Raw genomic sequence first — 57,671 nt, 5'->3', positions numbered from 1 at the left:
AACGCCGTCTACGGTGAAGGCTGCGGCCTTCACCGTCTAATCGAAGAGAATCGATGTGAAAGTACTTACCGTCTTTGGCACAAGGCCGGAAGCCATCAAGATGGCGCCTCTGGTTCATGCGCTGGCAAATGACCCTGACTTTGAAGCAAAAGTTTGCGTCACCGCGCAGCATCGGGAGATGCTTGATCAGGTCTTAACTCTCTTTTCCATTGTCCCGGATTACGATCTTAATATTATGAAGCCGGGACAAGGGCTGACCGAAATTACCTGCCGTATTCTGGAAGGGCTAAAGCCTATTCTGGAGTCCTTTAAGCCAGACGTGGTGTTGGTTCATGGTGATACCACAACGACCATTGCGACAAGTCTGGCCTCGTTCTATCAGCGTATTCCCGTCGGGCACGTTGAAGCGGGCTTACGCACGGGCGATCTTTACTCCCCCTGGCCGGAAGAGGCCAACCGTACGTTGACCGGGCATCTGGCGATGTACCACTTCGCCCCTACCGAGAACTCACGTCAAAACTTACTGCGTGAAAATATCGCCGATAACAAAATATTCGTCACGGGCAATACGGTGATTGACGCGCTGATCTGGGTGCGCGATCGCGTGATAAGCAGTGATACGCTGCGCGCAGATCTGGAGGCGCGCTACCCGTTCCTCGCCCGTGATAAGAAATTGATTCTGGTAACGGGCCACCGCCGCGAAAGCTTTGGTCGCGGCTTTGAGCAAATCTGCCATGCCCTCGCAGAGATCGCAGCACAAAACAAAGATGTGCAGATTGTCTATCCGGTTCATTTAAATCCAAACGTCAGCGAGCCGGTTAACCGCATTTTGGGCCACGTCGACAATGTGGTTCTCATTGAGCCGCAGGATTATTTGCCTTTTGTCTGGTTGATGAATCATGCCTGGTTAATCCTGACCGACTCCGGCGGCATCCAGGAAGAGGCACCTTCATTAGGTAAGCCCGTACTGGTGATGCGTGAAACCACCGAGCGTCCCGAGGCCGTTAAAGCGGGGACGGTACGCCTGGTCGGTACGGATACACGCCGTATCGTTGAGGAAGTCACCCGCCTGCTTCACGACGAAAATGAATATGAGGCCATGAGCCGAGCCCATAATCCATATGGTGATGGACAGGCTTGCAGCCGTATTTTGCATGCACTTAAACACAATCGGGTATCGCTATGAGTTTTACGACTATCTCCGTCATTGGCCTTGGATATATTGGACTACCAACCGCAGCAGCCTTTGCCTCACGTCATAAGCAGGTCGTGGGTGTGGATATCAACCAGCATGCGGTTGAAACCATTAATCGTGGTGAGATTCATATCGTTGAGCCCGATCTCGACAAGATTGTCAAAGCGGCCGTTGAAGGGGGCTACCTCAAGGCCAGCACCGTGCCCGTTGCCGCCGATGCGTACCTGATTGCCGTACCGACGCCTTTCAAAGGCGAACACGAGCCCGATATGGTGTACGTGGAAGCGGCGGCAAAATCCATCGCCCCGGTGTTAAAGAAAGGGGCGCTGGTGATCCTCGAATCCACTTCGCCTGTCGGCGCAACCGAGCAGATGGCGCAATGGCTGGCAGACGCCCGCCCGGATCTGACCTTCCCGCAGCAGGCCGGTGAACAGGCCGATATTAATATTGCCTACTGTCCGGAACGCGTATTGCCTGGGCAGGTGATGGTTGAGCTCATTAAAAACGATCGCGTGATTGGCGGTATGACGCCAGTGTGCTCCGCACGTGCCAGCGCGCTGTACAACATTTTCCTTGAAGGCGAATGTGTGGTGACGAACTCCCGCACCGCGGAGATGTGCAAACTCACTGAAAACAGCTTCCGCGACGTCAACATTGCTTTCGCCAATGAACTTTCGCTGATCTGTGCCGATCAGGGGATTAACGTCTGGGAACTGATTCGTCTGGCTAATCGCCACCCTCGCGTCAATATCCTGCAGCCGGGTCCGGGCGTGGGCGGTCACTGTATCGCCGTTGATCCGTGGTTTATCGTGGCGCAAAACCCTGACCAGGCAAAACTGATTCGTACCGCGCGTGAAGTGAACGACGGAAAACCACACTGGGTTATGAATCAGGTCAAGGCCACGGTGGCGGATTGCCTTGCTGAAAGCGGCAAACGCGCCAGCGAACTGAAAATTGCCTGCTTCGGTCTGGCCTTTAAACCCAACATTGATGATTTGCGTGAAAGCCCGGCCATGGGCATTGCCGAGATGATTGCCGCCTGGCACGCCGGTGAAACCCTGGTTGTGGAGCCGAATATCCATGCGTTACCGACGAAACTGGCCGGACACTGTCAGCTTGTTTCCGTCGATGACGCGCTGGCAACCGCGGATGTGCTAGTCCTGCTGGTCGATCACAATGACTTTAAAGCCATCCCGGGCGATGCGGTGCGTCAGCAATATGTTATCGATACCAAAGGCGTCTGGCGTTGAATCCCGTGCGGGGCTCACTTGAGCCGTTAGGCTGGGAAAGCGCGTTCTTTGCTCTCCCCTCAGCTATCGTTCGTTTTCATGACGACGCGCCTGAGCTGACGGAGGCAGATTTTACGTCGTGGCAGCGCGTGCAGGCTAAAATTCCGGCCGGACGGGCCGACTGGCTGGATGCCCTTCAGCAAGCGGGATTCCGTTGGGTGGAAGGCGAGATTGACCTGGTCATCAAAACAGGACAGCACGCGCCGACCGATGCAGGTCGCGCCACTGAAGATGAGATCCCCGCGTTGCGCCAGCTGGCCGCACGCGCGTTTGCGCACAGCCGGTTCCGCGCGCCCTGGTATGCGCCAGACGACAGCGGACGCTTCTATGCCCAGTGGATAGAAAACGCGGTAAAAGGGACGTTCGATCATGAATGTTTAGTCTTTCGCGCCCCGGATGGTCTGATTCAGGGCTTTGTTTCGCTCCGTCAACTGAACGACAGCGAGGCCCGCATTGGCCTTCTGGCGGGACGCGGGATGGGCGAAAAATTGATGCAGGCAGCGCTTCATTGGGCGCAGCATCGTCAGCTTACTACGTTGCGGGTGGCGACCCAGATGGGCAACACCGCCGCGCTTAAACGCTACATGGCGAGCGGCGCTCAGGTCGACGCAACCGCTTACTGGTTATACAGGTGACAAGATGATTCCATTTAACGCGCCTCCCGTTGTGGGAACCGAACTCGATTATATGCAGTCAGCGATGAGCAGCGGAAAGCTCTGCGGTGACGGGGGCTATACCCGTCGTTGTCAGCAATGGATGGAGCAGCGTTTTCAGAGCGCCAAAGTCCTGCTCACGCCGTCCTGTACTGCCTCGCTGGAAATGGCCGCACTGCTGCTGGATATTCAACCGGGTGATGAAGTCATCATGCCGAGCTACACCTTCGTTTCGACGGCCAACGCCTTCGTGCTGCGCGGCGCTAAAATTATCTTTGTCGATGTCCGTCCGGATACGATGAATATTGACGAAACGTTGATTGAAGCTGCTATCACCGGGAAAACTCGCGCGATTGTGCCTGTCCATTACGCGGGGGTTGCCTGCGAGATGGACACCATTATGGCGCTGGCGACAAAGCATAACCTCTTCGTGGTTGAAGACGCGGCTCAGGGCGTGATGTCCACCTACAAAGGCCGTGCGCTGGGCACTATCGGCCATATCGGCTGCTTTAGCTTCCATGAAACCAAAAACTACACCGCGGGCGGTGAAGGCGGCGCGACGTTAATCAACGATCGCGCGCTGATTGAACGCGCTGAAGTGATTCGGGAAAAAGGGACCAACCGGAGTCAGTTCTTCCGCGGGCAGGTGGACAAATACACCTGGCGCGACATTGGCTCAAGCTATTTAATGGCGGATTTGCAGGCGGCCTATCTGTGGGCACAGCTGGAAGCCGCAGAACGGATCAACCAGCAACGTCTCTCCCTGTGGCAAACCTATTACGATGCGCTTGCCCCGCTGGCGAGCCGTGGGCGGATTGAGCTTCCGACGATCCCCGCGGACTGTGTGCATAACGCACATATGTTTTACATCAAGCTTCGCGACAACGACGATCGCGGCGCGCTGATTAACTATCTGAAAGAAGCTGAAATCCTGGCGGTCTTCCACTACATCCCGCTGCACTCAAGCCCTGCTGGCGAAGCCTTTGGCGAATTTGTCGGGGAAGACCGTTACACCACTCAAGAGAGTGAGCGTTTGCTTCGCTTACCGCTCTTCTACAACCTTGCGCCAGTGAACCAACGCACCGTTATTAATACCCTTCTGAGTTATTTCGGCTGATATGTCTTTAGCAAAAGCCTCGGTGTGGACCGCTGCGTCCACACTCGTCAAGATCGGCGTGGGATTACTGGTGGTTAAACTTCTGGCGGTCTCCTTTGGTCCTGCCGGAGTAGGGCAGGCAGGGAACTTTCGCCAGCTGGTGACCGTGCTTGGCGTGCTGGCCGGGGCGGGGATCTTTAACGGCGTGACGAAATACGTCGCCCAGTATCACGACGATCCGGCGCAGCTACGCGTCGTGGTCGGTACCTCTTCCGCTATGGTGCTGGGATTCTCCACGCTGCTGGCTGTCGTCTTTTTGCTGGCGGCAGCGCCGATAAGCCAGGGGCTGTTTGGTCATACGCAGTACCAGGGGCTGGTGCGTCTGGTCGCGCTGGTGCAGATGGGTATCGCCTGGGCTAACTTGCTACTGGCGTTGATGAAAGGTTTCCGGGATGCCGTCGGGAACGCGCTGGCCCTGATTTTTGGCAGCCTGACAGGCGTGATTGCCTATTACTTTTGTTATCGCCTTGGGGGCTATGAAGGCGCGCTGCTTGGTCTGGCCCTGGTGCCCGCCCTGGTGGTGATCCCCGCGGCGTTTATGCTGATGTATCGGGGCACGATCCCCCTGGCCTGGTTAAAACCGCAGTGGGACAAAATGCTGGCGGGTCAGTTAGGGAAATTCACCCTGATGGCGCTGATCACCTCGGTGACCTTGCCCGTGGCTTACGTGATGATGCGAAACCTGCTGGCGGCCCATTACAGCTGGGAAGAGGTGGGTATCTGGCAGGGGGTGAGCAGTATTTCAGACGCCTACCTACAGTTTATAACGGCTTCCTTCAGCGTCTATTTACTGCCAACATTATCGCGTCTGACGACCCGGTCAGAGATCACCCGGGAAATTGTTCGCGCCCTGCGCTTTGTGCTTCCGGCCGTTGCCGTTGCCAGTTTTACCGTGTGGCTACTGCGCGATGTCGCCATCTGGCTGCTATTCTCCGCAAAATTTACCGCCATGCGCGATCTGTTTGCCTGGCAGTTGGTTGGCGATGTTCTGAAGGTGGGCGCTTACGTCTTCGGTTATCTGGTCATTGCGAAAGCATCACTTCGCCTGTACGTGCTGGCCGAAATCAGCCAGTTTGCCTTGCTGACGGCGTTTTCGCACTGGCTCATTCCGACTCATGGCGCACTGGGTGCGGCACAGGCCTATATGGCCACCTATATTGTTTATTTCGCTGCCTGTTGCGGCGTATTTTTACTTTGGCGTAGACGCGCATGACTGCACTGATCCACGTGCTGGGATCGAATATCCCGCATCATAATCAAACCGTTTTACGGTTCTTCAATGACGAGCTGGCCGCGACTAGCCCTCATGCGACAGAATTTATGGTCGCTTCCGAGGACAACGGGCTCAGTGAAGCCTGTCCGGCGCTGTCGCTGACGTTTTTCCCGGACAAAGCGGCCCTGGCAAAAGCGGTTATCGCGAAAGCGAAAGCGCATCGTGAACAGCGCTTTTTCTTCCACGGTCAGTTTAATACCGGCCTGTGGCTGGCGTTACTGAGCGGGGGAATTAAGCCCAGCCAGTTCAGCTGGCACATCTGGGGGGCGGATCTTTACGAAGTCTCCCGGGGCTGGAAGTTCCGCCTCTTTTATCCGGTGCGCCGTCTGGCGCAGGGGCGCGTGGGATGTGTTTTCGCTACGCGCGGCGATCTCAACTATTTTGCACAGCGCCACCCTGACGTGCGCGGTGAACTGCTCTATTTCCCGACGCGTATGGACCCTGCGCTAAACAGCCTGGCGAACGAGACGCATCGTGACGGTAAGCTCACCATTCTGGTCGGGAATTCCGGCGATCGCAGCAACGAACACGTGGCGGCGTTAAAAGCGGTTCATCAGCAGTTTGGCGACACGGTGAATGTGATTGTACCGATGGGGTATCCTGCAAATAACGAGGCCTATATTGCAGAGGTCCGTGATAGCGGACTGGCCTTATTCAGCCCGGAGAATTTGCAGATCCTCAGTGACAAACTGGCCTTCGATGACTATCTGGCTTTGTTGCGTAAATGCGATCTTGGTTACTTCATCTTTGCGCGTCAGCAGGGCATCGGCACCCTGTGTCTGCTTATTCAGGCGGGCATTCCCTGCGTGCTCAACCGGGAAAATCCGTTCTGGCAGGATATGGCGGAGCAGCATATTCCGGTTCTGTTGACGAGCGACGATCTCAACGTTGACGTGGTGCGTGAAGCGCAGCGCCAGCTGGCCTCGGTAGACAAAAATGCCATCGCATTTTTCCGTCCTAATTATCTCACGCCGTGGCATCAGGCGCTGCGGATTGCAGCAGGAGAGCAGGCATGACCCAGTTGCAATTTAGCGGCCTGTTGGTGATTTGGCTGATCGGCACGCTGTTTATCGCGACCCTGACCTGGTTCGAGTTCAAACGGGTGCGCTTTAACTTCAACGTTTTCTTCTCGCTGCTGTTCCTGCTGACGTTTTTCTTTGGTTTTCCCCTGACCAGCGTGCTGGTCTTCCGCTTCGACGTCGGCGTGGCACCGCCGGAAATCCTGATGCAGGCGCTGTTATCGGCGACCTGTTTCTATGCCGTCTACTATGTGACCTATAAAACCCGCTTAAGACCGAACAACCCTACGCCGCGACGGCCGCTGTTCACCATGAACCGGGTGGAAACGCACCTCACCTGGGTGATGTTAACGATCATCGCCCTGGTCAGCGTTGGCATTTTCTTTATGCATAACGGCTTCCTGCTCTTCAAGCTGCACTCCTACAGCCAGATTTTCTCTGCAGAAGTCTCAGGCGTCGCGCTTAAGCGATTCTTCTACTTCTTCATTCCTGCGATGCTGGTGGTCTATTTCCTGCGTCAGGACAGTAAGGCGTGGCTCTTTTTCCTGGTCAGTACGGTGGCGTTTGGGCTGTTGACCTACATGATCGTGGGCGGCACGCGGGCAAACATTATTATCGCTTTCGCCATCTTCCTGTTTATCGGCATTATTCGCGGCTGGATTTCGCTGTGGATGCTGGCTGCGGCAGGCGTGTTTGGTATCGTGGGCATGTTCTGGCTGGCGCTAAAGCGTTATGGGCTTGATGTCGCAGGCGACGAAGCTTTTTACACCTTCCTGTACCTGACACGCGACACTTTCTCGCCATGGGAAAATCTGGCGCTGCTTCTGCAAAATTACGACAAGATTGAGTTTCAGGGTCTTGCGCCCATCGTTCGCGATTTCTACGTCTTTATCCCGACCTGGCTGTGGCCAGACAGACCGGGCGTGGTGCTCAACACCGCAAACTATTTTACCTGGGAAGTGTTGAACAACCATTCAGGGCTGGCGATCTCCCCGACCTTAATCGGCTCGCTGGTGGTGATGGGCGGCGTATGGTTTATTCTGCCGGGCGCGCTGGCCGTGGGGCTGATTATCAAATGGTTCGACTGGCTGTATGTGCTGGGCAACGAAGAGAGCAATCGCTATAAGGCTGCGATTTTGCACAGTTTCTGTTTTGGTGCCATTTTCAATATGATCGTGCTAGCACGTGAAGGGCTGGATTCGTTTGTCTCACGCGTGGTGTTTTTCATGGTGGTATTTGGTCTCTGTCTGGTGCTGGCGAAGTTGCTGTACTGGCTATTCGATATCGCGGGGCTTATCCACACGCGCGAGCCACGGCCCGTCAGAACGCTTTCGCAAGTCTGAGTAAGGATAATAATGACTGACAATACCTCTGCGCCGGTGTATGCCCTGCGCGGGCTGCAACTTATTGGCTGGCGCGATATGCAACACGCGCTCGATTATCTGTGTGCCAACGGCAATATACGCGCCGGAACGCTGGTCGCCATCAACGCTGAAAAAATGCTGGCGGTTGAAGATAATGCGGAAGTGAAAAGCCTGATAGAAGCCGCCGAGTTCAAATATGCCGACGGCATCAGCGTTGTACGCTCTATCCGCAAGAAATTCCCCGAGGCGCAAGTTTCACGCGTGGCAGGGGCAGACCTGTGGGAAGCGCTGATGGCGCGCGCGGGGCAGGATGGCACCCCGGTCTTCCTGGTCGGCGGTAAACCGGACGTGCTGGCGCAAACCGAACAAAAACTTCGTGCGCAGTGGAATGTGAACATTGTGGGAAGCCAGGACGGTTATTTCCGGCCAGAGAACCAACAGACGCTGTTTGAACGTATCCGTGACAGCGGCGCGAAAATGGTCACCGTCGCAATGGGCTCGCCTCGACAGGAGATCCTGATGCGCGATTGTCGTCAGGTCTATCCGGATGCGCTCTATATGGGCGTAGGCGGCACTTATGATGTCTTTACAGGCCACGTCAAGCGGGCCCCAAAAGTGTGGCAAAATCTGGGCCTGGAGTGGCTCTATCGCCTCTTGTCGCAGCCGACCCGCATCAAACGCCAGATTAAACTCCTGCGCTACCTCTCCTGGCACTACACCGGCAGAATGTAATCAAAAAGGGCGCGCGATCTTCTCTTCGCGCTCCCCCTCCCCGATAAAATTGCTGTCTTAATGCGCAATACATTCATTTTTTTTATGCTTTGTTTGCCATTTCGTCGAATTTAAGAAACCATTCTCTCCCATCTATCAGTACCCCATAACAATAACCGGCTTAAGCCGGGCATCAACAGCAAATACAACCGAGGATTTATGGCAGAGAAAAAACCTGAGCTACAGCGTGGGCTGGAAGCTCGACACATCGAATTGATCGCGCTTGGCGGCACGATTGGGGTTGGCCTGTTTATGGGCTCCGCCAGCACGCTGAAATGGGCGGGTCCTTCCGTCCTGCTGGCGTATATTATCGCCGGGCTGTTCGTCTTCTTTATCATGCGCTCAATGGGCGAAATGCTTTTTCTGGAGCCTGTCGCCGGTTCCTTTGCGGTTTACGCGCATCGTTACCTGAGCCCGTTCTTTGGCTATCTCACCGCCTGGTCCTACTGGTTTATGTGGATGGCGGTCGGAATATCGGAAATTACCGCCATTGGGGTGTACGTCCAGTTCTGGTTCCCGGAAATGGCGCAATGGATACCCGCCATTGTGGCCGTGGGGCTGGTCGCGCTGGCGAATCTGGCCGCCGTGCGGTTGTATGGCGAAATTGAATTCTGGTTTGCCATGATCAAAGTGACCACCATCATTGTGATGATTGTGGTCGGGCTGGGAGTCATCTTCTTTGGTTTTGGCAACGGCGGGCAGGCGATTGGTTTCGATAACCTGACGGCACACGGTGGATTCTTTGCCGGCGGCTGGAAAGGCTTCCTGACGGCGCTATGTATCGTGGTGGCCTCGTATCAGGGCGTGGAGCTTATCGGCATTACCGCCGGGGAAGCCAAAAATCCGCAGGTGACACTGCGAAGCGCGGTAGGCAAAGTGCTGTGGCGCATCCTGATTTTCTATGTGGGCGCTATCTTTGTCATCGTCACCATTTTCCCGTGGAACCAGATTGGCACCACCGGCAGCCCGTTTGTATTGACCTTTGCGAAGATTGGCATCACCGCCGCAGCGGGTATTATCAACTTTGTGGTACTGACGGCCGCGCTGTCAGGCTGTAATAGCGGTATGTACAGCTGCGGACGCATGCTGTACGCCCTGGCGCAGAATCGCCAGCTTCCGGCAGCGGTGGGGAAAGTCTCTCGCGCCGGCGTTCCGGCGGCGGGGGTGGCGATCTCAATTGCCATACTGCTGATTGGCTCGTGCTTAAACTACATCATTCCCAATCCGCAGCGGGTGTTTGTCTATGTCTACAGCGCCAGCGTCTTACCGGGCATGGTTCCGTGGTTTGTCATCCTGATTAGCCAGATACGCTTCCGTGAAGCGCACAAAGCGGCGATTGCCAGCCATCCGTTCCGCTCAATACTGTTCCCCTGGGCTAACTATTTAACCATGGCATTCCTGTTTTGCGTTCTGATTGGCATGTACTTCAACGAGGATACCCGCATGTCGCTGTTTGTCGGGATCATCTTCCTGGCGATAGTCAGCCTGGGCTATAAGATTTTTGGCCTGGGACGCCATGCTGAACGGGTGAAAATGAAGGATTAAGCGACAAAATGCGCAAAGCATAACCAAACGCGCATTTATTTTTAAAAAGCACTAGACAGCAGACCGAGACCTCCGTAATATCCAGCCCCGCAACGGCGCTAAGCGCCCGTAGCTCAGCTGGATAGAGCGCTGCCCTCCGGAGGCAGAGGTCTCAGGTTCGAATCCTGTCGGGCGCGCCAATTAGTCCGGCGCTGGAGCTTCGGCGATATGTGTTGTACAGTATCGCGTTAGAGAATTAAGTAGTGGTGGCTATAGCTCAGTTGGTAGAGCCCTGGATTGTGATTCCAGTTGTCGTGGGTTCGAATCCCATTAGCCACCCCATTATTAGATAAGTTGTGACATGCGACGGTGGCGGAATTGGTAGACGCGCTAGCTTCAGGTGTTAGTGTCTTAACGGACGTGGGGGTTCAAGTCCCCCCCCTCGCACCACGACTTACAGTATTGAACTAAAAATTCAAAAAAGCAGTACATCGGCGAGTAGCGCAGCTTGGTAGCGCAACTGGTTTGGGACCAGTGGGTCGGAGGTTCGAATCCTCTCTCGCCGACCAATTTTGAACCCCGCTTCGGCGGGGTTTTTTGTTTTCTGCCGTTTAGCCTTCCTGTTGTCATTCCCCGACAGACTCATTCTGCCTTGTCGCATTTCAGCGACATATAACGCAATGAATAATAACGTTTTTTCGCGGTTCTGCCATAAGCGTCGTTTTCTGGCGACACTTTCGTTACGCCTGTGGCATAAGATCCTGTCTAAGCAGAGTCTTACTGGTGAAATTTCCTTTTATCTTAAAATGTTGCGTTATGTAAAAGTTCTGCGTGTTAAGTTGGCATGTATCGTGCAATAATATCGGTGTAGATGCTCATTCCACCTTTTATGTTCGCCTTAGTGCCTCATATGCCCAGGAATGACGCAGAGCCAATTTACGGTGCTTATCGTCCACAGACAGATGTCGCTACGGCCTCATCAAACACCATGGACACAACGTTGAGTGAAGCACCAAATATGTTGTCAAACAGACCTGTTTAACGCCTGCTTTTTTAAGCAGGCGTTTTTTTATGTCTGAAACAGAGAGAGGAATGACCCGGCAGGGGAGTGCCGCCGGGTATCAAACAAGAGGATTACTGCGGAGGATTGTTCTGCAGGGTCAGGAGTAAACCGTCGCGACGCATCGCGGCAGCCTCTTCCGGCTTGTGCTGCCTGTCCAAAGAATCAGCCAGCCACGCGTAATCAAACGCATCGGCACGTTGCTTCAGCGCGGCGCGGAAGGCAAGGCTCGCCTCCTGCCATTCACCGTGCTTCATCAGCGACTGGCCCAGCGTGCTCCACAGTAATGGGCGATCGCCCACGTTTTTGATCTGCTGACGCAGCATCTTTTCCATCTGCTCTGGATTATTGGTTTTAAGTCGCGGAATGATCATCACCAGGCGGTCATCATACTGACGCTTAAGACCGTCCAGGATGATTTCCTGCGCAGTGTCATGATCGTCACACTCAATCAGGTGTTCTGCCATGGCGACCTGCAAAGGAACCTGCTGACGCGTCTTACGGCTCTGGTTTTTCCACCAGGCTTTTAATCCATCGCTGCCTGAATCAGCACGCGCTTGATCCATCAGGCCAATCCATGCCTGACGCTGCAACGCATCGCGGTGGTCGTCATCCCCGACATCCGCTTTTGCCATAGAAGGAATAATATCCAGAAGCGATCCCCAGGCGCCGGTGCGAATGTACGCTTGCTCGGCAAGACGCAGCACTTCCGGATGGCGTGGGGTGATCTCCAGCAGGCGGTCAACGCCATGACGGGCAGCGTGGTCTTCATTACGCGCCAGCTGCAAACGCACCCGGGTGATTTCAACCGGAATAGGATCTTTGGTAGCCAGTTCAGAAGCACGTTCCAGATGCTGATTTGCCCGTGCTTCATCGCCGCGCTGCTGGGCGGCCTCGGCGGCCAGAAGATAATTCACCACCGGCTGTTCAGCGTGATCGGCGTTTTTCGACATCAGCTTTTCAACCTGCTGATAATCGCCTTCTGCCAGCTTCAGCAGTGCCTGCTCGGTTTGCTTGCGCGCGCGACGGCGTTTACGACCGACAAACCAGCCCCGGGTGTGCGCCCCGGTACGGAAAAGACGTCGCAGGATCCATTCGATCGCAAACAGCACTACCATGGTCAGGATCAAAATGATCGCCAGACCGGTCACGCTGGTTTCGATATTGTAGTTGTCCGTCTGAATCAGGACGTAACCCTGATGACCCGCCAGCATAGGGCCAAGGACGATCCCGGCGATCAACAATAAGAAGAGTAATAAGACTTTTAACATGTTTACTCTCCTTGAGGTGCGCTTTCAGGGGCGGGTTCAGCTGCCGCAGGCGACGCTTCCGCCGCTACGCCAGGCTGCGCCAGCAGATTACGCACGCGGGTTTGCATCAGCTTCTCCAGTATCGGCTGGCTGGCGAGTTTATCCGGCACATCCATGGTGATGTTTTGTTGGCTCAGCTTATCGATATCATCCAGGAACGCAGCGGTGGAGGCATCACTGGTATCGTAATAGGCGCGAACCCAGGTGGAGACGTTATCCAGCGCCTGTTTGTAGGTCTCTTCCTGATGGCGTGGAACGGCCTGTGCGGCGACCAGAAGACGAGCGCGGATATTTTCGCGCAGGTAAACATCCTGATTAGGTGCCAGCAGCGGAACGGCGGTTTCGTCACGACGACGCACCGTAATAAAGCTGTCCATAAAGTTCTGCCAGCTTTTTTGCAGATTGATACGCCACTCGCTCAGTGAGCTGGACAACTCCGTGCCGTCAGAATCCATCGGCGCATCATCGTCGTTATTATCGGCCAGACGCAGGTTATCAATCTGGTTCGACAGCTGATTGACCTTAAGGATAATGCCGTCGTAATCCACCTGAGAGACGGCGGAGAGGCTGGTGATATCTTCGGTAATGGCGCGTCGCGCCGTAATCAGGCTTGGATCGTTCATGTCTGCCAGGCTGGCGTCCGCGCTTTTAAGCAGGGCAGCTGCGGTCGTGACGTCCTGATCGCTCCACAATTTGCGTCCGGCCAGCTTGACCAGGAAGTCGGCCTGAGAGAGGAGCCAGGTTTTGGCATCCGTTCCGGAAATGGTCGCCACTTTTTGCTGCACTTCGTCCAGTTGCTTTGTCAGCTCTTCCTGCTTTTTATCGGCTTGTGCAAGCTGTTCAGCCTGTTGCTTGATAACACCTTCCAGCTCGGTTTTCTGCGTCTCCTGCGCTTTTTGCAGGGCGGTGAGTTGAGTGACTAATGCATCGCTGGTGGTTGTCAGACTGGAACCCTGTTGCTTCACAAGACCATACAGACCCACGCCTGCTGCCAGCGCAATGGCGATAGCGATGGCGCTTAATGCCAGGCTGGTTTTATTGCCGTTTTTTTTCTCAGCGGTTTTCTCAGTCGTCTCTGGCTGTGGCGTAATATCCACAGTCTCCCTGGTCTCTTCAACCACGGCGGAGGTTTTTTCTTGTTCCGTCATTATGGCTTCCCATTTGAGAGTTATTGTAATGCGCGCAGCAGCGCATCGTTGTCGGCGTTATCAGCGATCCGAATATCTTTCCAGCCCAGTTCCCGGGCAAGGTTCGCCAGACGCTCGCTGACGACCCATAGCCGACAGCGGAGTAACCAGTTTTCCCGATACCATTGTGGGATCAGTGACCAGAGCTGTTGCAGCATTTCACCGCTGGTGACCACCAGCGTATTCACGCCACGGTTATGCCAGCGCATTGCCTCTTCTGCTCCGTCGTAATGCTTTTCACAACGTTGATAACATTCACAAAACGTTACGCTGGCGCCGCGCTGACGCAACGTATCGCCCAGCAATTCACGTCCACCGTTGCCGCGTAATACTAATGCACGTTTTCCGGCAACGGTTTGTAATTCAGGTAATTGTAGCAAGACTTCACTGATTTCCCGATCTAACGGGTAGTGAACATGAATGCCGCTAACGGTATGTAAGGCCAGGGCCGTGGTGCGCCCGATAGCAAAATAGCGCGGGTCAGTTGGCCAGGTATGCCCCTCCTGCAACAGCTGCGCGTGGGCAAATTCCACAGCGTGCTGGGACAGAGCAAAAACTAAATCACCCTCCTGCAGAGAATGGAGGTGGTCGGTCAGCGCGGGAAGCTCCCGACCAGGGGCAAACTCAATCAGCGGAAAGCGCCAGGCCACCAGCCCCAGTGCGCGCAGACGGCTCACTAATTGGTCTCCCGCGGGAGAAGGGCGAGTGACGAGGATACTCATGCTGGGGGTTCTCCGTTATAGACGTCGGCCAGGATTTCGCGCGCGCCCTTATCCAGAAGCTCTTCTGCCAGCGAAATACCCAGTGCTTCGGCATCCTGCGGCGCACCGCGACGCTCACCGCGCACCATCTGTGACCCGTCCGGCGCGCCAACCAGCGCGCGCAGCCACAGCTCACCGTCGATAAGCTCCGCGTAGCTGCCAATCGGTACCTGACAGCCGCCCTCAAGGCGCGTATTCATGGCACGCTCCGCTTTTACGCGAATACTGGTTTCGGCGTGATTCAAGGGGGCGAGAAGCTCACGGGTGCGCGCATCATCGAGGCGGCACTCAATCCCGACCGCGCCTTGTCCCACGGCCGGAAGCGAAAGCTCTGGCGGCATGGCCACGCGAATACGTGATTCGAGTTCAAGACGCTTTAACCCCGCCACCGCCAGAATAATGGCATCGTAATCGCCGTTGTCGAGCTTACCCAGACGGGTGCCAACGTTCCCACGCAGGGAACGAATGATCAGATCCGGACGGCGTTCTGCCAGCTGACATTGACGACGTAAACTTGACGTGCCAATTACGCTGCCCACCGGTAAGTCATCCAGTGAAGCGTAGCGATTAGAAACAAAGGCATCGCGCGGATCTTCACGCTCGCAGATGGTGACCAGGCCCAGCCCTTCAGGGAATTCGACAGGCACATCTTTCATAGAATGGACGGCGATATCGGCGCGGTTATCAAGCAATGCTGTTTCCAGCTCTTTGACAAACAACCCTTTTCCACCCACTTTTGCGAGGGGCGTATCCAGAATCACATCGCCGCGGGTCACCATCGGAACCAGTTCAACGGACAGTCCCGGATGGCAGGCTTCGAGGCGCTGCTTAACATAGTGTGCCTGCCAGAGCGCGAGAGGGCTTTGGCGTGTGGCAATTCTCAAAACATTGTCTAACATGCTTGTTACCGTCATTATCGTCCACTACCCATCCTAACATTGTTGACTCTGGGATGGCAGTTTTACGGACCATGAGGGAAAGCGGGACAAGGAGGCACTCAGGTCGTCCGCAGCCGTATTCAGGAATTTACACGTTCAGAACGGTGCTACACTTGTATGTAGCGCATCTTTCTTTACGGTCAATCGGCAAGGTGTTAAATTGATCACGTTTTAGACCATTTTTTCGTCTGTCGCGCTAAAAAGATGAGGACGAAAAAGGGTAACGGTTATTTTTTGAAATACTGCGGGCCCGTAATCCTTCGCTGTACTGAACGATTGCCACGTCCGGAAACATCAGGCGATATGTCTTGTACCTCTATATTGAGACTCTGAAACAGAGACTGGATGCCATAAATCAACTGCGCGTGGATCGCGCGCTTGCTGCCATGGGACCTGCTTTCCAACAGGTTTACAGTCTGCTGCCAACATTATTGCACTACCATCATCCGCTCATGCCGGGTTACCTTGACGGTAACGTTCCCAGGGGCATTTGCATCTACACGCCTGATGAAACCCAACAGCACTACCTTACTGAGCTTGAGCTCTTCCGCGGCCTTCCTCCACAAGAGTCGCCTAAGGGTGAGTTGCCGATTACCGGCGTCTACACCATGGGAAGCACCTCCTCCGTAGGACAAAGCTGCTCTTCTGACCTGGATATCTGGGTCTGCCATCAGTCCTGGCTCGATAACGAAGAGCGCCAGCTGCTGCAGCGTAAATGTAGCCTGCTGGAAAGCTGGGCGGCCTCACTCGGCGTGGAAGTCAGCTTCTTCCTGATCGATGAAAACCGTTTCCGCCATAATGAAAGCGGCAGTCTGGGTGGCGAAGACTGCGGCTCGACCCAGCACATCTTATTACTCGATGAATTTTACCGTACTGCCGTTCGCCTGGCCGGGAAGCGTATTCTGTGGAATATGGTGCCGTGCGATGAAGAAGAGCATTACGACGATTACGTCATGTCGCTTTACTCGCAGGGTGTATTAACCCCTAACGAGTGGCTCGACCTTGGCGGCTTAAGCTTGCTCTCTGCGGAAGAGTATTTTGGCGCGAGCCTGTGGCAGCTCTACAAAAGTATCGATTCACCGTATAAAGCGGTATTAAAAACGCTGCTGCTCGAAGCCTACTCGTGGGAATACCCCACGCCGCGCCTGCTGGCAAAAGACATTAAACAGCGTCTGCACGATGGCGAGATCGTCTCTTATGGCCTTGATGCTTACTGCATGATGCTGGAACGCGTGACCGAATACCTGAAAGCGATTGATGACCCGACGCGTCTCGATCTGGTCCGCCGCTGTTTCTACCTGAAAGTGTGTGAAAAACTCAGTCGCGAACGCGCCTGCGTTGGCTGGCGTCGCGAAGTGGTGAGCCAGCTGGTGAAAGAGTGGGGCTGGGACGAAGAGCGTCTGGCGATGCTCGACAACCGCGCGAACTGGAAAATCGATCAGGTGCGAGAAGCGCACAACGAATTGCTCGATGCCATGATGCAGAGCTACCGTAATCTGATCCGCTTTGCGCGCCGCAACAACTTAAGCGTGTCCGCCAGTCCGCAGGATATCGGGGTTCTGACCCGTAAACTGTACGCCGCGTTTGAAGCGTTACCGGGGAAAGTGACTCTGGTAAACCCTCAGATTTCACCTGACCTGTCAGAACCGAACCTGACCTTCATCTATGTGCCACCGGGCCGGGCAAACCGCACCGGGTGGTATTTGTACAACCGTTCTCCGAGCATGGACTCCATCATCAGCCATCAGCCACTGGAATATAACCGGTATCTGAACAAGCTGGTGGCCTGGGCCTGGTTTAACGGTTTACTGACGTCGCGCACGCGCCTGTTTGTCAAAGGCAACGACGTGGTGGATTTAGCCAAGCTGCAGGAGATGGTCGCTGACGTATCGCACCACTTCCCGCTGCGTCTGCCGGCGCCAACGCCAAAAGCCCTGTACAGCCCCTGCGAAATTCGTCATCTGGCGATTATCGTCAACCTGGAATACGACCCGACCACGGCGTTTCGTAATCAGGTGGTGCATTTTGATTTCCGTAAGCTGGACGTCTTTAGCTTTGGTGAGCAGCAAAATTGCCTGGTGGGTAGCGTCGATCTTCTCTATCGCAACTCGTGGAATGAAGTGCGTACGCTGCACTTTAACGGCGAGCAGGCGATGATTGAAGCGCTGAAAACCATTCTCGGTAAGATGCACCAGGACGCCGCACCGCCGGATAGCGTGGAAGTCTTCTGCTATAGCCAGCATCTGCGTGGCCTGATTCGCACGCGCGTGCAGCAGCTGGTGTCGGAGTGTATCGATCTTCGTCTTTCAAGTACCCGTCAGGAAACCGGGCGTTTCAAAGCGCTACGCGTCTCCGGACAGACCTGGGGCCTGTTCTTTGAACGCCTTAACGTGTCGGTGCAGAAGCTGGAAAACGCTATCGAATTCTACGGCGCGATTTCGCACAACAAGCTGCATGGCTTGTCTGTTCAGGTTGAAACCAACCCTGTCCGTCTGCCGCAGGTTGTTGATGGTTACGCCAGTGAGGGGATCATTCAGTTCTTCTTTGAAGAAGCGGACGACGAAACCGGATTCAATATATACATTCTGGACGAAACGAACCGTGCTGAGGTCTATCACCACTGTGAAGGCAGCAAAGAGGAGCTGGTACGCGACGTGAGCCGTTTCTACTCTTCGTCGCACGATCGTTTCACCTATGGCTCCAGCTTTATCAACTTCAACCTGCCGCAGTTTTATCAGATTGTGAAAGTTGACGGGCGTGCCCAGGTGATTCCGTTCCGTACGCAGGCCATTGCCCATGCGGTCCCGGCCAATCAGGATGCGTCACCGCTGCTTCAGCAGTATTTCTCCTGAACTCGTTAGCCCGGTGGCGCTGCGCTTACCGGGGCTAGCCCGATAAGCGAAGCGCCTTTAGACGTAAACCTTAACGGAAGCTCACCTTTTCTCCCGCCTGCGTGGTCGCGGCCTGCTCCAGCAGATCCCAGAACGTCACGCCGCTACGATCGCACACCCATTCGTCGCCTTTCAGATCAAAATGGTATCCGCCCTGTTTCGCTGCCAGCCAGACCTGGTGCAGCGGCTCCTGACGGTTAATAATAATTTTGCTGCCGTTTTCAAAGGTCAGCGTCAGGATACCGCCGTTGATTTCACAATCGATATCGCTGTCGCCGTCCCAGTCGTCCAGACGCTCTTCGATGGTCTGCCAGAGGGTATCAGCAAGGCGATGAAATTCACTGTCGTTCATGGTGTTGTTCCTGTTTTTCGTGATGGCGGCAGTATAACGCTAAATAATTCCCGTTGCAGGAAAGCGGCAAACTCTTGCTTTTGTGTCTTCTCCTGCGATGATAGAAACAGAATTGAAATTACGAGCGACCTACAATGAAAAACGTTTTTCGAACGCTTGCCGTTCTCGCCACCCTCTTTAGCCTGACCGGCTGTGGACTGAAGGGACCGCTTTATTTTCCGCCAGCGGATAAAACAGCGCCGCCTCCCACGAAACCGGTGAACAGTCAGATTGAATCCTCTACGCCTGACAGTAACGATCGCGGTGATAACGGTGGCCCAAGCCAGGTGAATTACTGATAATCACGTTCTGTACCCGCGCAATGGAGTAGATGATGCAGTTCTCTAAAATGCATGGCCTTGGTAACGATTTTATGGTCGTCGACGCGGTAACGCAGAATGTCTTTTTTTCCCCGGAGCTGATCCGCCGTCTGGCGGACAGGCATCTGGGCGTGGGATTTGATCAGTTGCTGGTGGTCGAACCTCCGTACGATCCCGACCTCGATTTTCACTATCGCATTTTCAATGCGGACGGCAGCGAAGTGTCGCAGTGTGGCAATGGCGCACGGTGTTTTGCCCGTTTTGTCCGCTTGAAAGGGCTTACCAACAAACGTGATATTCGCGTCAGCACGGCAAATGGACGCATGGTGCTTAGCGTCACCGATGACGATCTGGTTCGCGTGAACATGGGCGAACCTAATTTTGAGCCGTCGGCGATCCCCTTTCGCGCTATCAAAGCGGAAAAGACCTATATCATGCGCGCGGCCGAGCAAACAGTATTGTGCGGCGTGGTTTCCATGGGCAATCCGCACTGCGTAATTCAGGTTGATGATGTCGACACGGCAGCCGTTGAGACGTTAGGTCCAATCATGGAGAGCCACGAGCGCTTCCCTGAGCGGGCGAATATCGGTTTTATGCAGGTAGTGAAGCGTGAACACATCCGCCTGCGCGTTTATGAGCGCGGTGCGGGCGAAACGCGGGCCTGCGGCAGCGGCGCGTGCGCGGCCGTGGCTGTCGGTATCTCTCAGGGGTTACTGGCAGAAGAGGTTCGCGTCGAATTACCGGGCGGTCGCCTTGATATCGCCTGGAAAGGTCCGGGTCATCCACTGTATATGACTGGCCCGGCGGCACATGTCTACGACGGGTTTATCCATCTATGAAACAACCAGGGGAAGAACTGCAGGAAACATTGACGGAGCTGGACGACCGGGCTGTCGTTGATTATCTGCTGAACAATCCTGCGTTTTTTATTCGTAATGCGCGCGTGGTCGAACAGATGCGCGTGCCGCATCCGGTTCGCGAAACCGTGTCGCTGGTTGAATGGCACATGGCGCGCTCGCGCAAGCATATCAATCAGCTTGAAGAGAATATGACGTTGCTCATGGAGCAGGCCAGCAATAACGAAAGCCTGTTTTATCGTCTGCTGAACTTGCAGGCCCGCCTGGCGTCTGCCCACAGCCTGGAGGAGTTTCTCAGTCGTTTCCATCGCTGGGCGCGCGAGCTGGGGCTGGCCGGGGCAACCCTTCGCCTGTTCCCCGATCGCTGGCGCATTGGCGCACCGTCTGGCTTTACCCATCTTGCGCTGAACCGCCAGGCGTTTGAACCGCTGCGCATTCAGCGTCTTGGACACGAGCATCACTACCTGGGCCCGCTGAACGGACCGGAACTGCTGGTGGTGCTACCAGAGGCCAAAGCGATTGGCTCCGTGGCGATGTCGCTGATGGGGCGTGACGGCGATTTGGGCGTCCTGCTTTTTACCAGCCGCGATCCGCACCACTACGAGCAGGGCCAGGCCACGCATTTATTGCAGGAAATTGCCCTGATGTTGCCTGAGCTGCTGGAGCGCTGGATTGAGCGCGTATGACAGATTCTCTTCTGACGACCCACGTCGCGCGATTTCTGCGCTACCTGGGCGTTGAGCGTCAGCTTAGCCCAATTACTCTGCTGAACTATCAGCGTCAGCTTGATGCCATTATGCTGATTGCCGACGAGCTGGGTCTGAAAAGCTGGCAACAGTGTGATGCCGCCACCGTGCGTGGATTTGTCGTGCGAAGCCGACGTAAAGGCTTAGGTCCTGCCAGCCTGGCGCTGCGCCTCTCGGCGTTACGCAGTTTCTTTGACTGGCTGGTCAGCCAGGGCGCGTTAAAAGCCAACCCGGCGAAAGGGATAGCCACACCGAAAGCCCCGCGCCATCTGCCCAAAAATATCGACGTGGATGACGTTAACCGTCTGCTGGATATCGATCTCAACGATCCTCTCGCGGTACGCGACAGGGCGATGCTTGAGGTGATGTATGGCGCTGGCCTGCGTTTATCCGAGCTGGTCAATCTGGATCTGAAACATCTCGATATGGATACCGGCGAAGTGTGGGTGATGGGGAAGGGGAGCAAAGAGCGTCGTCTGCCGATCGGACGCAACGCGGTGGCCTGGATAGAGCACTGGCTGGATCTGCGTGGCCTGTTTGGCACAGAGGAAAACGCACTGTTTCTGTCAAAACTGGGCAAGCGTATCTCTGCCCGTAATGTGCAAAAGCGTTTCGCTGAATGGGGAATCAAGCAGGGACTGAATAGCCATGTGCATCCGCATAAGCTGCGCCACTCCTTTGCCACCCACATGCTGGAATCCAGCGGCGATCTGCGTGGCGTACAGGAATTGCTTGGCCACGCCAACTTATCGACCACCCAAATCTATACCCACTTAGACTTTCAGCACCTTGCTTCGGTGTATGACTCGGCGCATCCACGCGCCAAACGGGGGAAATAATGCGTTTTTACCGCCCTTTAGGTCAGATTTCTGCCTTGACCTTCGATCTTGATGACACCCTTTATGACAACCGCCAGGTGATCCTGCGGACCGAAAAGGAAGCGTTGTCCTTTGTGCAGAACTATCATCCCTCGTTGAAATCACTGCAAAATACCGATTTTCAGCGCTTGCGTCAGGCATTACGCGAGACGGAGCCGGACATCTACCATGACGTGACGGAATGGCGTCGGCGTGCCGTGGAGCAGGCCATGCTGAACGCAGGGCTCAGTCCGCAAGAGGCGGCGCTGGGAGCCGAAGCCTCTATGGCGAACTTTGCTAAGTGGCGCAGCCGCATTGACGTCCCGCAAGAGACGCACGACACGCTGAAGACGCTGGCAGAAAAGTGGCCGCTGGTGGCGATTACCAATGGTAATGCTCAACCGGAGCTGTTTGGTCTGGGGGACTATTTCGAGTTCGTGTTGCGCGCAGGCCCGCACGGGCGTTCGAAGCCTTTTAACGATATGTATCATCTGGCTGCGGAAAAACTGGCGTTGCCGCTGGGGCAGATTTTACATGTGGGTGACGATCTCACGACTGACGTCGCAGGCGCGATCCGCTGTGGGATGCAGGCATGCTGGATCAAGCCTGAAAATGCCGATCTGATGCAAACCGCAGACAGCCGCCTGTTACCTCACCTGGAAATTTCGCGGTTGGCATCCCTCACCACGCTGATATAATCACCAGCAGTATTGTATAAATTACCAGGGTTTTGTCATTGCAGACCCGGGTAGGCGAAGCGCCATCGGGCGCTTTGCGGTTTTCCTGATGACTACGTGACGGTGCCAATGGACGTTTCTTACCTGCTCGACAGCCTTAATGACAAACAGCGTGACGCGGTTGCCGCGACGCGCACAAACATGCTGGTGCTGGCTGGGGCGGGCAGCGGTAAGACGCGTGTTCTGGTACACCGTATCGCCTGGTTACAAAGCGTCGAGAACTGCTCGCCGTACTCCATTATGGCGGTAACCTTTACCAACAAAGCGGCGGCGGAGATGCGTCACCGTATTGCACAGCTGATGGGCACCAGCCAGGGCGGTATGTGGGTCGGCACTTTCCACGGCCTGGCGCACCGTCTGCTGCGCGCGCACCATATGGACGCCAATCTCCCGCAGGATTTCCAGATCCTCGACAGCGAAGATCAGCTGCGTCTGTTAAAGCGCCTTATCAAGGCGATGAACCTTGACGAGAAGCAGTGGCCGCCCCGTCAGGCGATGTGGTACATCAACGGTCAAAAGGACGAAGGGCTGCGGCCTCACCATATCCAGAGCTTCGGCAACCCAGTCGAGCAGACCTGGCAGAACGTCTATAAGGCCTACCAGGAAGCGTGCGATCGGGCAGGTCTGGTGGATTTTGCCGAGCTGCTGCTGCGTGCACACGAGCTCTGGCTCAACAAGCCGCATATCCTGCAACACTACCGTGAACGTTTCACCAATATTCTGGTGGACGAATTCCAGGATACCAACAACATTCAGTACGCATGGATTCGCCTGCTGGCAGGCGATACCGGTAAGGTGATGATTGTCGGCGATGACGACCAGTCCATTTACGGCTGGCGCGGCGCGCAGGTGGAAAACATCCAGCGCTTCCTGAACGACTTCCCGGGTGCCGAAACTATTCGTCTGGAACAGAACTACCGCTCGACCAGCAACATTCTGAGCGCAGCCAACGCCCTAATTGAGAATAACAACGGGCGTCTGGGTAAAAAGCTCTGGACCGACGGCATCGATGGCGAACCGATTTCGATCTACTGTGCATTCAATGAACTCGACGAAGCCCGCTTCGTGGTCAACCGGATTAAAACCTGGCAGGACAACGGCGGCGCGCTGGAGCAGTGCGCCATTCTCTATCGCAGCAACGCCCAGTCGCGCGTGCTGGAAGAGGCGTTGCTGCAGGTCAGCATGCCGTACCGCATTTATGGCGGCATGCGATTCTTCGAGCGCCAGGAGATCAAAGATGCGCTCTCTTATCTTCGCCTGATTGCCAACCGTAACGACGATGCCGCTTTTGAGCGCGTGGTGAATACCCCGACGCGTGGCATTGGTGACCGTACGCTTGACGTCGTGCGTCAGGCGGCCCGGGAACGTCAACTCACGCTCTGGAAAGCCTGCCGTGAACTGTTGCAGGAGAAAGCCCTTGCCGGGCGAGCGGCGAGCGCCCTGCAGCGTTTCCTGGAGCTTATCGACGCGCTGGCACAGGAAACGGCCGATATGCCCCTGCACGTACAGACCGATCGGGTGATTAAAGACTCCGGCCTGCGCATCATGTATGAGCAGGAAAAGGGCGAGAAAGGTCAGGCGCGTATCGAAAACTTAGAAGAACTGGTGACGGCGACGCGCCAGTTCAGTTACAACGAAGAAGACGAAGACCTGATGCCGCTTCAGGCGTTCCTCTCCCACGCCGCGCTGGAAGCGGGAGAAGGGCAGGCTGATACCTGGCAGGATGCGGTGCAGTTAATGACGCTTCACTCCGCGAAAGGGCTTGAGTTCCCTCAGGTCTTTATCGTGGGTATGGAAGAGGGCATGTTCCCGAGTCAGATGTCGCTGGACGAAGGCGGACGTCTGGAGGAAGAGCGTCGTCTGGCCTATGTTGGCGTTACGCGTGCGATGCAAAAGCTGACGTTAACCTATGCTGAAACCCGTCGTCTGTATGGCAAAGAGGTCTACCACCGTCCTTCACGCTTTATCGGTGAATTGCCAGAAGCCTGTATTGAAGAGGTGCGCCTGCGCGCCAGCGTCAGCCGCCCTGTGAACCATCAGCGAATGGGCACGCCGATGTCTGAAAACGATACAGGATTTAAGCTCGGACAGCGTGTTCGCCATGCTAAATTTGGCGAAGGCACCATCGTCAATCTGGAAGGCAGCGGCGAGCACAGCCGCCTGCAGGTGGCGTTCCAGGGGCAGGGGATCAAATGGCTGGTTGCCGCTTACGCCAGACTGGAAACAGTGTAACTTTCAGAAAAATATCATTATTTTGTAATGATGTGCTAGCCTTAATCACTGAAGGCGATTTATTGCGCTTCCGCGTTCCGCTGCGTGTTGACGCCACTATTAGTGCTGGCGTAACATGCGCGCACGATTACGCTAAGAGGACATTCGCCTTGGACACACCCAGTAGATACTGGCTCAATTCCCTGTCATCCAGGAACAACTCCTAAGGCTATCTCCTCTTGCTGATGGCCTTAGTGGTTGTCAGCGACCTCTTTTCCCGTCGCGCTGAGTCAGGCTGTTTAATGGTCTGAAACCCTTATTGTTTCAGTGTGCCCACCGAACTGTCCGATATATTTTGCATTGGGAGTCCCGGTCATGTTGAGCGCATTTCAACTCGAAAAAAACCGACTGATTCGGCTTGAAGCTGAAGAGTCACAGCCCCTCATTGACGCCGTATGGGTGGATCTGGTCGAGCCGGACGACGATGAACGCCTGCGCGTGCAATCTGAACTTGGACAAAACCTGGCAACCCGCCCGGAACTGGAAGATATCGAAGCATCCGCACGTTTCTTTGAAGACGAAGACGGTCTGCACATTCACTCCTTCTTCTTCTATGAAGATGCTGACGATCACGCCGGTAACTCCACCGTGGCGTTTACCATTCGCGACGGTCGCCTCTTCACCCTGCGGGAACGTGAACTGCCAGCGTTTCGTCTGTACCGTATGCGTGCCCGCAGCCAGGCGATGGTTGACGGCAACGCCTACGAGCTGTTGCTCGATCTGTTTGAAACGAAAATCGAACAGCTGGCAGACGAAATCGAAAACATCTATAGCGATCTGGAAAAGCTCAGCCGCGTCATCATGGAAGGGCATCAGGGCGATGAATACGATGAAGCGCTCTCCACGCTGGCAGAGCAGGAAGATATCGGCTGGAAAGTGCGTTTGTGTCTGATGGATACCCAACGTGCGCTGAACTTCCTGGTGCGTAAAGCGCGTTTACCGGGCGGTCAGCTGGAGCAGGCGCGTGAAATTCTGCGCGATATCGAATCCCTGTTGCCGCACAATGAATCCCTGTTCCAGAAGGTGAACTTCCTGATGCAGGCGGCGATGGGCTTTATCAACATCGAGCAGAACCGCATCATCAAAATCTTCTCGGTGGTCTCGGTGGTGTTTCTGCCCCCAACGCTTGTGGCATCGAGCTACGGGATGAACTTCGAGTTTATGCCGGAACTGAGGTGGAGCTTTGGCTACCCGGGCGCGATTATATTTATGCTGCTCGCCGGGCTTGCGCCGTATCTGTACTTTAAGCGTCGTAACTGGTTGTAAAAGCTGGCGGGTGGCGCTGCGTTTACCCGCCATGTAAGTCTTTATGGCCGGAGGTGGCGTTGTCGCTCTCCGGCACTCATCACAATCCTTTGCGCGTTCTGCGCTGCGTATAAATAGCGTCCGCCACAAATACCGCCAGCGCCACCCAGATAAAGGCAAAGGTCACCATTTTATCCGCGCCTGGCACTTCGTCATAAAACACCACGGCCAGCAGGAACATGAGCGTTGGGCCGATGTACTGGAAAAAGCCCAGCGTCGACAATCGCAGACGCGTCGCGGCACCGGTAAAGCACAGCAGTGGAATGGTGGTCACGACCCCGGCGGCCATCAGCATCAGATTAAGCGACCACGGATTGCTCCCCATATGGCTGGTGCTGCTATCGGCAATACCAAACAGATAAATCGCGGCCAGCGGCAGGAGCCACAGCGTTTCGAACAGCATTCCTGTCTGGGCTTCAACGGCAATCTTCTTGCGCACCAGGCCGTAAAACGCAAAGCTGAACGCCAGCCCCAGCGCGATCACCGGCAGTGAACCAAAGGTCCACAGCTGGACCAGAACGCCACAGAAAGCAAGCAGGACCGCCACCCATTGCATCCGACGGAAACGTTCGCCGAGGAACAGCATCCCCAGAACAATATTCACCAGCGGATTAATAAAGTAGCCAAGGCTGGCTTCCAGCATGTGATGGTTATTCACCGCCCAAATGAACAGTAACCAGTTACCGCCAATCAGGACGGCAGAAAGCGCCAGCAGAAAAATTTTCTTCGGCGTTTGAAGCAAGACTTTCACCCCGGACCACTGACGGCTTACGCTCATCAGGGCGATCATAAAGAAAAATGACCAAATCACGCGGTGGGTGAGGATCTCATCGGCTGGAACGTAGTGAATCAGCTTGAAATAGGCGGGCGCGATACCCCAAATAAAATATGCGGCAAGAGCGAGTAGCACGCCCTGCCGCGTTTGCTTAGCATCCATCGGGAAAATCCGTTACAGAAAAGTGAAATAATTTTACCCGATTTACGCGTCTTAACCCACCATATAAGTGGCAGTTGCGCTGGCGATATACACCTGATCTTCGTTATGCAATTCAACGCGCGCGACGGCGACCTTATTGCCCGCCCGCAGCAGGCTGCTGGTGGCGGTAAAGCGATTTCCACGGCCAGGACGCAGATAATCCACGCGAAGATCGATGGTGCCCATGCGCGACAGGCGCTGACGAAGTTCATCTTCGTTAATGGTATCGTGACGCGTCAGCGTGCTGCCCACGCAGACCAGCCCGGCGGCAACATCCAGCGCTGAGGCGATCACCCCACCATGCAAAATACTTTGCGCCCAGTTGCCCACCATCATCGGCTGGTTGTTAAAGCTTAACTGCGCGAAGGCTTTCTCATAGCGCTCCAGTTCCAGTCCTAACGCACGGTTGAAGGGCATATGGTAGACAAAAATCTCGCCCACGAGTTTTAACGCTTCTTCAGCGGTAAGCGTAGCTGACATGAAAAATGACATCCTTTTGTTAATGAGTTGTTGATTTTATGCTTCTGGAGGAGGATTTTCCACTTTCAGAAACCAGGAGGGGAAGTTCACGAAGAAACAGGTAGAATGTGCCGACATAATTCATCAAATAATTTTTTTCGCAGGAGAGCACCACCGATGCGGACGTATCTGGGTTGGCTACTGGCAGGCGTTGCGCTGCCCTTCACAGCATTTGCGCAGGAAGCGACAGTTAAAGAAGTTCACGATAAACCTGCCGTACACGGCAGCATTATCGCCAACCTTCTTCAGGAGCATGACAATCCGTTCACGCTTTATCCGTATGACACGAATTACGTCATCTACACGCAAACCAGCGATCTGAATAAAGAGGCTATCAGCTCCTATAACTGGGCTGATAATGCGCGTAAAGATGAAGTTAAATTCCAGCTCAGCCTGGCGTTTCCCTTCTGGCGCGGCATTGTGGGACCGAATTCGGTTCTCGGGGCCTCTTATACCCAGAAGTCATGGTGGCAGCTTTCTAACAGAGGGGAGTCTTCACCTTTCCGTGAAACGAACTATGAGCCGCAGCTCTTCCTCGGTTTTGCGACCGACTATGAATTTGCCGGGTGGACGCTACGCGATGTTGAGTTCGGCTTTAACCACGACTCGAATGGCCGCTCCGACCCAACCTCCCGTAGCTGGAACCGTGCCTATACGCGTCTGATGGCGCAAAACGGTAATTTCATGGTGGAAGTGAAACCCTGGTACGTAGTGGGTGACACCGACGACAACCCGGATATCACCAAATACATGGGCTACTATCAGCTGAAAGTGGGCTATCAGTTAGGTGACGCGGTGCTGAGCGTGAAAGGCCAGTACAACTGGAACACCGGCTATGGCGGCGCAGAGATGGGCCTGAGCTATCCACTGACCAAACACGTGCGAATTTATACCCAGGTTTATAGCGGCTATGGCGAGTCGCTGATTGATTACAATTACAACCAGACGCGCGTGGGTGTCGGTGTCATGCTCAACGACATTTTCTAGCAGGCTCGAATGTTTTTGCGTTAAACGTTGAACTTTCTCTCTCAGGCGCTGAAAATAGCGCCTGTTTTTTATTCTGGTAAATGGGGTCAATGTGGCGCAGGCGGAAGTAATGAATCAGGAATCGCTGGCTAAACAGGTTCTACACGAAACCTTTGGCTATCAGCAATTCCGCCCTGGCCAGGAAACCATCATTGAAACCGTGCTGGAAGGCCGCGATTGCCTGGTGGTGATGCCAACCGGCGGGGGAAAATCCCTGTGCTATCAGGTGCCCGCGCTGGTTCTTAACGGCCTGACGGTTGTGGTGTCGCCGCTGATATCCCTGATGAAAGATCAGGTGGACCAACTGCTGGCAAACGGCGTGGCCGCTGCCTGCATTAACTCCACGCAAACCCGGGAACAGCAGCAGGAGGTGATGGCAGGCTGCCGTAACGGGCAAATCCGCCTGTTGTATATCGCCCCTGAGCGGCTGATGCTGGATAACTTCCTCGAGCATTTAGCCCACTGGAACCCCGTGTTACTGGCGGTGGATGAGGCGCACTGTATCTCTCAGTGGGGACACGATTTCCGCCCGGAATATGCCGCGCTGGGCCAACTGCGCCAGCGTTTTCCTGCCTTGCCCTTTATGGCGCTGACCGCCACCGCCGATGACACCACGCGTCTTGATATTGTCCGTCTGCTTGGACTGAACGATCCCTTTATCCAGGTCAGCAGCTTCGACCGACCTAACATCCGCTATATGCTGATGGAAAAGTTCAAGCCTCTGGATCAGCTTCTGCGATACGTCCAGGAACAACGCGGCAAGTCCGGTATTATCTACTGTAACAGCCGCGCGAAAGTGGAAGACACCGCCGCACGTCTGCAAAACAGAGGCTTCAGCGCAGCGGCGTACCATGCCGGGCTGGAGAATCATATTCGCGCCGACGTGCAGGAAAAGTTTCAGCGCGACGATCTGCAAATCGTGGTCGCCACCGTGGCGTTTGGGATGGGCATAAACAAGCCCAACGTCCGCTTTGTGGTGCATTTCGATATTCCGCGCAATATCGAATCGTACTATCAGGAAACGGGTCGTGCCGGGCGTGACGGCCTGCCAGCGGAAGCGATGCTGTTCTACGATCCGGCCGATATGGCCTGGCTGCGCCGCTGCCTCGAAGAAAAACCGGCCGGACAGCTGCTGGATATCGAACGCCATAAGCTCAACGCCATGGGGGCCTTTGCCGAAGCGCAAACCTGCCGTCGCCTGGTCTTGCTCAATTACTTTGGTGAAGGGCGCCAGGAGCCGTGCGGTAACTGCGATATCTGCCTCGATCCGCCAAAGCAGTACGATGGCCTTATGGACGCGCGTAAAGCGCTCTCTACCATTGGACGCGTCAACCAGCGCTTTGGCATGGGGTATGTCGTGGAAGTGCTGCGGGGGGCCAACAATCAGCGTATCCGCGAGATGGGCCATGATAAGTTGCCGGTCTACGGTATCGGTAAAGAGCAGAGCCACGAGCACTGGGTGAGCATTATTCGCCAGCTGATCCATCTGGGGTTCGCCACGCAGAATATCGCGCAACATTCTGCGCTACAGCTGACTGAAGCGGCGCGTCCGGTATTACGCGGTGAAATTGAACTCCAGCTCGCCGTGCCGCGTGTCGTGGCGCTAAAACCGCGCGTGATGCAGAAATCCTATGGCGGCAACTACGATCGCAAGCTGTTTGCCAAGCTGCGTAAACTGCGTAAAGCCATTGCCGACGAAGAGAACATTCCGCCATACGTGGTGTTCAACGATGCAACGCTTATCGAAATGGCCGAACAAATGCCGCTCAGCGCGGGCGAAATGCTCAGCGTTAACGGCGTTGGAACGCGCAAGCTGGAGCGTTTTGGCAAAGAGTTTATGGCGCTGATCCGCTCTCATGCAGACGGCGATGATGAGGAGTAGTCATCCTGGCTAAAAAATGCCAGGATGGTTGCTCACTGAACGACTTTTTTCCCGCGAGCCAATCATCATGCTTATGTTATTCCTGACCGTCGCTCTGGTGCACATTGTTGCGCTGATGAGCCCTGGCCCCGACTTCTTCTTTGTCTCACAGACCGCCGTCAGCCGTTCCCGTAAAGAGGCGATGATGGGCGTGCTTGGTATCACCATGGGCGTTATGGTCTGGGCGGCAGTTGCCTTGCTGGGGCTGAATCTGATCCTCGCGAAGATGGCGTGGCTGCATAACATCATTATGGTGGGCGGGGGTCTGTATCTGTGCTGGATGGGCTACCAGATGCTGCGCGGGGCGTTGAAAAAAGACGATAAAAAGCCGGAAGAACCGACGGTTGAACTGGCAACGGGCGGCCGTAGTTTTCTTAAAGGGCTGCTCACGAATCTGGCGAACCCAAAAGCGATTATCTACTTCGGCTCCGTGTTCTCCCTGTTTGTGGGTGACAACGTGGGCGCGGGTGGGCGTTGGGGCATCTTCCTGCTGATCGTGGTAGAAACCTTTGCCTGGTTTACCGTGGTGGCCAGCCTGTTTGCCTTACCGGCAATGCGTCGCGGTTATCAGCGTATTGCGAAGTGGATTGACGGCTTCGCCGGCGCGCTGTTCGCCGGCTTTGGCATTCATCTCATCATTTCTCGCTAAGCATGGCGCGCTGACGCAAGCAGCGCCCCAACTAGCATAAACAGCGAACCAAAGATTTTATTCAGGGCCTTCATCTGCTTAGGCCCTTTAATCCACGCCGCAATTCGCTGCGCCAGCGTCGCGTAACCAATCATCACGATGATATCGACAATAATGGTGGTCGCGCCAAGCACCACGTACTGCATCACCTGTGGTTGATGGGGCACGATAAACTGTGGAAAGAGCGCTGCCAGAAAAACGATACTTTTCGGGTTGGTCAGATTCACAAAGACCGCGCGCTTAAACAGGTGACGACGGGTTTGGGTATGGGCAAGGGTGTTCAGGTCTATCGAACCTGCGGCGCGCCACTGCTGAATGCCAAGCCAGATGAGATAGGCTGCACCCGCCCACTTCAACACCTCAAAAGCCAGTACCGAACGCGAGAACAGCGTACCCAGCCCGATACCCACCAGAACGATGTGGATCCCAAGCCCCGTCTGTAACCCCGCTATGGATGCCGCCGCGCCGCGATAGCCATGATTGATGGAGGTGGTCATGGTATTGATCGCGCCAGAACCCGGTGAAAGGCTGAGGATGATGGATGTCAGCAGGTAAGCGAACCACCACTCGAAGGTCATTTGAAACTCCCGAATCGTCTATTTTTATGCCACAATACGCTATTGTTGAGTCATTTTGTGAAGCATCACAAAAAAACGATTTTCCGTGGCTTACAGGGGCACACACCCAATGTTTCAGCAGAAAAAGGACTGGGAAACACGCGAGAACGCATTTGCTGCTTTCTCCATGGGACCGCTGACCGATTTCTGGCGTCAGCGTGAAGAGGCCGAAATTACGGGCGTGGACGATATTCCGGTACGCTTTGTGCGTTTTCGGGATGTAAAAAACGATCGGGTTATCGTCGTTTGCCCGGGTCGGATTGAAAGTTACGTAAAATATGCTGAGCTGGCCTATGACCTGTTCCATCTGGGTTTCGATGTCTTCATCATCGATCACCGGGGTCAGGGACGTTCCGGGCGGTTATTATCTGATTCGCACCGTGGGCACGTGGTGAATTTCAGCGACTATGTCGACGATCTCGCCGCGTTCTGGCAGCAGGAAGTGCAGCCGGGGCCGTGGCGGAAACGTTACATCCTGGCGCATTCGATGGGCGGGGCGATTGCCACGCTGTTTTTGCAACGTCATTCACCGCAGTGCGATGCGATTGCGCTGACGGCACCCATGTTTGGCATCGTGATGCGTTTTCCCGACTGGATGGTACGCCATATTCTCGACTGGGCTGAGGGCCATCAGCGTATTCGTGAAGGTTATGCCATCGGCACCGGGCGCTGGCGGGCGCTGCCTTTCGCGATCAATGTGTTAACCCACAGCCGACAGCGCTATCGCCGCAACCTGCGCTTTTACGCCGACGAGCCGCGTCTGCGCGTAGGGGGCCCAACCTATCACTGGGTGCGTGAAGGCATCCTTGCCGGAGAGTCTGCGCTTGCCGGAGCGGGCGATGACGCTACGCCGACTTTACTGATTCAGGCAGAAGAGGAGCGTGTGGTGGATAACCGCATGCATGACCGCTTTTGTGAATTACGCGCGGCCGCAGGCGCCCCTTGTGAAGGGGGTAAACCGCTGGTCATAAAGGGCGCGTACCATGAGATCCTTTTTGAAAAGGACACTATGCGCTCAGTCGCGCTAAACGCCATTGTTGATTTTTTCGACAGGCATAACTGATTACTTTTATCACCAGAGGTTGAAATCCCTATGTACCAGGTTGTTGCATCTGACTTAGATGGCACGCTGCTTTCTCCCGATCACACCCTTTCGCCTTATGCGAAAGAGACCTTAAAGCTTCTGACTGCACGCGGCGTCAATTTTGTCTTCGCGACCGGTCGTCACCACGTGGACGTAGGGCAGATCCGCGATAACCTGGAAATCAAAGCCTACATGATCACCTCCAACGGTGCTCGCGTGCATGACACGGATGGCAACCTGATTTTCACCCATAACCTTGACCGCGATATTGCCGCCGATCTCTTTGGCGTGGTGCATAACAACCCGGGTATCGTGACCAACGTTTATCGTAATGACGACTGGTTTATGAACCGTCACCGTCCGGACGAAATGCGTTTCTTCAAGGAAGCGGTATTCAACTATTCGCTGTATGAACCGGGCCTGCTGGAGCCTGAAGGGATCAGCAAGGTGTTCTTCACCTGTGAAAGTCACGAAGAGCTGTTGCCGCTGGAGCAGGCAATCAACGCGCGCTGGGGCGATCGCGTCAACGTAAGCTTCTCAACGCTCACCTGTCTGGAAGTGATGGCAGGCGGCGTATCGAAGGGCCACGCCCTGGAAGCGGTCGCGAAACGTCTGGGCTATGAACTGAAAGACTGCATTGCTTTCGGCGACGGCATGAACGATGCGGAGATGCTCTCAATGGCGGGTAAAGGCTGCATTATGGAAAATGCGCATCAACGTCTGAAAGATCTGCATCCGGAGCTGGAAGTCATCGGCACCAATACCGATAACGCGGTACCGAATTATCTGCGCAAGCTGTACCTTGAATAATCTTCATTCGATTGTTTATTGTTCAGTTGTCAACTAAAGAGTTCGCTACAATGCCTGTCCATCTTTCAGAGAGACAAGCACTGTGGCGCTACTCATTATCACCACGATCCTGTGGGCCTTCTCCTTTAGCCTGATTGGCGAATACCTTGCGGGTTCGGTCGACAGTTATTTCTCCGTACTGATGCGCGTGGGGCTGGCGGCGCTGGTATTCCTGCCGTTCCTGCGTACGCGTGGTCAAACGCTAAAAACCCTTCTGCTGTATATGCTGGTGGGGGCGATGCAGCTTGGCATCATGTATCTGTTCAGCTTTCGGGCTTACGTCTACCTGTCCGTGTCGGAATTTCTGCTGTTTACGGTGCTCACCCCGCTCTACATCACGCTGATATACGATCTGCTGAGTAAGCGACGTCTGCGCTGGGGTTATCTGCTGAGTGCGACCCTGGCAGTGGCAGGCGCGGCAATCATTCGCTATGACAAAATTAGCGATCACTTCTGGACCGGGCTGATGTTTGTTCAGCTGGCGAATATCAGCTTCGCTATAGGCATGGTCGGCTATAAACGCCTGATGGAAACCCGCCCGATGCCGCAGCATAACGCCTTTGCCTGGTTCTACCTTGGCGCGGCGATCGTTGCTGTGGTGGCGTGGTTTATGTTGGGAAATCCACAAAAGCTGCCCACCACCACCGTGCAGTGGAGCGTGCTGATTTGGCTAGGCGTGGTGGCTTCGGGTCTGGGCTACTTTATGTGGAACTACGGTGCGACGCAGGTGGACGCCGGTACGCTGGGCATTATGAATAACGTTCATGTCCCCGCCGGATTGCTGGTAAACCTCGCTATCTGGCAGGAGCAGCCCCACTGGCCCAGCTTTATTATTGGGGGAACGGTGATTCTGGCTTCGCTATGGGTGCATCGCCATTGGGTCGCTCCGCGCTCCGAACAAACGGCAGATGGTCGCAAGCGTGATTCCGCGCTGAGCGAATAAAGGCCTCCGTAACCGGTTGACGCTGCTCGCCATCGCGCACGGCAGCGTACAGCCGGCTCCACAACCCCTCGCCCAGGGTTTTAGTCACTACCAGACCCTGGCGCTCAACGCTCTCAACCACCCAGTGGGGCAGCGCCGCGATGCCCATCTTCGCCGCCACCATCTGTATCAGCAGCAGGGTGTTATCCACGCTTTTCAGGTTCGGGCTCATTCCCGCAGGTTGCAGGAAATGGCGCCAGATATCCAGGCGGCTGCGTTGAACCGGGTAAATCAGCAACGTCTCGGTCGCCAGATCTTCGGGCGTGATGCGCGTTTTGCTCGCCAGCGCATGATCCGGCGCCAGCACCAGACGCACTTCGAAATCAAACATCGGTGAATAATGCAGACCGCTGCGGGGCAAAATATCAGACGTGAGCACCACGTCCAGTTCGCCTTGCTGGAGCGACGGCTGCGGATCAAAGGTCACGCCAGATTTGAAATCCATCTCCACCTGGGGCCATTTCTGGCGGAAGTTCTCAAGCGCAGGCGTCAGCCACTGAATACAACTATGGCATTCGATAGCGATACGCAGTGTCGTCTGCTGAGGCTCGTTGCACGCCTGTAACGCGGAAGCAATCTGAGGCAGCACCTGATTAGCCAGTTGAAGTAAAACTTCGCCCTGCGGCGTGAAGCGGAGCGGCTGGCTTTTACGCACGAAGAGACGAAAGCCAAGGCGTTGTTCCAGATCGCTGAACTGGTGAGAAAGGGCGGATTGGGTCTGATGCAGCGTGGCTGCCGCCGCCGCCAGCGAGCCGCAGTTCCGCAACGCCTGTAGCGTTTTCAGATGTTTTATCTCGATCATGAAAGTCCTTCACTTCGCCATGAACATTTTGCGCTTGAGGAATATACAGTAACCGCCAATTATGGATGTGTAAACATCTGGACGTCCAAACTCGTCATATTTCGACTGGCAGATGCGTTGGCATCCTCGCTTACTCTCGTCTCTTACTTCAGTAAGCTCCGGGGGATACGTTGCGGGGGATACGTTGCGGGGCCGCCTTCCTGCCAGCCGAACTGTTTAGAGTTTTACCTTCAGATTCAATGAATTCTTAGAGGAATGACACATGACTGTAATCAACCACACTCTCGGTTTCCCTCGCGTTGGTTTGCGCCGTGAACTGAAAAAAGCACAAGAAAGTTACTGGGCGGGTAAATCCAGCCGCGAAGAACTGCTGGCCGTGGGCCGCGAGCTGCGTGCGCGTCACTGGGATCAGCAGCGCCAGGCGGGCATTGATTTGCTGCCGGTAGGCGATTTCGCCTGGTACGACCATGTTCTGACCACCAGCCTGCTGCTTGGTAACGTGCCGGCTCGTCATCAGAACAAAGATGGCTCGGTCGATATCGATACTCTTTTCCGTCTTGGTCGTGGTCGTGCGCCAACGGGAGAACCCGCCGCAGCGGCAGAAATGACCAAATGGTTTAACACCAACTATCACTACATGGTGCCGGAATTCGTCAAAGGCCAGCAGTTCAAACTGACCTGGACGCAGCTGCTGGATGAAGTGGATGAAGCGCTGGCGCTGGGGCATACCATTAAGCCTGTGCTGCTCGGTCCTGTGACCTATTTATGGCTGGGTAAAGTGAAGGGTGAACAGTTTGATCGCCTGACGCTGTTGAACGATATCCTGCCTGTCTACCAGCAGGTGTTGGCCGAGCTGGCAAAACGCGGCGTTGAGTGGGTCCAGATTGACGAACCTGCGCTGGTGCTCGAATTAGAGCAAGACTGGCTTGATGCCTTTAAGCCCGCTTATGATGCGCTGAGCGGCCAGGTGAAGCTTCTGCTGACCACCTATTTTGAAGGTGTTACGCCAAACCTCGACACCCTCGCTGCGCTGCCAGTGCAGGGGCTGCACGTTGACCTTGTCCACGGCAAAGACGATGTGGCTGAGCTGCATCAACGTCTTCCTGCGGACTGGCTGCTGTCAGCGGGGCTGGTCAATGGACGCAACGTCTGGCGTGCGGATCTGACAGAAAAATATGCCCGGATTAAAACGCTCGTCGGCAAACGCGAGCTGTGGGTCGCCTCGTCGTGCTCCCTGCTGCACAGCCCAATCGATCTGAGCGTTGAAACGCGTCTGGATGCGGAAGTGAAGAGCTGGTTTGCCTTCGCCCTGCAAAAATGCGAAGAGCTGGCGCTGCTGCGCGATGCGCTAAACACGGGCGATACCGCCAGCCTGGTTGAATGGAGCGCGCCGATTCAGGCCCGTCGTCATTCGTCCCGCGTTCACAACGCCGCCGTCGAAAAACGTCTGGCCGCCATTACCGCGCAGGACAGCCAGCGTCAGGACCCGTATGACGTGCGTGCCGAAGCGCAGCGAGCGCGCTTCAGCTTGCCTGCCTGGCCAACGACGACAATTGGCTCATTCCCGCAGACCACAGAAATTCGCGGCCTGCGTCTGGACTTCAAAAAGGGCAATCTGGACGCAAACCATTACCGCACCGGCATCGCCGAACATATTAAGCAGGCGATTGTGGAACAGGAACGTTTAGGCCTGGACGTGCTGGTGCATGGTGAAGCCGAGCGAAACGACATGGTGGAATACTTCGGTGAACACCTGGACGGTTTTGTCTTCACCCAGAACGGCTGGGTACAAAGCTACGGTTCCCGCTGCGTAAAACCCCCGGTCGTCATTGGCGATGTCAGCCGTCCTGAAGCCATCACCGTTGAATGGGCGAAGTATGCCCAGTCTCTGACCGACAAGCCGGTGAAAGGCATGCTGACCGGTCCGGTCACTATTCTCTGCTGGTCGTTCCCGCGTGAAGACGTGAGCCGCGAAACCATCGCCAAACAGATTGCGCTGGCGCTGCGTGATGAAGTGGCCGATCTGGAAGCGGCGGGTATTGGCATTATCCAGATCGACGAACCTGCACTGCGTGAAGGTCTGCCGCTGCGTCGCAGTGACTGGGATGCTTATTTGCAATGGGGCGTGGAGGCCTTCCGTATCAACGCTGCCGTGGCAAAGAACGACACGCAGATCCATACACACATGTGTTATTGCGAATTTAACGACATCATGGATTCCATCGCCGCGCTGGATGCGGACGTGATTACCATCGAGACGTCACGTTCCGATATGGAACTGCTGGAGTCGTTTGAGGAGTTCGACTATCCGAATGAAATCGGACCGGGGGTGTATGACATTCACTCACCGAATGTGCCGAGCGTGGAGTGGATCGAAGCGTTGCTGGAGAAAGCAGCACAGCGGATCCCGGCTGAGCGTCTGTGGGTGAATCCGGACTGCGGACTCAAAACCCGCGGCTGGCCAGAGACGCGTGCCGCCCTGGCGAACATGGTGCAGGCGGCGCAGAACCTGCGTCAGGCATAACGACGCAGCATGACGTATCCAACCTGCTGAACTCAGCAGGCGTAAAGGCCCGGTAAGGCGTTATCGCCACCGGGCCTTTCACGTTCAGGTATCGCGCTTATTTTTTACGTGCGTACTGGCTAAACCAGTCCAGCATTCTTTGCCAGCCATCTTTAGCGGACTGGGCATGATAGCTCGGGCGATAATCGGCATTGAAAGCGTGACCCGCCTCCGGATACACCACGATTTCGGCCTTCGCATTGGCCGCCCGCAGCGCATGGCGCATGGTTTCTACGGTATCCAGCGGGATACCGGTGTCCTCCGCGCCGTACAGCCCCAGTACCGGTGCGTTTAAATCGGTCGCAATATCAACGGGATGGTTTGGCGAGTTAAGCGTTTTTTCACCCACCAGTTTGCCATACCAGGCGACAGCGGCTTTAAGCTGCGGATTGTGGGCCGCGTACAGCCAGCTGATGCGTCCACCCCAGCAGAAGCCAGTCACCATCAGGCGGTGCGGATCGCCACCATTGCGCGCAGCCCAGCTGGCGACATGGTCCAGATCGGCCAGTACCTGTGCATCGGGCACCTTACTGACAAGGTTACTGAACAACGTCGGGATATCGTTGTAGTCATTCGGATCGCCCTGTCGGAAGTAAAGTTCCGGCGCGACCGCGAGATAACCTTCCAGCGCGAGGCGACGACAAATGTCGCGAATATGCTCATGCACGCCGAAAATTTCCTGAATCACAATGACGATGGGAAGAGGGCCTTCTGCCTCCTTGGGTCGCGCGTGATAGGCAGGCATATTCTCACCCTGTGACGGGATGGAGGTTTCACCCGCCGTAATCGCATCCTCAGGGGTTGAGACGATGGTGGAGGCGTGGGGGGCTGCAGCAGGTGCAAAATGTGTTTTCTGAGTCATGGTATTCTCCGTACCCGTTGGTGCAAATAAATATAGACCTCAAGTTAACAACTCACAGTGCCCGAAACGGTCTATCTTTTGTGCAGACGTCAGCGATATAACTTATTAGTGTGATGCAAATCACCTTTTTATGGTAATTAACTGCAATCATTTTCATTCGTGGTGAGGTCTGTCACGAAATTAAGCCTTATGCTTCTGTAAAGTACCGTTTTACTTCTTCTGACAACCCGACCCACAGAGGAGTCACCTATGTCTAAGTCTGATGTTTTTCATCTCGGCCTCACTAAAAACGATTTACAAGGGGCTACGCTGGCCATCGTCCCGGGCGATCCTGAGCGTGTGGAAAAGATCGCCGCGCTGATGGATAAGCCGGTCAAACTGGCAGCCCATCGTGAATTCACCACCTGGCGTGCTGAGCTGGATGGTAAAGCGGTGATTGTATGTTCAACCGGTATCGGCGGTCCGTCGACCTCTATCGCGGTTGAAGAACTGGCGCAACTGGGCATTCGGACTTTCCTGCGCATCGGCACTACCGGTGCAATTCAGCCGCATATCAATGTAGGTGACGTGCTGGTCACGACCGCATCGGTGCGTCTTGACGGTGCAAGCCTGCACTTCGCCCCAATGGAATTCCCGGCGGTGGCCGATTTCGACTGTACTACCGCTCTGGTAGAGGCGGCGAAATCCATCGGTGCGACCACGCACGTTGGCGTAACCGCCTCTTCCGATACCTTCTACCCAGGCCAGGAGCGTTATGACACCTTCTCTGGTCGTGTGGTCAACCGCTTTAAAGGTTCAATGGAAGAGTGGCAGGCCATGGGCGTGATGAACTACGAGATGGAATCCGCCACGCTGCTGACCATGTGCGCAAGTCAGGGCCTGCGTGCCGGTATGGTGGCGGGCGTTATCGTCAACCGCACCCAGCAAGAGATCCCTAACGCAGAAACCATGAAGCAGACGGAAAGCCACGCGGTGAAAATCGTGGTAGAAGCGGCGCGCCGCCTGATCTAATCTTGCTCCTTCCTGACTCAAGGCCGACACGTTCGGCCTTTTCTTTTTTGCGTAATGCCTCGCAGGAAATCCCTTTCAAACTGGACGTTTATACAGCACAATTCTATTTTGTGCGGGTAACAGTTTGAAGCAGGAGGCGTTGTGGATATCTCTATCGTGATGTATGCAGTGATTGCGCTGGTGGGCGCGGGTGTGGGCTGGCTGATTTCCGGCTACCAACATGCGCAGCATAAAGCCGATCAACTGGCCGATCGTGAAGAGATGGTGGCGGAACTGAGCGCGGCAAAACAACAGCTATCCCAGAGCAGCCACTGGCGCGAAGAGTGTGAGTTGCTTAACAACGAGCTGCGCAACCTGCGCGATATCAACACCTCTCTGGAAGCGGATCTGCGTGAAGTAACCACCCGACTGGAGTCGACCCAACTGCACGCGGAAGACAAAATTCGCCAGATGATGAACAGCGAGCAGCGGCTGAGCGAGCAGTTTGAGAATCTCGCTAACCGCATTTTTGAACAGAGCAACCGTCGCGTCGATGAACAAAATCGCCAAAGTCTGCAGGGCTTACTGACCCCGCTGCGCGAACAGCTCGATGGCTTTCGCCGTCAGGTTCAGGACAGCTTCGGCCAGGAGGCGCGTGAACGCCACACTCTGGCCCATGAAATCCGTAATCTCCAGCAGCTTAACGCCCAGATGACCCAGGAAGCGGTTAACCTGACGCGGGCGCTGAAAGGCGATAATAAAACTCAGGGCAACTGGGGCGAAGTCGTGCTCACCCGCGTGCTGGAGGCCTCCGGCCTGCGGGAAGGGTATGAATATGAAACACAGGTGAGCATTGAGACCGAATCCCGTGCCCGCATGCAGCCGGATGTTATCGTGCGTCTCCCGCAGGGCAAGGATGTGGTCATCGATGCCAAAATGACCCTGGTTGCCTATGAACGTTATTTTAATGCCGAAGACGACTACACGCGGGAATCCGCGCTGTCGGAACATATCGCCTCCGTGCGTAACCATATTCGCCTGCTGGGCAGAAAAGATTACCAGCAGTTACCCGGCCTGCGTTCGCTGGATTATGTGCTGATGTTTATCCCGGTTGAACCCGCTTTTTTGCTGGCGCTGGACAGACAGCCTGAACTGATTACCGAAGCGCTAAAAAACAACATTATGCTGGTCAGCCCCACCACGCTGCTGGTGGCCTTGCGCACTATCGCGAACCTGTGGCGCTACGAGCACCAAAGCCGAAACGCGCAGCACATTGCCGATCGCGCCAGCAAGCTATACGACAAAATGCGCCTGTTTGTGGACGATATGACCTCTGTCGGGCAAAACCTCGACCGTGCCCAGGACAACTACCGGCAGGCGATGAAAAAGCTCTCCTCTGGCCGTGGCAATTTACTCGCCCAGGCAGAAGCCTTTCGCAGTCTGGGGGTCGAAGTAAAACGCGAGATTAATCCGGATTTAGCCGAACAGGCCACCGCACAGGATGAAGAGTATCGTCTGCGTGAGGGCGAAAATGGGGTTAATAGTCACAATCAAGACAAGACGTTAGGCGCACAATCTGCCAACGAAACGCAGGCAGACCGTTTCTTTCACGGTGGTTGAAACGTAGGGCAAACGCGCCCAATCTGTTACACTTCATGCACATTTGACTGATTAGCAGGCACTGAGATGGTTGAAGATTCACAAGATACGACACACTTTGGCTTTCAGACTGTCGCCAAAGCGCAGAAAGCTGACATGGTTGCCCACGTATTTCATTCCGTGGCGGCAAAGTATGATGTCATGAATGACCTGATGTCATTCGGGATCCATCGCTTGTGGAAGCGCTTCACTATCGACTGTAGCGGCGTGCGTCGTGGTCAGACCGTCTTAGATTTAGCGGGGGGAACCGGCGATTTAACGGCAAAATTCTCCCGTATGGTAGGTGAAACCGGGCGCGTTGTGCTGGCCGACATCAACGACTCTATGCTGAAAATGGGGCGTGAAAAGCTGCGTAACATCGGTGTGGTAGGCAATGTCGAATATGTTCAGGCCAATGCCGAAGCCCTGCCGTTCCCGGACAACACCTTCGACTGCATCACAATCTCTTTCGGTTTGCGTAATGTTACCGACAAAGAGAAAGCGCTGCGTTCCATGTACCGTGTGTTGAAGCCGGGTGGACGTCTGCTGGTGCTGGAGTTCTCTAAACCCATTATCGATCCGTTAAGCAAGGCCTACGACGCTTACTCTTTCCACGTTCTGCCGCGTATCGGTGAGCTGGTGGCAAAAGATGGCGAAAGCTATCGCTACCTGGCGGAATCTATCCGTATGCACCCGGATCAGGACACCTTAAAAGCCATGATGCAGGACGCGGGTCTGGAGAACGTTGAGTACTTCAACCTGACGGCAGGTGTTGTCGCCCTACATCGCGGTTATAAGTTCTGAGTGGAGGTCGCTCATGCCTGTTAAACCCCTGGTGACGGCTGGTATCGAAGGCGTACTCAATACCTTTCTGTATCGTTCGCCCGCACTGAAAACGGCTCGTCAGCGCCTGAATGGCAAGGTCCTTAAAATTGTCCTGAAGGAGTTCTCGACGCCAGTCGTCCTGGTCTTCAGCGAACGCCAGCTTGATGTGCTGGGCGAGTGGGAAGGTGAGGCGGATTGCGCCGTCATTACGCGCCTTAGCGTGCTGCCCAAACTTCGCGATCGGCAACAGCTGACTGCGCTTATTCGCAGCGGGGAGCTGGAGGTTGAGGGCGATATCCAGGTAGTACAGAACTTTGTCGCCCTGGCCGATCTTGCTGAATTCGATCCGGCTGAGCTGCTGGCGCCTTATACGGGTGACATCGCAGCAGAAGGGATCGGTAAGATCTTTCGTGGCGGCGCCGCTTTTCTGCGTAAAGGCGCGCAGCGCCAACAGCGCTATGTGGCCGAGGTATTAACCGAAGAGTGGCGCATGGCGCCTGGCCCGCTGGAAGTGGCATGGTTTGCCGAAGAGACTGCTGCAGTTGAACGTGCGGTTGACGCGCTAACCAAACGGCTGGAAAAACTGGAGGGCAAATGACGCCTGGTGAAATTCGGCGCCTCTATTTTATCGTCCGTACCTTTTTAAGTTACGGCCTTGATGAGCTTATCCCACGAATGCGCATCACGCTGCCGCTGCGACTCTGGCGGCGCACGCTATTCTGGATGCCTAATCGTCATAAAGACAAACTCCTTGGCGAACGACTCCGACTGGCATTACAAGAACTGGGTCCGGTATGGATTAAGTTCGGCCAGATGTTGTCCACTCGTCGCGATCTTTTCCCCCCGCAAATCGCCGATCAGCTGGCGCTGCTTCAGGACCGTGTTGCACCTTTCGAGGGTAAGCGCGCAAAGCAGCAAATCGAAGCAGCGATGGGCGATATCCCGGTCGAAAGCTGGTTTGATGATTTTGAGATCGAACCGCTGGCCTCGGCGTCCATTGCTCAGGTGCACACCGCGCGGTTAAAAGAGAACGGCAAAGAGGTGGTCATCAAGGTGATCCGCCCTGATATCCTGCCGGTGATCCGAGCGGATATGAAACTAATCTACCGCCTGGCCCGTTGGGTTCCACGCCTGTTGCCCGATGGCCGACGTCTGCGTCCGCTGGAAGTGGTGCGTGAGTATGAAAAAACGCTGATCGACGAGTTAAATCTGCTGCGTGAAGCGGCTAACGCCATCCAGCTGCGCCGTAATTTTGAAAACAGCCCCATGCTGTACGTGCCTGAAGTCTATTCAGACTACTGCAGTGAGAACATGATGGTGATGGAGCGTATCTACGGCATTCCGGTCTCGGATGTTGTGGCGCTGGAAAAGCAGGGCACCAACATGAAGCTGCTGGCTGAGCGTGGCGTGCAGGTCTTCTTCACACAGGTTTTCCGTGACAGCTTTTTCCATGCGGACATGCACCCAGGGAACATTTTTGTCAGCTATGAACACCCGGAAGATCCACAGTATATCGGCATTGACTGCGGGATTGTGGGGTCGCTGAACAAAGAAGACAAACGCTATCTGGCAGAGAACTTTATCGCCTTCTTCAACCGTGATTACCGGAAAGTTGCCGAACTGCATGTCGATTCTGGCTGGGTGCCGCCCGATACCAACGTCGAAGAGTTTGAATTTGCTATCCGCACCGTCTGCGAGCCGATCTTTGAAAAGCCGCTGTCGGAAATCTCGTTTGGTCATGTTCTGTTGAATCTCTTTAATACGGCACGGCGCTTCAATATGGAAGTGCAACCGCAATTAGTTTTACTCCAGAAAACATTACTTTACGTTGAAGGGGTAGGACGCCAACTCTATCCTCAGTTAGACTTGTGGAAAACAGCGAAACCTTTCCTCGAGTCGTGGATCAAAGATCAGGTTGGCATTCCAGCCCTGGTGCGCTCTTTTAAAGAGAAAGCCCCGTTCTGGATCGAAAAAATGCCGGAATTACCTGAACTGGTTTACGACAGTTTGCGTCAGAGCAAGAACCTTCAGCACAGCATGGATAAAATCACCCGCGAGCTTCAATCCAATCGTGTTCGTCAGGGGCAGTCCCGCTATCTGTTTGGAATAGGCGCCACGCTGTTACTGAGCGGCACGCTGCTGCTGATCAACCGCCCTGACTGGGAGATGATGCCCGCCTGGCTGATGGCCGGTGGTGTGGTTGTCTGGCTTGCAGGGTGGAGAAAAACGCGCTGAATAGCGTCGCTATCATAAGGTTGCAGACGTATAATGCGACCTGGTTATTTAATCATCTATCTGAGGAACATGTATGGGTGGTATCAGTATCTGGCAATTAGTCATTATTGCCGTCATTGTTGTGCTGCTGTTTGGCACCAAAAAACTGGGTTCCATTGGTTCCGACCTCGGCGCGTCCATTAAAGGTTTCAAAAAAGCCATCAGCGATGATGAAGATAAAGCGAAGCAGGAGAAATCCACTCCGGATGCGGATTTCACCGCTCAGTCTATCGCTGATAAACAAGAAGAAGCCAAAAAGGAAGACGCTAAACGCCACGATAAAGAGCAGGTGTAATTCGTGTTCGATATTGGTTTTAGTGAACTGCTGCTGGTGTTCGTGATTGGCCTGATTGTTTTAGGCCCGCAACGTTTGCCAGTGGCTGTGAAAACGGTCGCTGGATGGGTGCGTGCCTTACGTTCGCTGGCAACCACCGTTCAAAATGAACTGTCGCAGGAACTTAAGCTTCAGGAGTTTCAGGACAGCCTGAAAAAGGTTGAGAAGGCGAGCATGGACAACCTGACGCCTGAACTGAAAGCCTCAATGGAGGAGCTGCGCGAGGCGGCGGAATCCATGAAGCGTTCTTACAGCGTTAACGATCCTGAAAAAGCGAGCGACGAGGCTCATACCATTCGTAATCCGGTGGTGAAAGGCAGCGAAGCGGAGCGAGAAGGCGTAACGCCTGCCGCGGCTGAACATCAGGCGAGTTCCCCATCGCAAACCCCTGAAACGGTAGAGACGCAGGCAACTGAAGAGATCGTTGTGAAAACAGCGAGCGCGGAAGTCAAAGCCGCTGTGCCCGTTTCCGAATCATCCCCCTCGTCGAGTGATAAAGCGTAATTATGGCAGTAGAAGATACACAACCGCTCATCGCGCACCTCATCGAGCTGCGTAAGCGCCTGTTATACAGTATTTCTGCGGTTTTACTCATTTTCCTGTGCCTGGTCTATTTCGCTAACGATATTTACCAGGTGGTCTCTGCGCCGCTGATAAAACAGATGCCGTTAGGGGCGACAATGATTGCCACCGATGTGGCGTCTCCCTTCTTTACGCCAATTAAGCTGACGTTTTGGGTGTCGCTGATTGCCTCTGCGCCCGTGATTTTGTATCAGGTCTGGGCGTTTGTGGCACCGGCCCTGTACAAGCATGAACGCAAGCTGGTTATCCCGCTGCTGGTTTCCAGTTCGCTGCTGTTCTACATCGGCATGGCGTTTGCCTATTTCGTGGTTTTCCCGCTGGCGTTTGGCTTTTTGGCAAATACCGCACCGGCGGGCGTGCAGGTCTCGACCGACATCGCCAGCTACCTCAGCTTTGTCATGGCGCTGTTTATGGCCTTTGGCGTGGCCTTTGAGGTGCCCGTTGCCATCGTCCTGCTGTGCTGGATGGGCGTGACCACACCGGATGACTTACGTAAGAAACGCCCGTACATCCTGGTGGGAGCATTTGTTGTGGGTATGCTCTTAACGCCGCCGGACGTTTTCTCGCAAACGCTGCTGGCCATACCGATGTATTGCCTGTTCGAGGTGGGCGTCTTCTTCTCACGCTTCTATGTGGGCAAACGACGTACCCCGGACGATGAAGAAGCCGAACCAGAAAAATCATCAGAAGAGTAAAATCCAGCCGCCCGAAAGGGCGGTTGTTATATGGGAGACCACATGTTTGATATCGGGTTGAACTTAACCAGTGCGCAATTTTCTCACGATCGTGATGAGGTCGTGGCGCGCGCTTTCTCGGCTGGGGTGAAAGGGTTACTGCTGACCGGCACGAATCTCCATGAAAGCGAGCAGGCGCAAACTCTGGCGAAGCATTACCCACATTGCTGGTCAACGGCGGGTGTCCATCCGCATGACAGCAGTCAGTGGACGGAGGAAAGCGCTGATAAACTTCGCGCATTAGCCCGCCAGCCCGAGGTCGTGGCGATAGGGGAATGTGGTCTCGATTTTAATCGCAATTTTTCCACACCGGCTGAGCAGGAAGCGGCCTTTTCCGCCCAGCTTGCGCTGGCCGCAGAATTGGGTATGCCGGTGTTTATGCACTGTCGCGATGCCCATGAGCGTTTTATGGCGCTACTTGAACCCTGGCTGGATAAACTGCCTGGTGCGGTGCTGCACTGTTTTACCGGTTCGCGAAGTGACGCGCTGGCATGTTTAAACCGGGGCTTATATCTGGGGATTACCGGTTGGGTATGCGATGAGCGACGGGGTCTGGAATTACGCGAACTGTTGCCCCTGATTCCCGCCGATCGGCTGCTGTTTGAAACCGATGCGCCGTATTTGCTTGCACGTGATATGAAACCGAAACCCGCATCACGACGTAATGAACCCGCTTATCTGGGCCATATTGTCGAACGGGTGGCGCACTGGCGTGGCGAAGAGGCACAGCAGCTTGCCGCGCAAACCGATGACAATGTGCGCAGGCTGTTTGGGATTACGTTTTAAAGTTTATGGAAAGCGGTGTTTTTGACACTCTGTAAGACCTGCTTATTCAGCAGGTTAAGCAGAAGCATCGAACGCGCTTCGCCATCGGGTTCGGCAAAGATCGCCTTTAACCCCTCAAAGGCACCCTCGGTGATCACGACGTCGTCGCCGGGGAAGGGGGTCTCAGGATCGGTCAAATCCTCTGGCTGTTTATAGATGGAAAGCTGATGAATGACCGAGGCAGGCACGGTGGCCGGACGCGCGCCAAAACGTACAAAGTGGCTGACGCCCCGCGTGGCATTGATTGTGGTGGTGTGGATCACTTCCGGGTCGAACTCGACGAACAGATAGTTCGGGAACAGCGGTTCCGTGACTTCAGTACGCTTGCCGCGCTGAATTTTCTCAAGCGTGATCACGGGTGTCAGACAGTGGACTGCCTGACGTTCAAGATGTTCCTGAGCACGCTGAAGTTGCCCACGTTTGCAATACAGAAGATACCAGGCCTGCATAATCACTCTTTCCTTTGTTCGGGCGCAAGCATACCAAAACCCTGGCGAGATCGCTAAGTTGATTATAGAGGCACGACACAGCCTGATAACAAAATTACAGCATGACGGTGACGAACGCCGTATAATGAAGCGCTTATGAAGAGGCCATGACGAACTGCATGAAATACCACGATCTACGCGACTTCCTTGCGCTGCTGGAAAAGCAGGGCGAACTGAAACGCATTTCGCTACCTGTTGATCCTTATCTGGAAATGACAGAAATTGCTGACCGCACCTTGCGTGCCGGTGGCCCCGCTTTGCTGTTTGAAAATCCGAAAGGCTATTCCATGCCGGTACTGTGCAACCTGTTTGGCACGCCAAAGCGCGTGGCCATGGGCATGGGCCAGGAAGACGTTAGCGCGCTGCGTGAAGTGGGCAAACTGCTGGCCTTCCTGAAAGAGCCAGAACCACCAAAAGGCTTCCGCGACCTCTTCGATAAATTGCCTCAGTTTAAGCAAGTGCTGAACATGCCGACCAAGCGTCTGCGTGGTGCGCCGTGTCAGCAAAAAATCATTGAAGGCGACGCCGTTGATTTGACGCGTATCCCCATCATGCAATGTTGGCCTGAAGATGCCGCACCGCTGATCACCTGGGGTCTGACGGTCACGCGGGGTCCGCATAAAGAACGCCAAAATTTAGGGATTTACCGCCAGCAGCTGATTGGTAAAAATAAGCTGATCATGCGCTGGCTTTCCCACCGCGGCGGTGCCCTGGATTTCCAGGAGTGGTGCGCTGCACATCCCGGTGAACGTTTCCCGGTCTCTGTGGCGTTAGGCGCCGATCCTGCCACGATTCTCGGTGCCGTCACGCCTGTTCCGGATACCCTTTCGGAATATGCGTTTGCCGGCTTGCTGCGCGGCACGAAAACTGAAGTCGTCAAATGTATTTCAAACGATCTTGAAGTCCCTGCCAGTGCGGAAATCGTGCTTGAAGGCTATATTGAGGCGGGTGAAATGGCACCGGAAGGGCCCTATGGCGATCATACCGGCTACTATAACGAAATCGATAATTTCCCGGTCTTTACCGTAACGCACATTACGCAACGCGAAGATGCCATCTATCACTCCACGTATACCGGGCGTCCACCGGATGAACCTGCCGTGTTGGGTGTGGCGTTAAACGAAGTCTTTGTTCCTATTCTGCAAAAGCAGTTCCCGGAAATTGTGGACTTCTATTTACCGCCGGAAGGGTGCTCTTATCGCCTTGCCGTCGTGACGATTAAGAAGCAGTATGCGGGCCATGCGAAACGGGTCATGATGGGCGTCTGGTCTTTCCTGCGTCAGTTTATGTACACCAAATTTGTTATCGTTTGCGATGATGACGTGAACGCCCGAGACTGGAACGATGTTATCTGGGCTATCACCACGCGTATGGACCCGTCACGTGATACCGTGATGGTGGAAAATACGCCGATAGATTATCTGGATTTTGCCTCGCCGGTTTCCGGACTTGGCTCGAAGATGGGACTGGATGCCACTAATAAATGGCCCGGCGAAACCTCGCGTGAATGGGGTCGCCCGATCAAAAAGGATCCCGAGGTGACAGCGCGAATTGACGCGATCTGGGATGAATTGGCCATAATGAATGACGGTAAGACTGAGACTCACCGTTAGCCCTATAGATTTCCCGACAGAGAGAGCGAATGACAACCTTAAGCTGTAAAGTGACCTCGGTAGATGCTATCACCGACACCGTATATCGCGTCCGTTTGGTGCCAGAGGCGGAATTCTCGTTCCGCGCGGGCCAGTATCTTATGGTTGTGATGGATGAACGGGATAAGCGTCCCTTCTCAATGGCGTCTACGCCTGCGGAAAAGGAATTTATTGAGCTTCACATCGGGGCGTCTGAGCTTAACCTGTATGCCATGGCGGTAATGGATCGTATTCTGAAAGAGCGTGAAATCGTAGTGGATATTCCGCACGGTGAGGCGTGGTTGCGTGATGAAGACGAACGTCCGCTCATTCTGATTGCGGGCGGCACGGGCTTTTCCTACGTGCGTTCCATTCTGCTGACGGCGCTGGCGCGTAATCCGCACCGGGATATCACCATCTACTGGGGTGGCCGTGAAGAGAAGCACCTCTACGATCTGGCCGAGCTGGAAGCGCTGAGCGTAAACCATCCTAACCTGCGCATTGAGCCTGTCGTTGAGCAGCCAGAAGAAGACTGGCGCGGGCGCAGCGGTACGGTGCTGACGGCGGTGTTACAGGATTACGGCACGCTGGCGGAGCATGACATCTATATTGCCGGACGTTTTGAAATGGCGAAGATTGCCCGCGATCTGTTCTGTAACGAGCGTGAAGCGCGTGAAGACCGTCTGTTTGGCGATGCGTTTGCTTTTATCTGAATAAAAAAACCCGCCCCTGACAGGCGGGAAAAACGGCAACTAAACTGTCTCTCTTCGCCAATGACGCCCTGACCGCGTGGGCTACGCTCGCTCCCCCGAATCACTTACTTCAGTAAGCTCATCGGGGTTCGTTCGCGTGCCGCCTCGTTCTGACGCCATTGGCTTTAAGATACTTTTCCTGATTTATACCCGTTCAAAGACCGTCGCGATCCCCTGACCTAACCCAATGCACATCGTTGCCAGACCAAACTGAGCATCTTTGCGCTCCATCAGGTTAATCAACGTGGTGCTGATACGAGCCCCGGAGCAACCCAGCGGGTGACCCAGCGCGATCGCACCGCCGTTCAGGTTGATCTTCTCATCGATCTGCTCCATCAGGCCCAGATCTTTGATACACGGCAGGATCTGTGCCGCGAAGGCTTCATTCATCTCAAACAGATCAATATCACTGGTCGACAGACCCGCTTTTTTCAGAGCCAGTTTTGAGGCTGGAACCGGGCCGTAACCCATTATTGACGGGTCGCAACCGACCACCGCCATGGAGCGAATTCTGGCGCGAGGCGTCAGACCAAGCTCACGCGCACGGCTTTCGCTCATCACCAGCATGGCGGCCGCTCCGTCGGAGAGCGCCGAAGAGGTGCCCGCGGTGACGGTACCGGTGACCGGATCAAACGCCGGACGCAAAGTCGAAAGGGCTTCAACCGTGGTTTCCGGACGAATCACTTCGTCAGCGTAAAACTGTTTAAGTACCCCGTCTGCGTCGTGACCGCCGGTAGGCAGGATCTCGTTTTTAAAGGCTCCCGTCTGTGTCGCGGCCCATGCACGGGCATGGGAGCGTGCGGCGAAGGTGTCCTGCATTTCGCGGCTGATGCCATGCATGCGGGAGAGCATTTCAGCCGTGAGCCCCATCATGCCCGCGGCTTTCGCGACGTTACGACTCAGGCCCGGATGGAAATCCACACCGTGGCTCATAGGCACGTGGCCCATATGTTCCACGCCGCCCACCATGCATGCCTGCGCATCACCCGTCATGATCATGCGGGCTGCATCATGAAGTGCCTGCATGGAAGAACCGCACAGGCGGTTGACGGTGACGGCAGGAACAGAGTGCGGGATTTCTGCCAGCAAAGCGGCGTTACGGGCGATATTAAAACCTTGCTCCAGCGTCTGCTGCACACAACCCCAGTAGATATCATCCAGCGCGGCGGCTTCCAGCGCGGGGTTGCGTGAAAGCAGACTGCGCATCAGATGCGCGGAGAGATCTTCAGCCCGCACGTGACGGAATGCGCCACCTTTTGAACGGCCCATCGGGGTACGTATTGCATCGACAATGACAACCTTTTCCATTGTGACTCCTTAAGCCGTTTTCAGTTCGCCTACCGGACGGGCCGGCTCGACGGGTGGATAATACGGTTCGTTATGGCGAGCTTTGGCGCGCAGGCCTTCCGGGACCTCATAAAGCGGGCCGAGATGCTGATATTGCTGAGCCATATCGAGATATTTCGCGCTGCCGAGCGTATCGAGCCAGCGGAACGCGCCGCCGTGGAACGGAGGGAAGCCCAGTCCGTAAACCAGCGCCATATCGGCTTCTGCCGGGCTTGCGATAATTCCCTCTTCAAGGCAACGCACGACTTCGTTCACCATAGGGATCATCATACGGGCGATGATCTCTTCGTCAGTGAAGTCACGTTTCGGCTGGCTGACGTCGGCCAGCAGGCCATCCACGGCCGCATCTTCTTCTTTCTTCGGCTTGCCTTTGCTGTCTTCTTTATAGCGCCAGAAGCCCAGGCCGTTTTTCTGGCCGAAGCGGCTGGCGTCAAACAGGGCGTCAATGGCATCGCGGTACGCTTTCTGCATGCGCTGCGGGAAACCAGCGGCCATCACCGCCTGGGCGTGATGCGCGGTGTCAATCCCGACAACGTCCAGCAAATAAGCAGGACCCATCGGCCAGCCAAACTGTTTTTCCATCACTTTATCGACCTTGCGGAAATCCGCACCGTCGCGCAGTAACTGGCTGAACCCGGCAAAGTAGGGGAACAGAACGCGGTTAACGAAAAAGCCCGGGCAGTCATTGACCACAATCGGGGTTTTGCCCATTTTGCTGGCCCACGCCACCACTTTCGCAAGGGTCTCATCAGAGGTTTTTTCGCCCCGGATCACTTCGACCAGCGGCATACGGTGCACCGGGTTAAAGAAGTGCATTCCGCAGAAGTTTTCCGGACGCTTCAGCACGCTGGCCAGTTCGCTAATCGGAATAGTCGAGGTGTTCGATGCCAGAACGGTATCCGGGCGTACTTTATCTTCCGTTTCCGCCAGTACCGCTTTTTTAACGTTAGGATTTTCCACAACCGCTTCGACCACGACGTCTACCCGGTCGAACCCGCTGTAATCGAGAGTGGGTTGAATGGTGGAGATGACCCCTGCCAGCTTCAGGCCATCAATCTTGCCGCGCTCAAGCTGTTTGTTCAGCAGCTTGGCGGCTTCGGTCATACCGAGCGTCAGGGATTTGTCGTTGATATCCTTCATGACGACCGGCACGCCTTTCCAGGCTGACTGATACGCAATCCCGCCGCCCATAATGCCTGCGCCAAGGACGGCCGCCTGTTTTGGTGTCTCAACGTTTTTCGTCAACTGCTTCGCTTTGCCTTTGACGAACTGATCGTTAAGGAAGATGCCAACCAGCGCACGGGCTTCGTTGGTGTGCGCCAGCGGAACAAAACTGTGATTCTCAAGTTTGAGGGCTTCTTCACGTCCCAGACGTGAAGCGGCTTCGATTGTCTTCACGGCGGTTATCGGCGCGGGATAATGTTTGCCTGCCGTCTGCATCACCATGCCTTTGGCGATGGTAAAGCTCATGGTCGCTTCAATTTTGCTCAAATGCAGGGGTTCGAGCTTCGGCTGACGTTTGGCTTTCCAGTCGAGATCGCCATTAATGGCCTGACGCAGAATGCGCAGAGCGCCGTCATGCAGTTTATCCGCCTGTACGACGCCGTCGACCAGACCGATTTTCAGCGCCCGATCGGCATCGACATCTTTACCCGCGGCGATAATCTCCAGTGCGCTATCGGCGCCCAGAAGGCGAGGCAGGCGAACCGAACCGCCAAAGCCTGGCATGATGCCCAGCTTCGTCTCCGGCAGACCAATGCGCAGGTCCGGCGTGGCCAGACGATAGTCGGTGGCGAGTACGCACTCACATCCGCCCCCCAGCGCGTAACCGTTAACCGCGGAAAGAGTCGGAACCGGTAAATCTTCCAGACGATTGAAGACGCTGTTGGCAAAATGCAGCCACTGACTCAGCTGCTCTTGTGGCACCTGGAATAAAGAAAGGAATTCAGTGATATCTGCACCGACAATAAAGGCGGCTTTGTTTGAACGCAGCAGCAACCCTTTTAAATCGGATTGTTTTTCAAGGGCATCTAACGCGTGGCCAAGGCTGGCTACGGTCGCAGTATCAAGCTTGTTTACTGAGCCGGGGGCATCGAACACCAGTTCGGCAATGCCATCTTCCAGCCAGTCAACGTATAGGGTGTCACCTTTGTAGAGCATGTCAGTCTCCTGAATCCAGCAAGGGGATCTGGTCATACCAGATGAGACGGAGTGTGGGATTTATGTTAATAAAATGCAAATTAGTCATTACAAAATTGCTGCACTGATCACGCTCGGTGGAAATCACGCAGCCTGAGTCAGGTGTGCTAAGATGCGAAGACTTGAGGTCATTAAAACGAAAGGGAAAATGATGGATTCACTGGCCGCACTCTATAAAAATCATATTGTTACTCTTCAGGAACGCACCCGTGACGTGCTGGCGCGTTTCAAGCTGGATGCCCTGCTCATCCACTCCGGCGAACTGATGAATACGTTCCTGGACGACCATGCTTACCCGTTTAAAGTTAACCCTCAGTTCAAAGCCTGGGTGCCGGTGACGCAGGTGCCAAACTGCTGGCTACTGGTCGATGGCGTGAACAAGCCGAAGCTGTGGTTCTATCTGCCGGTGGATTACTGGCATAACGTGGAGCCATTGCCCACCTCCTTCTGGACTGAAGAAGTGGATGTCATTGCGCTGCCAAAAGCTGACGGCATTGGCAGCCAGTTACCTGCCGCACGCGGCAATGTCGCCTATATCGGTCCGGTGCCTGAACGCGCATTGGGTCTGGATATTGCGGCCGATAAAATCAACCCGAAAGGGGTGCTGGACTACCTGCACTATTATCGCGCTTACAAGACTGACTATGAGCTCTCCTGTATGCGTGAAGCCCAGAAAACGGCGGTGAATGGCCATCGTGCGGCGCATGAAGCGTTTCTTTCAGGCATGAGCGAGTTTGACATCAATCAGGCCTACCTGACGGCTACGGGCCATCGTGATACCGACGTGCCTTACAGTAATATCGTGGCAATTAACGAGCACGCGTCCGTCCTGCATTACACCAAACTCGATCACCGTATTCCCTCAGAGGCGCGCAGCTTCCTGCTGGACGCGGGAGCGGAGTACAACGGCTATGCGGCTGATTTGACGCGTACCTGGGCGGCAAATGGTGATACCGAGTTCGCACAGCTGATCAAGGATGTGAACGACGAACAGCTGGCGCTGATCGGCACCATGAAGGCCGGCACCAGCTACGTTGATTACCATATTCAGTTCCATCAGCGCATTGCCAAACTGCTGCGTAAACATCAGATTGTCACCGACATGAGCGAAGAAGCGATGGTCGAAAACGACCTGACCGGGCCATTCATGCCGCACGGCATTGGGCATCCGCTGGGCCTCCAGGTACACGATGTGGCGGGCTTCATGCAGGATGATACGGGCACGCATCTGGCTGCTCCGTCTAAATATCCCTATTTACGCTGCACACGCGTGTTGCAACCGCGCATGGTGCTGACCATCGAGCCGGGCCTCTACTTTATCGAATCGCTGCTGACGCCATGGCGGGAAGGCGCGTTCAGCAAGCACTTTAACTGGCAGAAAATCGATGCGTTGAAACCGTTTGGGGGCATTCGTATCGAAGATAACGTGGTGATCCACGAAAACAGCATCGAAAACATGACGCGAGATCTCAAACTCGCCTGATGGATAGCTGGCTGATACCGGCAGAACCGGTCACCTTCGTTGAAGAAATTAAAAAGAGCCGCTTCATTACGCTGTTGGCACATACCGACGGCGTAGAAGCGGCGAAAGCCTTTGTTGAATCCGTTCGGGCAGAGCATCCCGATGCCAGGCACCATTGCGTTGCCTGGGTCGCGGGCGCGCCGAACGACTCCCAGCAGCTTGGTTTTTCTGATGATGGTGAGCCTGCCGGAACCGCAGGTAAACCGATGCTTTCCCAGCTCATGGGGAGCGGCGTCGGGGAGATTACCGCCGTCGTAGTGCGTTACTACGGCGGCATACTATTAGGCACCGGTGGGCTGGTGAAAGCCTACGGCGGGGGCGTGCAGCAGGCGTTAAATCAGCTCACGACGATCCGCAAAACGCCACTTACCGAATATACTTTGTTGTGTGATTACGCTCAGTTATCCGGCATCGAATCGCTGCTTAAGCAATTTAACGGCGGCATAGTGCACAGTGATTACCAGGCGATGGTGCAATTACGCGTGGCGCTTCCTCAGGCAGAACAGGCGGCTTTTTCAGCAAAACTGGCTGATTTTAGTCGTGGTTCGTTGCAATTACTGCCGATTGAAGAATAATCCCCACCTTACTTTCTGAATACCAAAGGAAACGGCAGAGATGCATTTTCGTGCCATAACCCGAATCGTTGGACTGCTGGTAATTCTTTTCTCCGGGACGATGATCCTGCCCGGACTGGTAGCGCTCATCTATCGGGACGGGGCGGGGCGAGCGTTTACCCAAACCTTTTTCGCTGCGCTGGCGATCGGCTCCATACTCTGGTGGCCTAACCGTCGTGAGAAGGGTGAGCTGAAATCCCGCGAAGGCTTTCTGATCGTCGTCCTGTTCTGGACCGTGCTGGGGAGCGTGGGTGCGCTACCCTTTATCTTCTCCGAGCAGCCTAATCTGACGGTCACGGATGCATTTTTTGAATCGTTTTCAGGCTTAACCACCACGGGTGCCACGACGCTGGTCGGTCTGGATTCGCTTCCCCACGCCATCCTCTTTTATCGACAGATGCTGCAGTGGTTTGGCGGTATGGGGATCATCGTTTTAGCGGTGGCGATTCTGCCGATACTGGGCGTCGGGGGCATGCAGCTCTACCGTGCGGAAATGCCCGGCCCGTTGAAAGATAACAAAATGCGTCCGCGCATCGCCGAGACGGCAAAAACCCTGTGGTTCATCTATGTTCTGCTGACCGTTGCCTGTGCGCTGGCTCTGTGGTTTGCCGGGATGCCTGCGTTTGATGCTATCGGGCATAGCTTTGCGACTATCGCCATTGGTGGGTTTTCGACGCACGACGCCAGCGTGGGTTATTTTGACAGCCCGACCATTAACACCATTATTGCTATTTTCCTGCTGATCTCCGGGTGTAACTACGGTTTGCACTTCTCTTTATTAAGCGGTCGTAGCCTGAAAGTGTACTGGCGCGATCCCGAATTCAGGATGTTCATCGGTGTGCAACTGACGCTGGTGGTGGTTTGCACCTCGGTGTTATGGCTGCATGATGTCTATAGCTCTGCGGTGACCACGCTGAATCAGGCCTTCTTCCAGGTGGTCTCCATGGCGACCACTGCCGGATTCACCACCGACAGTATTGCCCGCTGGCCATTGTTCTTACCCGTATTGCTTTTATGCTCCGCCTTTATCGGTGGGTGTGCAGGCTCGACGGGGGGCGGTCTTAAGGTTATTCGTATCCTGCTGCTGTTCAAACAAGGCAACCGTGAACTGAAACGTCTGGTTCATCCGAACGCGGTCTATAGTATTAAGCTTGGCAATCGCGCCTTACCAGAACGTATTCTTGAAGCTGTCTGGGGCTTCTTTTCAGCCTACGCGCTGGTGTTTATCGTCAGTATGCTGGCTATTATCGCGACGGGGGTGGATGACTTCTCCGCCTTTGCCTCGGTGGTCGCCACGCTGAATAACCTCGGGCCAGGCCTAGGCGTGGTCGCGGATAACTTTGCCAGTATGAATCCGGTGGCAAAATGGATCCTGATTGCCAACATGCTCTTTGGCCGTCTTGAGGTATTTACGCTGCTGGTTCTGTTCACTCCAACATTCTGGCGAGACTAAGGAAGGAATTGGTGAAAACATTAATACTGTTCTCTACGCGAGACGGGCAGACGCGAGAGATTGCCTCTTATCTGGCCTCGGAATTAAAAGAACACGGCGTGTATGCGGATGTGGTTAACCTGAATCGCACGGAAGAGATTGTGTGGCAGGATTATGACCGCGTCGTGATTGGCGCATCGATTCGTTACGGGCATTTCCATCCTGCCGTCGATCGATTCGTGAAAAAGCATGCTAATTCGCTGAATGCGCTGCCCAGTGCTTTTTACTCGGTCAATCTTGTTGCGCGTAAACCAGAAAAGCGTACGCCACAAACTAACAGCTATACGCGTAAGTTCCTGTTGAGCTCTCCCTGGCAGCCCGATCTCTGCTGTGTCTTTGCGGGCGCGCTGCGCTATCCACGTTATACATGGTATGACCGCTTTATGATTCGGCTCATAATGAAGATGACGGGGGGCGAAACCGACACGCGTAAAGAAGTGGTTTATACCGACTGGACGCAGGTGGCCGGTTTTGCGCGAGAATTAGCGCAATTAACGGTCAATTCGAAGGTTAAATAAACGTAAAGTTTGAAAAATAAGCGAACGATAATTTTTTTGAATTTTATGCTTGTCACCGCCGAAGAACTCCCTATAATGCGCCTCCACTGACACGGAACAACGGAACACAAGCCGCCGGGTCAGCGGGGTTCAGCGATGAACG

At 54.9% G+C, this 57,671-nt stretch carries 53 protein-coding genes and 4 tRNA genes; 44 read left to right on the top strand and 13 right to left on the bottom strand.

All coding sequences use genetic code 11. The annotated features are described in order from the left end of the window. Positions 1–55: 55 nt before the first annotated feature. The 13 genes from wecB to LZP96_RS21565 all read left to right on the top strand — a co-directional run bounded on the left by wecB (position 56) and on the right by LZP96_RS21565 (position 10,813). The gene (gene wecB, locus LZP96_RS21625; RefSeq protein ID WP_064327920.1) at positions 56–1,186 is read left to right on the top strand and encodes a non-hydrolyzing UDP-N-acetylglucosamine 2-epimerase; all 1,131 of its coding nucleotides are present in this window, start codon (positions 56–58) and stop codon (positions 1,184–1,186) included. Further along, positions 1,183–2,445 carry a UDP-N-acetyl-D-mannosamine dehydrogenase gene (gene wecC, locus LZP96_RS21620; RefSeq protein ID WP_064327919.1) on the top strand — a complete coding sequence of 421 codons (1,263 nt, stop codon included), beginning with the start codon at positions 1,183–1,185 and terminating at the stop codon, positions 2,443–2,445. Before wecB ends, wecC begins: the two co-directional genes overlap by 4 nt. 5 nt (positions 2,446–2,450) lie before the next feature. Then, positions 2,451–3,119 carry a dTDP-4-amino-4,6-dideoxy-D-galactose acyltransferase gene (gene rffC, locus LZP96_RS21615; RefSeq protein ID WP_374230163.1) on the top strand — a complete coding sequence of 223 codons (669 nt, stop codon included), beginning with the start codon at positions 2,451–2,453 and terminating at the stop codon, positions 3,117–3,119. Positions 3,120–3,123: 4 nt separating this feature from the next. Beyond that, on the top strand, positions 3,124–4,254 hold the full coding sequence (gene rffA, locus LZP96_RS21610; protein WP_064327917.1) for a dTDP-4-amino-4,6-dideoxygalactose transaminase: 1,131 nt from the start codon (positions 3,124–3,126) through the stop codon (positions 4,252–4,254). Between the two features lies 1 nt (position 4,255). Next, entirely contained in the window at positions 4,256–5,506 is a 1,251-nt protein-coding gene (gene wzxE, locus LZP96_RS21605; RefSeq protein ID WP_258926355.1) for a lipid III flippase WzxE, read from the top strand. Beyond that, entirely contained in the window at positions 5,503–6,582 is a 1,080-nt protein-coding gene (locus tag LZP96_RS21600) for a TDP-N-acetylfucosamine:lipid II N-acetylfucosaminyltransferase (RefSeq protein ID WP_064327915.1), read from the top strand. Before wzxE ends, LZP96_RS21600 begins: the two co-directional genes overlap by 4 nt. Then, on the top strand, positions 6,579–7,928 hold the full coding sequence (gene wzyE / locus LZP96_RS21595; RefSeq protein ID WP_064327914.1) for an ECA oligosaccharide polymerase: 1,350 nt from the start codon (positions 6,579–6,581) through the stop codon (positions 7,926–7,928). The genes LZP96_RS21600 and wzyE overlap by 4 nt, the downstream gene beginning before the upstream one ends. A gap of 12 nt (positions 7,929–7,940) precedes the next feature. Further along, positions 7,941–8,681, top strand: coding sequence for a lipopolysaccharide N-acetylmannosaminouronosyltransferase (wecG, locus tag LZP96_RS21590; protein ID WP_064327913.1), 741 nt, complete (start codon positions 7,941–7,943; stop codon positions 8,679–8,681). 198 nt (positions 8,682–8,879) lie between these two features. Then, complete coding sequence (thrP, locus tag LZP96_RS21585) at positions 8,880–10,265, top strand: bifunctional threonine/serine APC transporter ThrP (RefSeq protein ID WP_064327912.1); 1,386 nt, start codon at positions 8,880–8,882, stop codon at positions 10,263–10,265. Between the two features lie 102 nt (positions 10,266–10,367). Then, positions 10,368–10,444, top strand: a tRNA-Arg gene (locus LZP96_RS21580). 66 nt (positions 10,445–10,510) lie between these two features. Further along, positions 10,511–10,586: transfer RNA gene (locus LZP96_RS21575), tRNA-His, on the top strand. A gap of 21 nt (positions 10,587–10,607) precedes the next feature. Beyond that, positions 10,608–10,694: transfer RNA gene (locus LZP96_RS21570), tRNA-Leu, on the top strand. Between the two features lie 42 nt (positions 10,695–10,736). Further along, a tRNA-Pro gene (locus LZP96_RS21565) sits at positions 10,737–10,813 on the top strand. Positions 10,814–11,378: 565 nt separating this feature from the next. Here the strand turns inward: LZP96_RS21565 and hemY are convergent. The 4 genes from hemY to hemC are packed head-to-tail and all read right to left on the bottom strand — an operon-like array spanning position 11,379 to position 15,461. Continuing rightward, positions 11,379–12,575 (bottom strand): protoheme IX biogenesis protein HemY, encoded by a 1,197-nt coding sequence (gene hemY / locus LZP96_RS21560; RefSeq protein WP_064327911.1) that lies wholly within the window; start codon positions 12,573–12,575, stop codon positions 11,379–11,381. A 2-nt stretch (positions 12,576–12,577) separates the two neighbouring features. Continuing rightward, positions 12,578–13,762: a uroporphyrinogen-III C-methyltransferase gene (hemX, locus tag LZP96_RS21555; RefSeq protein WP_064327910.1), complete on the bottom strand. Its 1,185-nt coding sequence runs from the start codon at positions 13,760–13,762 to the stop codon at positions 12,578–12,580. Positions 13,763–13,782: 20 nt separating this feature from the next. Beyond that, positions 13,783–14,523: a uroporphyrinogen-III synthase gene (gene hemD / locus LZP96_RS21550; protein WP_064327909.1), complete on the bottom strand. Its 741-nt coding sequence runs from the start codon at positions 14,521–14,523 to the stop codon at positions 13,783–13,785. Beyond that, positions 14,520–15,461, bottom strand: a complete 942-nt coding sequence (gene hemC / locus LZP96_RS21545) for a hydroxymethylbilane synthase (protein WP_064327908.1) — start codon at positions 15,459–15,461, stop codon at positions 14,520–14,522. The genes hemD and hemC overlap by 4 nt, the downstream gene beginning before the upstream one ends. Positions 15,462–15,808: 347 nt before the next feature. On the opposite strand from hemC, the gene cyaA reads away from it, so the two are divergent. Continuing rightward, entirely contained in the window at positions 15,809–18,352 is a 2,544-nt protein-coding gene (gene cyaA / locus LZP96_RS21540) for a class I adenylate cyclase (protein ID WP_064327907.1), read from the top strand. Between the two features lie 70 nt (positions 18,353–18,422). Here cyaA and cyaY read toward each other — a convergent pair whose 3' ends face one another. Beyond that, on the bottom strand, positions 18,423–18,743 hold the full coding sequence (cyaY, locus tag LZP96_RS21535; RefSeq protein ID WP_064327906.1) for an iron donor protein CyaY: 321 nt from the start codon (positions 18,741–18,743) through the stop codon (positions 18,423–18,425). Between the two features lie 134 nt (positions 18,744–18,877). Here cyaY and lptM point away from each other — a divergent pair, with 134 nt between their 5' ends. The 8 genes from lptM to corA all read left to right on the top strand — a co-directional run bounded on the left by lptM (position 18,878) and on the right by corA (position 25,836). Next, complete coding sequence (gene lptM / locus LZP96_RS21530) at positions 18,878–19,081, top strand: LPS translocon maturation chaperone LptM (protein WP_064327905.1); 204 nt, start codon at positions 18,878–18,880, stop codon at positions 19,079–19,081. A 35-nt stretch (positions 19,082–19,116) separates the two neighbouring features. Then, positions 19,117–19,941, top strand: a complete 825-nt coding sequence (gene dapF, locus LZP96_RS21525; protein ID WP_064327904.1) for a diaminopimelate epimerase — start codon at positions 19,117–19,119, stop codon at positions 19,939–19,941. Next, entirely contained in the window at positions 19,938–20,645 is a 708-nt protein-coding gene (locus LZP96_RS21520) for a DUF484 domain-containing protein (RefSeq protein ID WP_258926354.1), read from the top strand. Before dapF ends, LZP96_RS21520 begins: the two co-directional genes overlap by 4 nt. After that, on the top strand, positions 20,642–21,544 hold the full coding sequence (gene xerC / locus LZP96_RS21515; RefSeq protein WP_064327902.1) for a tyrosine recombinase XerC: 903 nt from the start codon (positions 20,642–20,644) through the stop codon (positions 21,542–21,544). The genes LZP96_RS21520 and xerC overlap by 4 nt, the downstream gene beginning before the upstream one ends. After that, a complete protein-coding gene (gene yigB, locus LZP96_RS21510; protein ID WP_064327901.1) occupies positions 21,544–22,260 on the top strand; it encodes a 5-amino-6-(5-phospho-D-ribitylamino)uracil phosphatase YigB in 717 nt (238 codons plus the stop codon). Before xerC ends, yigB begins: the two co-directional genes overlap by 1 nt. 108 nt (positions 22,261–22,368) lie before the next feature. Further along, a complete protein-coding gene (gene uvrD, locus LZP96_RS21505) occupies positions 22,369–24,531 on the top strand; it encodes a DNA helicase II (protein WP_064327900.1) in 2,163 nt (720 codons plus the stop codon). A gap of 149 nt (positions 24,532–24,680) precedes the next feature. Next, on the top strand, positions 24,681–24,737 hold the full coding sequence (gene ysgD, locus LZP96_RS21500) for a YsgD/CorL family protein (RefSeq protein ID WP_212743980.1): 57 nt from the start codon (positions 24,681–24,683) through the stop codon (positions 24,735–24,737). A gap of 148 nt (positions 24,738–24,885) precedes the next feature. Continuing rightward, entirely contained in the window at positions 24,886–25,836 is a 951-nt protein-coding gene (gene corA / locus LZP96_RS21495) for a magnesium/cobalt transporter CorA (RefSeq protein WP_064327899.1), read from the top strand. Positions 25,837–25,915: 79 nt separating this feature from the next. On the opposite strand, the gene rarD is transcribed toward corA, so the two are convergent. Both rarD and yigI read right to left on the bottom strand, forming a co-directional pair. Then, positions 25,916–26,812, bottom strand: a complete 897-nt coding sequence (gene rarD / locus LZP96_RS21490) for an EamA family transporter RarD (protein WP_064327898.1) — start codon at positions 26,810–26,812, stop codon at positions 25,916–25,918. 51 nt (positions 26,813–26,863) lie between these two features. Further along, entirely contained in the window at positions 26,864–27,331 is a 468-nt protein-coding gene (yigI, locus tag LZP96_RS21485) for an acyl-CoA thioesterase YigI (protein ID WP_064327897.1), read from the bottom strand. Between the two features lie 156 nt (positions 27,332–27,487). Here yigI and pldA point away from each other — a divergent pair, with 156 nt between their 5' ends. From pldA to rhtC, 3 genes are all read left to right on the top strand, one after another. Further along, on the top strand, positions 27,488–28,357 hold the full coding sequence (gene pldA / locus LZP96_RS21480; RefSeq protein ID WP_064327896.1) for a phospholipase A: 870 nt from the start codon (positions 27,488–27,490) through the stop codon (positions 28,355–28,357). A 91-nt stretch (positions 28,358–28,448) separates the two neighbouring features. Continuing rightward, positions 28,449–30,278, top strand: a complete 1,830-nt coding sequence (recQ, locus tag LZP96_RS21475) for an ATP-dependent DNA helicase RecQ (protein WP_258926353.1) — start codon at positions 28,449–28,451, stop codon at positions 30,276–30,278. A gap of 67 nt (positions 30,279–30,345) precedes the next feature. Continuing rightward, positions 30,346–30,966: a threonine export protein RhtC gene (gene rhtC, locus LZP96_RS21470; protein ID WP_258926351.1), complete on the top strand. Its 621-nt coding sequence runs from the start codon at positions 30,346–30,348 to the stop codon at positions 30,964–30,966. On the opposite strand, the gene rhtB is transcribed toward rhtC, so the two are convergent. Next, complete coding sequence (gene rhtB / locus LZP96_RS21465) at positions 30,963–31,583, bottom strand: homoserine/homoserine lactone efflux protein (protein ID WP_258926350.1); 621 nt, start codon at positions 31,581–31,583, stop codon at positions 30,963–30,965. The genes rhtC and rhtB overlap by 4 nt on opposite strands. 109 nt (positions 31,584–31,692) lie before the next feature. On the opposite strand from rhtB, the gene pldB reads away from it, so the two are divergent. The 3 genes from pldB to LZP96_RS21450 all read left to right on the top strand — a co-directional run bounded on the left by pldB (position 31,693) and on the right by LZP96_RS21450 (position 34,498). Continuing rightward, positions 31,693–32,685, top strand: a complete 993-nt coding sequence (pldB, locus tag LZP96_RS21460; protein WP_258926348.1) for a lysophospholipase L2 — start codon at positions 31,693–31,695, stop codon at positions 32,683–32,685. A 30-nt stretch (positions 32,686–32,715) separates the two neighbouring features. Next, positions 32,716–33,516, top strand: coding sequence for a sugar/pyridoxal phosphate phosphatase YigL (yigL, locus tag LZP96_RS21455; protein WP_064327892.1), 801 nt, complete (start codon positions 32,716–32,718; stop codon positions 33,514–33,516). Between the two features lie 82 nt (positions 33,517–33,598). Then, entirely contained in the window at positions 33,599–34,498 is a 900-nt protein-coding gene (locus tag LZP96_RS21450; protein WP_258926345.1) for a carboxylate/amino acid/amine transporter, read from the top strand. Here the strand turns inward: LZP96_RS21450 and metR are convergent. Then, entirely contained in the window at positions 34,386–35,339 is a 954-nt protein-coding gene (metR, locus tag LZP96_RS21445) for an HTH-type transcriptional regulator MetR (RefSeq protein WP_064327890.1), read from the bottom strand. The two genes, LZP96_RS21450 and metR, sit on opposite strands and share 113 nt — an antisense overlap. Positions 35,340–35,601: 262 nt before the next feature. Between metR and metE the strand changes: the two genes are divergently transcribed. Then, the gene (metE, locus tag LZP96_RS21440) at positions 35,602–37,863 is read left to right on the top strand and encodes a 5-methyltetrahydropteroyltriglutamate--homocysteine S-methyltransferase (RefSeq protein WP_064327889.1); all 2,262 of its coding nucleotides are present in this window, start codon (positions 35,602–35,604) and stop codon (positions 37,861–37,863) included. Positions 37,864–37,960: 97 nt separating this feature from the next. Here metE and LZP96_RS21435 read toward each other — a convergent pair whose 3' ends face one another. Then, positions 37,961–38,764 (bottom strand): dienelactone hydrolase family protein, encoded by an 804-nt coding sequence (locus LZP96_RS21435; protein ID WP_064327888.1) that lies wholly within the window; start codon positions 38,762–38,764, stop codon positions 37,961–37,963. Positions 38,765–39,013: 249 nt separating this feature from the next. On the opposite strand from LZP96_RS21435, the gene udp reads away from it, so the two are divergent. The 9 genes from udp (at position 39,014) to tatD (ending at position 46,927) form a co-directional block, all read left to right on the top strand. After that, positions 39,014–39,775, top strand: coding sequence for a uridine phosphorylase (gene udp, locus LZP96_RS21430; protein WP_064327887.1), 762 nt, complete (start codon positions 39,014–39,016; stop codon positions 39,773–39,775). Positions 39,776–39,916: 141 nt separating this feature from the next. Then, complete coding sequence (gene rmuC / locus LZP96_RS21425; protein WP_258926344.1) at positions 39,917–41,374, top strand: DNA recombination protein RmuC; 1,458 nt, start codon at positions 39,917–39,919, stop codon at positions 41,372–41,374. Positions 41,375–41,440: 66 nt separating this feature from the next. Further along, entirely contained in the window at positions 41,441–42,196 is a 756-nt protein-coding gene (ubiE, locus tag LZP96_RS21420) for a bifunctional demethylmenaquinone methyltransferase/2-methoxy-6-polyprenyl-1,4-benzoquinol methylase UbiE (protein WP_064327885.1), read from the top strand. A gap of 13 nt (positions 42,197–42,209) precedes the next feature. Beyond that, positions 42,210–42,815 carry a ubiquinone biosynthesis protein UbiJ gene (gene ubiJ / locus LZP96_RS21415; protein WP_064327884.1) on the top strand — a complete coding sequence of 202 codons (606 nt, stop codon included), beginning with the start codon at positions 42,210–42,212 and terminating at the stop codon, positions 42,813–42,815. Then, the gene (gene ubiB / locus LZP96_RS21410) at positions 42,812–44,452 is read left to right on the top strand and encodes a ubiquinone biosynthesis regulatory protein kinase UbiB (protein ID WP_064327883.1); all 1,641 of its coding nucleotides are present in this window, start codon (positions 42,812–42,814) and stop codon (positions 44,450–44,452) included. Before ubiJ ends, ubiB begins: the two co-directional genes overlap by 4 nt. Before the next feature lie 73 nt (positions 44,453–44,525). After that, complete coding sequence (gene tatA, locus LZP96_RS21405; protein WP_064327882.1) at positions 44,526–44,786, top strand: Sec-independent protein translocase subunit TatA; 261 nt, start codon at positions 44,526–44,528, stop codon at positions 44,784–44,786. A gap of 3 nt (positions 44,787–44,789) precedes the next feature. Continuing rightward, positions 44,790–45,329 carry a Sec-independent protein translocase protein TatB gene (gene tatB, locus LZP96_RS21400; RefSeq protein WP_258926343.1) on the top strand — a complete coding sequence of 180 codons (540 nt, stop codon included), beginning with the start codon at positions 44,790–44,792 and terminating at the stop codon, positions 45,327–45,329. Positions 45,330–45,331: 2 nt separating this feature from the next. Next, on the top strand, positions 45,332–46,102 hold the full coding sequence (tatC, locus tag LZP96_RS21395) for a Sec-independent protein translocase subunit TatC (protein WP_064327880.1): 771 nt from the start codon (positions 45,332–45,334) through the stop codon (positions 46,100–46,102). A gap of 42 nt (positions 46,103–46,144) precedes the next feature. Further along, the gene (gene tatD / locus LZP96_RS21390; protein WP_258926342.1) at positions 46,145–46,927 is read left to right on the top strand and encodes a 3'-5' ssDNA/RNA exonuclease TatD; all 783 of its coding nucleotides are present in this window, start codon (positions 46,145–46,147) and stop codon (positions 46,925–46,927) included. Here tatD and rfaH read toward each other — a convergent pair. Further along, positions 46,924–47,415: a transcription/translation regulatory transformer protein RfaH gene (gene rfaH / locus LZP96_RS21385; protein WP_064327878.1), complete on the bottom strand. Its 492-nt coding sequence runs from the start codon at positions 47,413–47,415 to the stop codon at positions 46,924–46,926. The two genes, tatD and rfaH, sit on opposite strands and share 4 nt — an antisense overlap. A gap of 146 nt (positions 47,416–47,561) precedes the next feature. Here rfaH and ubiD point away from each other — a divergent pair, with 146 nt between their 5' ends. Continuing rightward, complete coding sequence (gene ubiD / locus LZP96_RS21380) at positions 47,562–49,067, top strand: 4-hydroxy-3-polyprenylbenzoate decarboxylase (RefSeq protein ID WP_064327877.1); 1,506 nt, start codon at positions 47,562–47,564, stop codon at positions 49,065–49,067. A 29-nt stretch (positions 49,068–49,096) separates the two neighbouring features. Then, entirely contained in the window at positions 49,097–49,798 is a 702-nt protein-coding gene (fre, locus tag LZP96_RS21375; protein ID WP_258926341.1) for an NAD(P)H-flavin reductase, read from the top strand. Between the two features lie 183 nt (positions 49,799–49,981). Here fre and fadA read toward each other — a convergent pair whose 3' ends face one another. Both fadA and fadB read right to left on the bottom strand, forming a co-directional pair. Next, the gene (fadA, locus tag LZP96_RS21370) at positions 49,982–51,145 is read right to left on the bottom strand and encodes an acetyl-CoA C-acyltransferase FadA (protein WP_258926339.1); all 1,164 of its coding nucleotides are present in this window, start codon (positions 51,143–51,145) and stop codon (positions 49,982–49,984) included. Positions 51,146–51,154: 9 nt separating this feature from the next. Further along, a complete protein-coding gene (fadB, locus tag LZP96_RS21365) occupies positions 51,155–53,344 on the bottom strand; it encodes a fatty acid oxidation complex subunit alpha FadB (protein ID WP_064327874.1) in 2,190 nt (729 codons plus the stop codon). 190 nt (positions 53,345–53,534) lie between these two features. Between fadB and pepQ the strand changes: the two genes are divergently transcribed. From pepQ to hemG, 4 genes are read left to right on the top strand one after another with little or no spacing between them, the layout of a single operon-like run. Continuing rightward, a complete protein-coding gene (gene pepQ / locus LZP96_RS21360; protein WP_258926356.1) occupies positions 53,535–54,866 on the top strand; it encodes a Xaa-Pro dipeptidase in 1,332 nt (443 codons plus the stop codon). Then, positions 54,866–55,480 (top strand): IMPACT family protein, encoded by a 615-nt coding sequence (locus tag LZP96_RS21355; RefSeq protein WP_064327873.1) that lies wholly within the window; start codon positions 54,866–54,868, stop codon positions 55,478–55,480. The genes pepQ and LZP96_RS21355 overlap by 1 nt, the downstream gene beginning before the upstream one ends. 40 nt (positions 55,481–55,520) lie before the next feature. After that, the gene (gene trkH, locus LZP96_RS21350; protein WP_064327872.1) at positions 55,521–56,972 is read left to right on the top strand and encodes a Trk system potassium transporter TrkH; all 1,452 of its coding nucleotides are present in this window, start codon (positions 55,521–55,523) and stop codon (positions 56,970–56,972) included. Positions 56,973–56,983: 11 nt separating this feature from the next. Beyond that, positions 56,984–57,529 (top strand): menaquinone-dependent protoporphyrinogen IX dehydrogenase, encoded by a 546-nt coding sequence (gene hemG / locus LZP96_RS21345; RefSeq protein WP_258926338.1) that lies wholly within the window; start codon positions 56,984–56,986, stop codon positions 57,527–57,529. Positions 57,530–57,671: the final 142 nt, after the last annotated feature.

The organism is Huaxiibacter chinensis (assembly GCF_022171985.1).
Classification (GTDB): Bacteria; Pseudomonadota; Gammaproteobacteria; order Enterobacterales; family Enterobacteriaceae; genus Enterobacter; species Enterobacter chinensis_A.
This window is presented reverse-complemented; position numbering and strand designations above follow the sequence as displayed.

Bases quoted from the DNA above. Each gene is read 5' to 3' on its own strand.
- wecC (WP_064327919.1), top strand. From the start codon at position 1,183: ATGAGTTTTACGACTATCTCCGTCATTGGCCTTGGATATATTGGACTA.
- rffA (WP_064327917.1), top strand. From the start codon at position 3,124: ATGATTCCATTTAACGCGCCTCCCGTTGTGGGAACCGAACTCGATTAT.
- wzxE (WP_258926355.1), top strand. From the start codon at position 4,256: ATGTCTTTAGCAAAAGCCTCGGTGTGGACCGCTGCGTCCACACTCGTC.
- LZP96_RS21600 (WP_064327915.1), top strand. From the start codon at position 5,503: ATGACTGCACTGATCCACGTGCTGGGATCGAATATCCCGCATCATAAT.
- wzyE (WP_064327914.1), top strand. From the start codon at position 6,579: ATGACCCAGTTGCAATTTAGCGGCCTGTTGGTGATTTGGCTGATCGGC.
- wecG (WP_064327913.1), top strand. From the start codon at position 7,941: ATGACTGACAATACCTCTGCGCCGGTGTATGCCCTGCGCGGGCTGCAA.
- thrP (WP_064327912.1), top strand. From the start codon at position 8,880: ATGGCAGAGAAAAAACCTGAGCTACAGCGTGGGCTGGAAGCTCGACAC.
- hemY (WP_064327911.1), bottom strand. From the start codon at position 12,575: ATGTTAAAAGTCTTATTACTCTTCTTATTGTTGATCGCCGGGATCGTC.
- hemX (WP_064327910.1), bottom strand. From the start codon at position 13,762: ATGACGGAACAAGAAAAAACCTCCGCCGTGGTTGAAGAGACCAGGGAG.
- hemD (WP_064327909.1), bottom strand. From the start codon at position 14,523: ATGAGTATCCTCGTCACTCGCCCTTCTCCCGCGGGAGACCAATTAGTG.
- hemC (WP_064327908.1), bottom strand. From the start codon at position 15,461: ATGTTAGACAATGTTTTGAGAATTGCCACACGCCAAAGCCCTCTCGCG.
- cyaY (WP_064327906.1), bottom strand. From the start codon at position 18,743: ATGAACGACAGTGAATTTCATCGCCTTGCTGATACCCTCTGGCAGACC.
- lptM (WP_064327905.1), top strand. From the start codon at position 18,878: ATGAAAAACGTTTTTCGAACGCTTGCCGTTCTCGCCACCCTCTTTAGC.
- dapF (WP_064327904.1), top strand. From the start codon at position 19,117: ATGCAGTTCTCTAAAATGCATGGCCTTGGTAACGATTTTATGGTCGTC.
- LZP96_RS21520 (WP_258926354.1), top strand. From the start codon at position 19,938: ATGAAACAACCAGGGGAAGAACTGCAGGAAACATTGACGGAGCTGGAC.
- xerC (WP_064327902.1), top strand. From the start codon at position 20,642: ATGACAGATTCTCTTCTGACGACCCACGTCGCGCGATTTCTGCGCTAC.
- yigB (WP_064327901.1), top strand. From the start codon at position 21,544: ATGCGTTTTTACCGCCCTTTAGGTCAGATTTCTGCCTTGACCTTCGAT.
- uvrD (WP_064327900.1), top strand. From the start codon at position 22,369: ATGGACGTTTCTTACCTGCTCGACAGCCTTAATGACAAACAGCGTGAC.
- corA (WP_064327899.1), top strand. From the start codon at position 24,886: ATGTTGAGCGCATTTCAACTCGAAAAAAACCGACTGATTCGGCTTGAA.
- rarD (WP_064327898.1), bottom strand. From the start codon at position 26,812: ATGGATGCTAAGCAAACGCGGCAGGGCGTGCTACTCGCTCTTGCCGCA.
- yigI (WP_064327897.1), bottom strand. From the start codon at position 27,331: ATGTCAGCTACGCTTACCGCTGAAGAAGCGTTAAAACTCGTGGGCGAG.
- pldA (WP_064327896.1), top strand. From the start codon at position 27,488: ATGCGGACGTATCTGGGTTGGCTACTGGCAGGCGTTGCGCTGCCCTTC.
- rhtC (WP_258926351.1), top strand. From the start codon at position 30,346: ATGCTTATGTTATTCCTGACCGTCGCTCTGGTGCACATTGTTGCGCTG.
- rhtB (WP_258926350.1), bottom strand. From the start codon at position 31,583: ATGACCTTCGAGTGGTGGTTCGCTTACCTGCTGACATCCATCATCCTC.
- pldB (WP_258926348.1), top strand. From the start codon at position 31,693: ATGTTTCAGCAGAAAAAGGACTGGGAAACACGCGAGAACGCATTTGCT.
- yigL (WP_064327892.1), top strand. From the start codon at position 32,716: ATGTACCAGGTTGTTGCATCTGACTTAGATGGCACGCTGCTTTCTCCC.
- metR (WP_064327890.1), bottom strand. From the start codon at position 35,339: ATGATCGAGATAAAACATCTGAAAACGCTACAGGCGTTGCGGAACTGC.
- metE (WP_064327889.1), top strand. From the start codon at position 35,602: ATGACTGTAATCAACCACACTCTCGGTTTCCCTCGCGTTGGTTTGCGC.
- LZP96_RS21435 (WP_064327888.1), bottom strand. From the start codon at position 38,764: ATGACTCAGAAAACACATTTTGCACCTGCTGCAGCCCCCCACGCCTCC.
- udp (WP_064327887.1), top strand. From the start codon at position 39,014: ATGTCTAAGTCTGATGTTTTTCATCTCGGCCTCACTAAAAACGATTTA.
- ubiE (WP_064327885.1), top strand. From the start codon at position 41,441: ATGGTTGAAGATTCACAAGATACGACACACTTTGGCTTTCAGACTGTC.
- ubiJ (WP_064327884.1), top strand. From the start codon at position 42,210: ATGCCTGTTAAACCCCTGGTGACGGCTGGTATCGAAGGCGTACTCAAT.
- ubiB (WP_064327883.1), top strand. From the start codon at position 42,812: ATGACGCCTGGTGAAATTCGGCGCCTCTATTTTATCGTCCGTACCTTT.
- tatA (WP_064327882.1), top strand. From the start codon at position 44,526: ATGGGTGGTATCAGTATCTGGCAATTAGTCATTATTGCCGTCATTGTT.
- tatC (WP_064327880.1), top strand. From the start codon at position 45,332: ATGGCAGTAGAAGATACACAACCGCTCATCGCGCACCTCATCGAGCTG.
- tatD (WP_258926342.1), top strand. From the start codon at position 46,145: ATGTTTGATATCGGGTTGAACTTAACCAGTGCGCAATTTTCTCACGAT.
- rfaH (WP_064327878.1), bottom strand. From the start codon at position 47,415: ATGCAGGCCTGGTATCTTCTGTATTGCAAACGTGGGCAACTTCAGCGT.
- ubiD (WP_064327877.1), top strand. From the start codon at position 47,562: ATGACGAACTGCATGAAATACCACGATCTACGCGACTTCCTTGCGCTG.
- fre (WP_258926341.1), top strand. From the start codon at position 49,097: ATGACAACCTTAAGCTGTAAAGTGACCTCGGTAGATGCTATCACCGAC.
- fadA (WP_258926339.1), bottom strand. From the start codon at position 51,145: ATGGAAAAGGTTGTCATTGTCGATGCAATACGTACCCCGATGGGCCGT.
- fadB (WP_064327874.1), bottom strand. From the start codon at position 53,344: ATGCTCTACAAAGGTGACACCCTATACGTTGACTGGCTGGAAGATGGC.
- pepQ (WP_258926356.1), top strand. From the start codon at position 53,535: ATGGATTCACTGGCCGCACTCTATAAAAATCATATTGTTACTCTTCAG.
- LZP96_RS21355 (WP_064327873.1), top strand. From the start codon at position 54,866: ATGGATAGCTGGCTGATACCGGCAGAACCGGTCACCTTCGTTGAAGAA.
- trkH (WP_064327872.1), top strand. From the start codon at position 55,521: ATGCATTTTCGTGCCATAACCCGAATCGTTGGACTGCTGGTAATTCTT.